At 67.0% G+C, this 55,625-nt stretch carries 52 protein-coding genes (1 of these 52 running past the window's edge); 19 read left to right on the top strand and 33 right to left on the bottom strand.

Annotated elements, in window-relative coordinates; genetic code table 11:
• Nucleotides 1-3,457 precede the first annotated feature (3,457 nt).
• From GLA29479_RS13840 to GLA29479_RS13825, 4 genes are all read right to left on the bottom strand, one after another.
• A complete protein-coding gene (locus GLA29479_RS13840) occupies nucleotides 3,458-8,725 on the bottom strand; it encodes a DUF7507 domain-containing protein (protein WP_144436522.1) in 5,268 nt (1,755 codons plus the stop codon).
• Nucleotides 8,726-9,798: 1,073 nt separating this feature from the next.
• Entirely contained in the window at nucleotides 9,799-10,182 is a 384-nt protein-coding gene (locus tag GLA29479_RS13835; protein WP_031371971.1) for an EF-hand domain-containing protein, read from the bottom strand.
• Nucleotides 10,183-10,544: 362 nt separating this feature from the next.
• Entirely contained in the window at nucleotides 10,545-11,717 is a 1,173-nt protein-coding gene (locus tag GLA29479_RS13830; RefSeq protein ID WP_057971941.1) for a winged helix DNA-binding domain-containing protein, read from the bottom strand.
• Between the two features lie 61 nt (nucleotides 11,718-11,778).
• Nucleotides 11,779-11,967, bottom strand: a complete 189-nt coding sequence (locus GLA29479_RS13825; RefSeq protein ID WP_057919899.1) for a CPXCG motif-containing cysteine-rich protein — start codon at nucleotides 11,965-11,967, stop codon at nucleotides 11,779-11,781.
• A gap of 276 nt (nucleotides 11,968-12,243) precedes the next feature.
• On the opposite strand from GLA29479_RS13825, the gene GLA29479_RS13820 reads away from it, so the two are divergent.
• Together GLA29479_RS13820 and GLA29479_RS13815 are read left to right on the top strand one after the other, a co-directional pair.
• Entirely contained in the window at nucleotides 12,244-12,747 is a 504-nt protein-coding gene (locus tag GLA29479_RS13820; protein WP_057973202.1) for a hypothetical protein, read from the top strand.
• 202 nt (nucleotides 12,748-12,949) lie between these two features.
• Nucleotides 12,950-14,104 carry a PQQ-dependent sugar dehydrogenase gene (locus GLA29479_RS13815; RefSeq protein ID WP_057971940.1) on the top strand — a complete coding sequence of 385 codons (1,155 nt, stop codon included), beginning with the start codon at nucleotides 12,950-12,952 and terminating at the stop codon, nucleotides 14,102-14,104.
• A 55-nt stretch (nucleotides 14,105-14,159) separates the two neighbouring features.
• Here GLA29479_RS13815 and GLA29479_RS13810 read toward each other — a convergent pair whose 3' ends face one another.
• Nucleotides 14,160-14,951: a lytic transglycosylase domain-containing protein gene (locus GLA29479_RS13810; RefSeq protein ID WP_057916777.1), complete on the bottom strand. Its 792-nt coding sequence runs from the start codon at nucleotides 14,949-14,951 to the stop codon at nucleotides 14,160-14,162.
• Between the two features lie 220 nt (nucleotides 14,952-15,171).
• A complete protein-coding gene (locus GLA29479_RS13805; RefSeq protein WP_057916776.1) occupies nucleotides 15,172-15,354 on the bottom strand; it encodes a hypothetical protein in 183 nt (60 codons plus the stop codon).
• A gap of 614 nt (nucleotides 15,355-15,968) precedes the next feature.
• On the opposite strand from GLA29479_RS13805, the gene GLA29479_RS13800 reads away from it, so the two are divergent.
• Nucleotides 15,969-17,204, top strand: coding sequence for an APC family permease (locus GLA29479_RS13800; protein ID WP_237051788.1), 1,236 nt, complete (start codon nucleotides 15,969-15,971; stop codon nucleotides 17,202-17,204).
• A 188-nt stretch (nucleotides 17,205-17,392) separates the two neighbouring features.
• Nucleotides 17,393-17,968 carry an NADPH-dependent FMN reductase gene (locus GLA29479_RS13795; protein WP_057916774.1) on the top strand — a complete coding sequence of 192 codons (576 nt, stop codon included), beginning with the start codon at nucleotides 17,393-17,395 and terminating at the stop codon, nucleotides 17,966-17,968.
• Nucleotides 17,969-18,001: 33 nt separating this feature from the next.
• Here GLA29479_RS13795 and GLA29479_RS13790 read toward each other — a convergent pair whose 3' ends face one another.
• Nucleotides 18,002-18,796 carry an N-acetylmuramoyl-L-alanine amidase gene (locus GLA29479_RS13790; protein ID WP_057916773.1) on the bottom strand — a complete coding sequence of 265 codons (795 nt, stop codon included), beginning with the start codon at nucleotides 18,794-18,796 and terminating at the stop codon, nucleotides 18,002-18,004.
• A gap of 284 nt (nucleotides 18,797-19,080) precedes the next feature.
• Here GLA29479_RS13790 and GLA29479_RS13785 point away from each other — a divergent pair, with 284 nt between their 5' ends.
• Nucleotides 19,081-19,275, top strand: coding sequence for a hypothetical protein (locus tag GLA29479_RS13785; RefSeq protein ID WP_031371981.1), 195 nt, complete (start codon nucleotides 19,081-19,083; stop codon nucleotides 19,273-19,275).
• A 75-nt stretch (nucleotides 19,276-19,350) separates the two neighbouring features.
• Here the strand turns inward: GLA29479_RS13785 and GLA29479_RS13780 are convergent, their stop codons facing one another.
• The 4 genes from GLA29479_RS13780 to gnd form a co-directional block, all read right to left on the bottom strand.
• Entirely contained in the window at nucleotides 19,351-19,803 is a 453-nt protein-coding gene (locus GLA29479_RS13780; RefSeq protein ID WP_057916772.1) for a hypothetical protein, read from the bottom strand.
• 200 nt (nucleotides 19,804-20,003) lie between these two features.
• Nucleotides 20,004-21,254: a family 8 glycosyl hydrolase gene (locus GLA29479_RS13775; protein WP_057971939.1), complete on the bottom strand. Its 1,251-nt coding sequence runs from the start codon at nucleotides 21,252-21,254 to the stop codon at nucleotides 20,004-20,006.
• 269 nt (nucleotides 21,255-21,523) lie between these two features.
• Complete coding sequence (locus GLA29479_RS13770) at nucleotides 21,524-22,660, bottom strand: acetyltransferase domain-containing protein (RefSeq protein WP_057973201.1); 1,137 nt, start codon at nucleotides 22,658-22,660, stop codon at nucleotides 21,524-21,526.
• Between the two features lie 235 nt (nucleotides 22,661-22,895).
• Nucleotides 22,896-23,801, bottom strand: coding sequence for a phosphogluconate dehydrogenase (NAD(+)-dependent, decarboxylating) (gene gnd / locus GLA29479_RS13765; RefSeq protein WP_057971938.1), 906 nt, complete (start codon nucleotides 23,799-23,801; stop codon nucleotides 22,896-22,898).
• A gap of 10 nt (nucleotides 23,802-23,811) precedes the next feature.
• Here gnd and GLA29479_RS24610 point away from each other — a divergent pair, with 10 nt between their 5' ends.
• Nucleotides 23,812-24,084, top strand: coding sequence for a hypothetical protein (locus GLA29479_RS24610; RefSeq protein WP_144436521.1), 273 nt, complete (start codon nucleotides 23,812-23,814; stop codon nucleotides 24,082-24,084).
• Here GLA29479_RS24610 and GLA29479_RS13760 read toward each other — a convergent pair.
• The gene (locus GLA29479_RS13760; protein ID WP_057971937.1) at nucleotides 24,081-25,139 is read right to left on the bottom strand and encodes an alpha/beta fold hydrolase; all 1,059 of its coding nucleotides are present in this window, start codon (nucleotides 25,137-25,139) and stop codon (nucleotides 24,081-24,083) included. The genes GLA29479_RS24610 and GLA29479_RS13760 overlap by 4 nt on opposite strands.
• Before the next feature lie 264 nt (nucleotides 25,140-25,403).
• Here GLA29479_RS13760 and GLA29479_RS13755 point away from each other — a divergent pair, with 264 nt between their 5' ends.
• On the top strand, nucleotides 25,404-25,838 hold the full coding sequence (locus tag GLA29479_RS13755; RefSeq protein ID WP_057916767.1) for a YciI family protein: 435 nt from the start codon (nucleotides 25,404-25,406) through the stop codon (nucleotides 25,836-25,838).
• Nucleotides 25,839-25,856: 18 nt separating this feature from the next.
• Complete coding sequence (locus GLA29479_RS13750) at nucleotides 25,857-26,396, top strand: SRPBCC family protein (protein WP_057971936.1); 540 nt, start codon at nucleotides 25,857-25,859, stop codon at nucleotides 26,394-26,396.
• A gap of 108 nt (nucleotides 26,397-26,504) precedes the next feature.
• On the opposite strand, the gene GLA29479_RS13745 is transcribed toward GLA29479_RS13750, so the two are convergent.
• From GLA29479_RS13745 to GLA29479_RS13730, 4 genes are all read right to left on the bottom strand, one after another.
• Nucleotides 26,505-27,386 (bottom strand): aldo/keto reductase, encoded by an 882-nt coding sequence (locus GLA29479_RS13745; protein ID WP_057971935.1) that lies wholly within the window; start codon nucleotides 27,384-27,386, stop codon nucleotides 26,505-26,507.
• Between the two features lie 74 nt (nucleotides 27,387-27,460).
• Entirely contained in the window at nucleotides 27,461-28,015 is a 555-nt protein-coding gene (locus GLA29479_RS13740; protein ID WP_057973200.1) for an HD domain-containing protein, read from the bottom strand.
• A gap of 200 nt (nucleotides 28,016-28,215) precedes the next feature.
• Nucleotides 28,216-28,644 carry a RidA family protein gene (locus GLA29479_RS13735; protein ID WP_057971934.1) on the bottom strand — a complete coding sequence of 143 codons (429 nt, stop codon included), beginning with the start codon at nucleotides 28,642-28,644 and terminating at the stop codon, nucleotides 28,216-28,218.
• A gap of 246 nt (nucleotides 28,645-28,890) precedes the next feature.
• The gene (locus tag GLA29479_RS13730; protein WP_057971933.1) at nucleotides 28,891-29,295 is read right to left on the bottom strand and encodes a rhodanese-like domain-containing protein; all 405 of its coding nucleotides are present in this window, start codon (nucleotides 29,293-29,295) and stop codon (nucleotides 28,891-28,893) included.
• A gap of 95 nt (nucleotides 29,296-29,390) precedes the next feature.
• Here GLA29479_RS13730 and ftrA point away from each other — a divergent pair, with 95 nt between their 5' ends.
• On the top strand, nucleotides 29,391-30,392 hold the full coding sequence (gene ftrA, locus GLA29479_RS13725; protein ID WP_057916762.1) for a transcriptional regulator FtrA: 1,002 nt from the start codon (nucleotides 29,391-29,393) through the stop codon (nucleotides 30,390-30,392).
• Between the two features lie 25 nt (nucleotides 30,393-30,417).
• Here ftrA and GLA29479_RS13720 read toward each other — a convergent pair whose 3' ends face one another.
• From GLA29479_RS13720 to GLA29479_RS13710, 3 genes are all read right to left on the bottom strand, one after another.
• On the bottom strand, nucleotides 30,418-31,062 hold the full coding sequence (locus GLA29479_RS13720) for an HAD-IA family hydrolase (RefSeq protein ID WP_057971932.1): 645 nt from the start codon (nucleotides 31,060-31,062) through the stop codon (nucleotides 30,418-30,420).
• 85 nt (nucleotides 31,063-31,147) lie between these two features.
• Nucleotides 31,148-31,438: a hypothetical protein gene (locus GLA29479_RS13715; protein ID WP_057916760.1), complete on the bottom strand. Its 291-nt coding sequence runs from the start codon at nucleotides 31,436-31,438 to the stop codon at nucleotides 31,148-31,150.
• Between the two features lie 45 nt (nucleotides 31,439-31,483).
• Nucleotides 31,484-32,995 carry an amidohydrolase family protein gene (locus tag GLA29479_RS13710; RefSeq protein ID WP_057971931.1) on the bottom strand — a complete coding sequence of 504 codons (1,512 nt, stop codon included), beginning with the start codon at nucleotides 32,993-32,995 and terminating at the stop codon, nucleotides 31,484-31,486.
• A gap of 354 nt (nucleotides 32,996-33,349) precedes the next feature.
• Between GLA29479_RS13710 and GLA29479_RS13705 the strand changes: the two genes are divergently transcribed.
• The 3 genes from GLA29479_RS13705 to GLA29479_RS13695 all read left to right on the top strand — a co-directional run bounded on the left by GLA29479_RS13705 (nucleotide 33,350) and on the right by GLA29479_RS13695 (nucleotide 35,505).
• On the top strand, nucleotides 33,350-34,030 hold the full coding sequence (locus GLA29479_RS13705) for an SIR2 family NAD-dependent protein deacylase (protein ID WP_057971930.1): 681 nt from the start codon (nucleotides 33,350-33,352) through the stop codon (nucleotides 34,028-34,030).
• Nucleotides 34,031-34,150: 120 nt separating this feature from the next.
• A complete protein-coding gene (locus tag GLA29479_RS13700; protein WP_057971929.1) occupies nucleotides 34,151-34,660 on the top strand; it encodes an SRPBCC family protein in 510 nt (169 codons plus the stop codon).
• Nucleotides 34,660-35,505, top strand: coding sequence for a sterol desaturase family protein (locus tag GLA29479_RS13695; protein ID WP_057971928.1), 846 nt, complete (start codon nucleotides 34,660-34,662; stop codon nucleotides 35,503-35,505). The genes GLA29479_RS13700 and GLA29479_RS13695 overlap by 1 nt, the downstream gene beginning before the upstream one ends.
• 30 nt (nucleotides 35,506-35,535) lie before the next feature.
• Here the strand turns inward: GLA29479_RS13695 and GLA29479_RS13690 are convergent, their stop codons facing one another.
• From GLA29479_RS13690 to GLA29479_RS13680, 3 genes are all read right to left on the bottom strand, one after another.
• A complete protein-coding gene (locus tag GLA29479_RS13690) occupies nucleotides 35,536-35,976 on the bottom strand; it encodes a hypothetical protein (protein ID WP_057971927.1) in 441 nt (146 codons plus the stop codon).
• Nucleotides 35,977-36,197: 221 nt separating this feature from the next.
• Entirely contained in the window at nucleotides 36,198-36,815 is a 618-nt protein-coding gene (locus GLA29479_RS13685) for a glutathione S-transferase family protein (RefSeq protein WP_057971926.1), read from the bottom strand.
• A gap of 64 nt (nucleotides 36,816-36,879) precedes the next feature.
• On the bottom strand, nucleotides 36,880-38,328 hold the full coding sequence (locus GLA29479_RS13680; protein WP_057971925.1) for a M20/M25/M40 family metallo-hydrolase: 1,449 nt from the start codon (nucleotides 38,326-38,328) through the stop codon (nucleotides 36,880-36,882).
• Nucleotides 38,329-38,443: 115 nt separating this feature from the next.
• Here GLA29479_RS13680 and GLA29479_RS13675 point away from each other — a divergent pair, with 115 nt between their 5' ends.
• Both GLA29479_RS13675 and GLA29479_RS13670 read left to right on the top strand, forming a co-directional pair.
• Entirely contained in the window at nucleotides 38,444-38,920 is a 477-nt protein-coding gene (locus tag GLA29479_RS13675) for an Lrp/AsnC family transcriptional regulator (protein WP_057973199.1), read from the top strand.
• A 54-nt stretch (nucleotides 38,921-38,974) separates the two neighbouring features.
• On the top strand, nucleotides 38,975-40,096 hold the full coding sequence (locus GLA29479_RS13670) for a pyridoxal-phosphate dependent enzyme (RefSeq protein ID WP_211264988.1): 1,122 nt from the start codon (nucleotides 38,975-38,977) through the stop codon (nucleotides 40,094-40,096).
• Between the two features lie 19 nt (nucleotides 40,097-40,115).
• Here the strand turns inward: GLA29479_RS13670 and GLA29479_RS13665 are convergent, their stop codons facing one another.
• The gene (locus GLA29479_RS13665) at nucleotides 40,116-41,006 is read right to left on the bottom strand and encodes a LysR substrate-binding domain-containing protein (protein ID WP_057971924.1); all 891 of its coding nucleotides are present in this window, start codon (nucleotides 41,004-41,006) and stop codon (nucleotides 40,116-40,118) included.
• 120 nt (nucleotides 41,007-41,126) lie between these two features.
• Between GLA29479_RS13665 and GLA29479_RS13660 the strand changes: the two genes are divergently transcribed.
• On the top strand, nucleotides 41,127-41,831 hold the full coding sequence (locus GLA29479_RS13660) for a glutathione S-transferase family protein (protein WP_057971923.1): 705 nt from the start codon (nucleotides 41,127-41,129) through the stop codon (nucleotides 41,829-41,831).
• A gap of 328 nt (nucleotides 41,832-42,159) precedes the next feature.
• Here the strand turns inward: GLA29479_RS13660 and GLA29479_RS13655 are convergent, their stop codons facing one another.
• On the bottom strand, nucleotides 42,160-43,308 hold the full coding sequence (locus tag GLA29479_RS13655; protein WP_057916750.1) for a fatty acid desaturase family protein: 1,149 nt from the start codon (nucleotides 43,306-43,308) through the stop codon (nucleotides 42,160-42,162).
• Between the two features lie 7 nt (nucleotides 43,309-43,315).
• Nucleotides 43,316-44,422, bottom strand: a complete 1,107-nt coding sequence (locus tag GLA29479_RS13650; protein ID WP_057971922.1) for a ferredoxin reductase — start codon at nucleotides 44,420-44,422, stop codon at nucleotides 43,316-43,318.
• 97 nt (nucleotides 44,423-44,519) lie between these two features.
• Here GLA29479_RS13650 and fabR point away from each other — a divergent pair, with 97 nt between their 5' ends.
• Entirely contained in the window at nucleotides 44,520-45,188 is a 669-nt protein-coding gene (gene fabR / locus GLA29479_RS13645; protein ID WP_057971921.1) for an HTH-type transcriptional repressor FabR, read from the top strand.
• Between the two features lie 103 nt (nucleotides 45,189-45,291).
• Here the strand turns inward: fabR and GLA29479_RS13640 are convergent, their stop codons facing one another.
• Complete coding sequence (locus GLA29479_RS13640) at nucleotides 45,292-45,768, bottom strand: hypothetical protein (RefSeq protein ID WP_144436520.1); 477 nt, start codon at nucleotides 45,766-45,768, stop codon at nucleotides 45,292-45,294.
• A 291-nt stretch (nucleotides 45,769-46,059) separates the two neighbouring features.
• On the opposite strand from GLA29479_RS13640, the gene GLA29479_RS13635 reads away from it, so the two are divergent.
• Genes GLA29479_RS13635 through GLA29479_RS13625 form a run of 3 tightly spaced genes read left to right on the top strand, consistent with a single transcriptional unit; the run spans nucleotide 46,060 to nucleotide 47,575 of the window.
• Complete coding sequence (locus GLA29479_RS13635; RefSeq protein WP_057971919.1) at nucleotides 46,060-46,749, top strand: glutathione S-transferase family protein; 690 nt, start codon at nucleotides 46,060-46,062, stop codon at nucleotides 46,747-46,749.
• A complete protein-coding gene (locus GLA29479_RS13630) occupies nucleotides 46,746-47,105 on the top strand; it encodes an ArsR/SmtB family transcription factor (protein ID WP_057971918.1) in 360 nt (119 codons plus the stop codon). The genes GLA29479_RS13635 and GLA29479_RS13630 overlap by 4 nt, the downstream gene beginning before the upstream one ends.
• Nucleotides 47,102-47,575 carry an SRPBCC family protein gene (locus GLA29479_RS13625; RefSeq protein ID WP_057916744.1) on the top strand — a complete coding sequence of 158 codons (474 nt, stop codon included), beginning with the start codon at nucleotides 47,102-47,104 and terminating at the stop codon, nucleotides 47,573-47,575. The genes GLA29479_RS13630 and GLA29479_RS13625 overlap by 4 nt, the downstream gene beginning before the upstream one ends.
• A gap of 4 nt (nucleotides 47,576-47,579) precedes the next feature.
• On the opposite strand, the gene GLA29479_RS13620 is transcribed toward GLA29479_RS13625, so the two are convergent.
• The 7 genes from GLA29479_RS13620 to GLA29479_RS13590 all read right to left on the bottom strand — a co-directional run.
• A complete protein-coding gene (locus tag GLA29479_RS13620; RefSeq protein ID WP_057971917.1) occupies nucleotides 47,580-48,566 on the bottom strand; it encodes a cyclase family protein in 987 nt (328 codons plus the stop codon).
• A gap of 175 nt (nucleotides 48,567-48,741) precedes the next feature.
• A complete protein-coding gene (locus GLA29479_RS13615) occupies nucleotides 48,742-49,647 on the bottom strand; it encodes a LysR family transcriptional regulator (protein WP_057916742.1) in 906 nt (301 codons plus the stop codon).
• A gap of 179 nt (nucleotides 49,648-49,826) precedes the next feature.
• Complete coding sequence (locus GLA29479_RS13610) at nucleotides 49,827-50,825, bottom strand: hypothetical protein (RefSeq protein WP_057916741.1); 999 nt, start codon at nucleotides 50,823-50,825, stop codon at nucleotides 49,827-49,829.
• 342 nt (nucleotides 50,826-51,167) lie between these two features.
• Nucleotides 51,168-52,640 carry an XVIPCD domain-containing protein gene (locus GLA29479_RS23740; RefSeq protein ID WP_082638655.1) on the bottom strand — a complete coding sequence of 491 codons (1,473 nt, stop codon included), beginning with the start codon at nucleotides 52,638-52,640 and terminating at the stop codon, nucleotides 51,168-51,170.
• Between the two features lie 40 nt (nucleotides 52,641-52,680).
• A complete protein-coding gene (locus tag GLA29479_RS24605) occupies nucleotides 52,681-53,457 on the bottom strand; it encodes a hypothetical protein (protein WP_144436519.1) in 777 nt (258 codons plus the stop codon).
• Between the two features lie 135 nt (nucleotides 53,458-53,592).
• Nucleotides 53,593-54,285 carry a hypothetical protein gene (locus tag GLA29479_RS13595; protein WP_144436518.1) on the bottom strand — a complete coding sequence of 231 codons (693 nt, stop codon included), beginning with the start codon at nucleotides 54,283-54,285 and terminating at the stop codon, nucleotides 53,593-53,595.
• Between the two features lie 388 nt (nucleotides 54,286-54,673).
• Nucleotides 54,674-55,625: the 3' portion of a M28 family metallopeptidase gene (locus GLA29479_RS13590; protein WP_057971913.1), read on the bottom strand. It continues 737 nt past the right edge of the window; the window shows 952 of its 1,689 coding nt (coding positions 738-1,689); its start codon lies beyond the right edge, outside the window; its stop codon occupies nucleotides 54,674-54,676.

The raw sequence follows: 55,625 nt of genomic DNA, 5'->3' as shown, positions 1-55,625 counted from the left end.
GAATCGGCCCACTGCCCCTCGAGACGGCCGTAACGCACTTCGCCTTCGCGACGCGCCAGCTTGCCGGCGAATTCCCAGTGGTGGTTCGGGTTGTAGATGCCTTCCAGCGACAGGATCTGGCTGCGCTGATCGTAGAACGCCACGTTGTCGCCGATCTGCGGCAGCGCCGACACGTCGTACAGATACGTGTACTTGCCCAGCAGCGCGTACTTGGTGCTGTTCCACGGCCGCCAGGCGAAACCGACGTTGCCTTCGATGAACTTGGCGCCGGCCTCGGCGTTGATCTGGTCGGTGGTCTTGGAGTAGTTGAAGCGTGCCGCGATACGGAAGCTTTCGTTGATCTTGTGGGTCAGGTTGTTGGTCGTGACCCACTGCTCGCGACGCTCCGCACCGGTGTCCTCGCGCCATTCCAGCTTGCTCTGCCACTGCGTCGCGGCCGAGGTGTGGCCGCCGCTGAGGCTGACCGCACGGCGATCGACTTCGCCGATCTCCTTGTCCAGGCGTGCGCTCTGCAAGGTGAAGCCCAGGTTCCAGCCCTGGCTCGGATAGAAATCCATGCCGTAGGTGTGGGCCAGACCGGATTCGTTCGGCGCCTTCAGGAATTGGCTCTCGTTGTACATGCTGACCTGGTTCGACAAGCGCCAGCGCTGGCCGAGGGTCCAACCCGAGTTGAGGCGGTTGTTGAACAGCGGGTCGAAATCGGTGCGATCGGTCGAGTAGGTGTAGCTGCCGTAGACCGTGTGGTCGGGCTGGATGCGGTACTCGGCGTTGATCTGCGCCGCGTCGCCGCGGTCGCCGGTGGTCAGCTCGGCGCCGACGCTCGACAGGTTGCCGAACACGTACTTGCCGCCCAGGGTGAAGGCGTCGTTGTCGGCGTAGCGGCCGTTGTCGTCGTCCAGGGTGACCTGGGCGGTGCCGTACAGATCGAAGCTGCTGCCGAAGCGGCGCTTGTACTGCAGGGCGCCCAACACGCCGGCGGCGTCGAGGGTGGCGCGGTTTTCTTCGACGCGACGGATTTCCGCGGCCCAGGTGGTCGAGTCGCTGATCCGCCATTCGCCGGTCAACTGCGCCTGGGTCAGCGATTCGCTGCCGCGTTCGGCGCGGCTGTAGCGGCCGTAGATGTTGAAGGCCGGATTGAACTGGCCCAGCACCTCGAACCCGTGCTCCTGAACCTCCTGGCCCAGGTCGTAGCGCGAGATCGAGAAGCCCGGATCGACGCGACGCCACCAGGCGCCGGCCGACCAGTCCAGATTCGTCCAGCCCAGCTCCTTGAAGTTGGCGCGCGCTTCCACCGAGCGCGCCGTGCCCTTGCGCTGGTCGAGCCCGGAGTTGATTTCGTTGAAGCTCAGGCCGCCGTTGTCGGAGAAGAAGATCGGCGAACTGGTCGACTCGGTCTGGCTCTGCTCCAGCTTCAGGTAGGTGCCGCGACCGGCCTGCAGGGTCAGGTCCGCCCCTTCAAGGTGTAGTCGTCGCCGGCGCGGTTTTCGTCGACATAGGTCGCGCCCAGCGCGACGTGGTCGCCGAACCAGTGCTTGCCGCGGAAACCGGCGGTGACCGAGTCGGCGTCGAAGCCGTTCGGAATGAACTCGTAGTCGACCAGCAGCACCTGGGTGAAGCCGGTCCGGGGGCGTGTCGCGGGTCAGGGTCGGGATGTTCTCGCGGGTCACCTGCGCCAGCGGACGGGTCAGCAGGATGCGGCCCTGCATCTCGTCGATCTCGTAGTCGGCGCCGCGCACCAGGTCGACCCGGTTCTCGACCCGGCCGGTCGTCGCATCGCGCACTTCCAGCACGATCTTGTCCGAGCCCGGCAGCACGTCGGTGTGCTTGAGGTAGTACAGGCTGCCGCCGGTGCCGATGAACTCGTTATGGCCGGGCGCGGTCTGCGCCTCGGAACCGAACACCCGCAGTTCGCTGCCCGGCTCGCCGAGCACGGTGCTGCGGCGGCTGCGCCAATTGAGCGCACCGCCGTACAGCGAACGGCTGTATTGGCCGTATTCGGTGCCGGTGATGCCGGTCTCGAAGTTGCCCCACAGCGCCTGGCTCTTGTCCCAGTCGACGCGGACGTACAAGCGGCCCATGGTGTCGACGTCGCGGTAGGTGGTCGAGTCGTCGCCGTAGACCGGGTAGTACAGGTCCGGATCGAGGCGGCGGAAGATGTCCTGCGGGTCGGCCTTCCAGAAGCCGTTGAACAACTGGCTGACCTCGCGTTCGCGCGTGTCGGCCTGGGCGGTGACCAGGTACTTGCCCTTGATCTTGCCCTTCAGATAGAAGCCCAGGCGGCCTTCGAGCAGAAAGCTCTTATCGAAATGCTCGTCGCCGGCCAACGGCTCGATCGAACCGGAGGTGCTGCCCTTGGAGGCGGTCACATCGGCGATCGCGACGGCGAACATGTAGCGCCCGCTGACGTCGATGTCGAGCTTGTGCTCGATCTCGCCGCCCTCGCCCTTCAGGCGCAGGTCGTACTCGTGGCGGCCGATCGGCTCGAGGTATTCGGCGACCAGCTTGCGTTCCAGGTCGACCGGGAAATTGCGCCCGTTGATGGTGACCGAGTAGTTCTCGGGAATGTTGCGGCCCTGGATACGGATGCGCGAGCCGTAGATGCCGATGTTCTGCTGGCGCAGGGTGCTGCTGCCGAACACGGCTTCGGTCAGGCTGTTGCGTTGCGCCTCTTCGATGCCGAGCGAGGTGCCCTGCTTGCGCTCCATGGCGTTGCGCATGGTCTGCAGGCCGCGTTCGGCCTCTTCCGGCCGCACCAGTTGCATGCGTTGCGGATAGGTCTCGTCGACGCTGCCGTCGGCGCCGTAGGCACGCACCAGGTACAGCAGTTCGTCGCCGGCACGCGCTTCGTAGCCGGCCGGCAGGGTGCCGTCCCATTCGGCCTCGCTGATCGCCCCGACCGGCAACTCGACCTTGGCCAAGGGATCGACCAGGTCGGTGTCGCTGGCGCGGTAGATCAACACTTCGGCGCGCTGGATGAACGAGGCATAGTTGTTGTACGCATAGAAGCGCACCGGCTTGAGCACCTTGGTGCCGTCGAACGAGACCAGGCTGGTGCCGCTGATGTTCATCTCCGGACGGCCGAGGGTGGGATCCTCGGTCGCCCAGATCACCCCGCCGTTGGGCAGGCTGACCGACCACTTGCCGATCGCCACCGCCTTGCCCGGCTGCTCCAGCGCCACCGACACGCGGCGGTCCGGCTGCAGGGCTTCCGACGAGGATTTCGCCGTCGTGCCCTCGGTGACCGGCTTGCTGTAGCTGCGCGTACGCAGCTTGAACAGCAAGCCGTCTTCGCCGCTGCACGCGTCTTCCGTGCACTTCACGGCTTCGGCAGGCCCTTCGGTCTGGGCGGCGGCCTCTTTGGTGGACTCCTGCGCAGTCGCCAACGGGGCTGCGCCCGCCAGCAAGCTGATCAGGGTGTAGTCCAGCAATTTCATCTTCATCTTCATGATCCGCCCCCTCAATTCCGCTTCACGTCGACAGGGGCGGTCGGATCGTTACTCGACTCGACTCGCACCTTGGCGCGCACTTCGGGGCTCAGTCGTTGGGCCAACGCGTCGTAGACGGCCTTGGCGCGTCGCATGCCGAGCGCAGTGTTGTATTGGTACGAAGCGCGCACGTCGGTGTGGCCGACGATCGCGATGACGCCGCCGTGCATGCGCTCCAGCGCAGCCGCGACCTTATCCAGCAGCGGCTCGAACTCCGGACGGATGGTCTCCTTGTTGGTGTCGAACAACACCGTGCCCAGCAGCGCACCGCCTTCGCCCAGGCCGACGATCAGCGAACCCGGGTCGTCGGCGTTGCCGCGCACGCTGACCTTCAGCGCCTGCAGCACGTCGGCCGGCAATTGCTTGACCAACTCGGCCTTGACCGCCGAAGCCCGATCGAACGCCAGCGACTCGCCATCGCCGTTGGCGCTGATCACCACTTCGCCGCCGCGGTGTTGCTTGATCTGCGCGGCCATCTTCTCGATCGCCGGCAGGTACTGCGCACGCACCTCGGCGCTGCCCGGGGCGAAGAACACTTCGCCCAGTTCCATCTCGATCTGCTCCTCACCGCCTTCGATCAGCCCGGCCGGCAGCTTGACGCCCCAGTCGAAGCGGACCGGCAGGCCCGGGGTGACGCGGCGCGTCAGCGGGTTGTCGGTGGTGAACACGCTGCCCGGCGGCAGGGTCGACGGATCGACCTTGAGGATGAAATTGCGGCCGCGTTCCAGGGTGCCCACGTCCACGCCCTCGAGGTGATAGCGGCCGTACTGGTCGGTCTCCATCAACAAACCCTCGATCGAGGCGATACGCACGCCCGGGATACCGCGTTCGTCGACACCGGTGTTGCGGACGATGTAGTCGACCACGTAGCCGCCTTCGGTCGGGCTGACCCGACGTTCCACCGTCGGGGCCGCGCCACTGAGGTTCTTGGCCGCGTCGCCGCTGCGCTCGATCCGGGTGGTACCGGCCGCATCCATCCGCACCGTCACGCCCTGCTTGGTGGTCAGCGCGAAGTCGTCGGTGAAGCTCAACTCCTTCAGGCGCTGGCTGATCACCACGCGGTGCGCGTCGACCGGATCGGCGTCGGACTGACGGGCCGAGATGCCGCCCAACACGATGCCGTGCAGCATCGGCGAGCTCGCGTCCGGTTCCGCCTTCGGACCGGTGCCGCGATCGACCGTAGTCGAGTTCGGCACGTAAGCGTCGGCAGCGAAGCCGCCCTGGACCCGCGCGTCGTCGATCGCCGCGCTGTCCTGCCAACCGTCGCCGTCGCGGTCGTCGAACACCGTGCCCAGGATCAGGGCGTGGTCGAGCAACGGATCGGCGATCAGCTGCACTTCGGCGGTGGCCACGTTGGAGACGATCTTGCCGTTGTCGCGCATCAGCGCGCTGTTGGAGTGGATGCCCGCGCGCACGCCGGCGCCGACCCGCAGCAGGTAGGTGAACGTCGCGCGCTCACCGGCGGCGATGTCGACCTGGTCGACCTGGATCGGATAGGTACCGACCAGGCGACCGACGCCGTCGCGATCGGCCACCGACAGCGAACCGTCGACGAAGGTGAAGCCCGCAGGCGGCGTATCGACCAGGGTCGCATCGATCGCATCGACGGTACCGGTGTTCTCGACCGTGACCGTGTAGCGGACCAGGTCACCGATCTTCACGTCGCGCGGCGAGGCCTGCTTGATCACCCGCAGGGTCGGCGGCGGCGCCACCGTGGTGCTGGTGGCGCAGATGCCCACGCATGCCGGGTTGTCCGTACCGGTGCCGACCACGGTGTTGTTCACCGTCTCCGACGCCTGCGCGTTGACCTTGGCCGTGTAAGTGACCGTATAGGTGCCCGGCACCGTACCGGCCGGCAGCGTGCACACCAGCGGGTTGGCCGCATTGCAGCTATAGCCGGCCGCACCGGTCACCGCGGTGAAGTCCAGACCCGTGCCCAGGGTATCGGTCAGGGTCAGGGCATTGCGCGTCGGCGCATTGGCCACCGTCGTCGTCAGCGTGTAGGTGATCGTGTCGCCTTGCGCCACCGGGCCGGCCGTACTGGCCGACTTCGCGTAGCTGACCACCGGCGGCGCGACTTCGGTCGTGACCGAGCAGCCCGCATTGCTGCAGCTCGGAGCGTCCGTACCGGTGCCGACCACCGCATTGTTGACGCTGCCACCGGCCTGGCCGTTGACCCGCGCGGTGTAGGTCACCGCGTAGCTGCCCGGCACCGTACCGGCCGGCAAGCTGCACACCAGCGGATTGGCCGCATTGCAGGTGAACGCACCCGCGCTGGTCACCGCGACGAAGTCCAGACCGGACCCCATCGTGTCGGTCAGCGTGGTCACGCCCGTGGTCTGCGCGTTGGTCACCGTCGCCGTCAAGGTGTAGGTGATCACGTCGCCGACCACGACCGGACCGGCCGTGCTCGCCGTCTTCTCGTAGCTGACCGCCGACGCCGTCACCGGCGTATCGGTGGTGCAGGTGCCGGTGCAGGTCGGGTTATCCGTGCCCGTGCCGACCACCGCATTGGTCACGTTACCGGTCGCCTGGGCGTTCACACGCGCCGTGTAGGTCACGGTGTAGACGCCCGGCACCGTACCGGCCGGCAGCGTGCACACCAGCGGATTGGCCGCGTTGCAGCTATAGGCGCTCGCCGGGCTCTGACCGGTCACCGCCACGAAGTCCAGGCCAGCGCCCAGCGTGTCGGTCAGGGTCAGCACACCGATGGTCTGCGCGTTAGCCACCGTCGTCGTCAGGGTGTAGGTAATCACGTCGCCGACCACCACCGGACCGGCCGTGCTGGCGGACTTGGTGTAGCTGACCGTCGACGGAACCACCGGGGTGTTAATGGTCGTGGTGCAGGCCGGATCGGTGCTGCCCGCAGGACAGACGGTGCTGGTCGAGGTTGCGGTGTTGCTGATCGAACTGGCAGACACGTCGGCCGCGGTCACCGTATAAGTGCCGACCAGGGCGCAGGTGGCGCCCGGCGCGACCGATGCACAGGTCGTACTGCTCGGGGTGATCTTGCTGTCGTTCACCACCACGTTGGTCAGGTTGCCGCTCGCGCTGGTGTTGGTCACCGTCACCGTGTAGGTCAGCGTGTCGCCCAGCGACACCGTGCCCGAACCGTCTTCGTCGGCATTGCCCGTCATCGCCTTCGCCAGGGTCTGGCTCAGCGGCGTCACCGGCGTGTTCACCGTCGTGGTGCACGCAGGATCGGTGCTGCCCGCCGGGCAGGCCGGGCTGGTCGACGTCGCGGTGTTGCTGATCGAACCGGCGGTCACATCGGCCGCGGTCACCACGTAGGTGCCCGTCAGCACGCAGGTCGCCGTCGGCGCCACCGTGGCGCAGGTGATCGTGCTCGGGGTGATCTTGCTGTCGCTCACCACCACGTTGGTCAGGTTGCCGCTCGCGCTGGTGTTGGTCACGGTGACCGTGTAGGTCAGCGTGTCGCCCAGCGACACCGTGCCCGAACCGTCTTCGTCGGCATTGCCCGTCATCGCCTTCGCCAGGGTCTGGCTCAGCGGCGTCACCGGCGTGTTCACCGTCGTGGTGCACGCAGGATCGGTGCTGCCCGCCGGGCAGATCGCACTGGTCGAAGTGGCGGTGTTGCTGATCGAACCGGCGGTCACGTCGGCCGCGGTCACCGTGTAGGTGCCGATCAAGGTGCAGGTACCGCCCGGAACAACGCTGGCACACGGCGTCGTGCCGCCCGTCGGCGTGATCTTGCTGTCGCTCACCACCACGTTATTGAGATTCGTGGTCGTACTGGTATTGGTCACCGTCACCGTGTAGGTCAGCACGTCGCCCAAGGACACCGTGCCGCTGCCGTCGTTATCGGCATTGGTCATGGTCTTGGCGATCGTCTGGGTCGGCGGAATGTCGTCGTTGACGATCGTGCAAGTCGCGGAAACACCGTTGGCCAGGGTCAGGCTGTTGCCCGACAAGGTGCCCGCGGTGCAGCTCCAGGCACCGGCGGTGTAGCCGGCCACCGACGCTTCCGTCAGCGTGTAGACGCCGGCGCTGACCGGTGCACTGGTCACTGCTGCATCACCGCTGATGCCCGTGATCGTGGTCGGGCCGGTCGCGGTCAGCGGGAAATCGCTGATCGTCGCGGTGCCGCCGCTATCGTTGGTCACCGTCTTGACCAGGGTCAGCGTCGCCGCCTGGTCGTCGTTGACGATCGTACAAGTCGCACTCACGCCGTTCGCCAAGGTCAGGCTGTTGCCCGACAAGGTGCCCGCGGTGCAGCTCCAGCTACCGGCGGTGTAACCGGCCACGGCTGCTTCCGTCAGGGTGTAGACGCCGGCGCTGACCGGTGCATTGGTCACCGTCGCCGTGCCGCTCACGCCGGTGATCGTGGTCGGGCCGGTCGCGGTCAGCGGGAAGTCGCTGATCGTCGCGGTACCGCCGTTGTCGTTGGTCACCGTCTTGACCAGGGTCAGGGTCGCCGCCTGGTCGTCGTTGACGATCGTACAAGTCGCACTCACGCCGTTCGCCAAGGTCAGGCTGTTGCCCGACAAGGTGCCCGCCGTGCAGCTCCAGGCGCCGGCGGTATAACCGGCCACGGCTGCTTCCGTCAGGGTGTAGACGCCGGCGCTGACCGGTGCATTGGTCACCGTCGCCGTGCCGCTCACGCCGGTGATCGTGGTCGGGCCGGTCGCGGTCAGCGGGAAGTCGCTGATCGTCGCGGTACCGCCGTTGTCGTTGGTCACCGTCTTGACCAGAGTCAGGGTCGCGGCCTGGTCGTCGTTGTTGATGGTGCAAGTGGCGGTATCGCCGAAGGCGAGCGTCAGGCTGTTGGAAACGACCGGGGCGCCGCCGTTGACGACGCAGCTATAGGTGCCGGCGGTGTATCCGCTCGGGCCGCCCGTTTCAGAGAGGGTGTAGCTGCCCGGGCTGACCGGAGCATTGGTGACCGCGGTGGCGCCAGTGACACCGCTGATGGGGGTCGGGCCCGCCGCCTGCAGCGTCCAGGCCGTCGCAACCGCGGTGCCGCCGTTGTCGTTGGTGACCGTCTTGACCAGGGTCAGGGAGGCCAGGATCGAGTCGCTGTCGGTCGCGCTGTTACACGGGGGATTGGCGACGTTACAGGTGGGGTCGGTGACCCCGGAAGGAGGCGTCACGCTCGCGGTGTTGACGGCCTGCTGAGCGTGCACCGGATCCGCGGTCAGCAAGAGGGAGGCCGCGAATGCGACCGGCATGATCATGCGACGGCTGAAGGCTGTCGCGAGGGCTTGGAATTTGGCGATCACGCTGTTTGCTCCCCGATTGCCGTCGTGCCGAGCTCGTTGGCACGCGACGTGTTGCTAGCTAAGTGTTCGAAAATGCTTCCCCGACCCCGACTGCCCCCGTCGCCCGCTCTGGCGCGACTGCCGCCTGCATCGCAGGCGGCCACTCGACTCATCCTTCACATAAGTGAATGGATGAGCCCAGATTGGAGGGAGGAACGGACACGGACATGCTCAGTGCGGCTGCAAAAACTGTGCCAGCCGTCTCACTTTTATGAAATCTGAAGATCTAGAAAAGCGGCCCGGTCTGGATGTGCCCCAGAGCGTCACTTTGGTTACTAGCGGCGCCAGTTCGCGCCAGTCGGGCAAAGTGGACGGGAGAGCTAGGCCTCCCCCGCGAATGCAGCAGAGCGGCCGGCCGCGCTTGAGCCGGCCTGCGCCGCAAATTGTTTCAAATGAAACTTTTGTCTCGGTCCCGCGTCGAGCCATATCCCTCTCCCCCTCTGAGAGTCCTATCGCTACAACTCGTTAAAGCCCCAAACCCCTGTCCGAAGACGGGCCGATTTCGACGAAATCAGCCCTTCGATAGTTAGTGCACTTCCCACCTTGCGCTTAACGATCTACTAACCTCATCACTCATTAATGTGACGATAAACACAGATTGCCCGGGAGTCACGGAATTTCGGTGACCGCTTGTCGGTTGTAGGCCTGTTTCGCTGAACCGTTATCAATAGCTGAATGAGACGTCTGAACCATTCAGCAAAAGCACCCGGTAACGCCGAAATGGCCTTGGAGATCGCGACCGCCGATCCAACCTCGCCAACGGCCCACGACCAAGCCGCCCCCGGCGGACTCGGGTAGCCAGCCAAACTGAGATGTCGGCTGTGGATAAGCGGGGACGGTCGCGCGGTCCCGGTCCCTGCCGGCCGCCCCTCAGGGCCGCTGCGATCGCGGCCCGGCAGCAGTCTGCGGACGCCGACGAGCGCGCCGGCCAGCCGGCTGAAGCCGCCCTGGCCGCGAATCGCGTCCATAAAAAAGGGCGGCCCGAGGGCCGCCCTTCACACAACACAGGAGATCCTGCACCCCGATAGGCGGTATCAGCCGCCGTTCTTGGCGCCGCCGTTGGATTGGACCTTGGCGACGTAAGCCTTGTATTCGTCCGGCGTCAGCGCCCCATTGGCGTCGGCGTCGGCCTGTTCGAAGACCTGGCCCAACGCCGGTACGGCCGCGGCTTCGGTCTTGCTCAGGTTGCCGTCCTTGTTGCCGTCGACGTCGGCCCAGCTCTTCTTCTGCGGGGCGGCGGCGGTCGGCTGGGCGGCGGAAGTCGCTGCTGCGTCCTGTGCACCGGTGGCCGCTGCGGCGGCGTCCTCGGTCGGCGGCGTCTGCGCGGCGGTCGTGGACTGTGCGAACGCGAGCGGCGCGGACAGCGAAGCGACCAGAGCCAAGGTACCGATCAGCGACTTGCGGGAAATCTGGTTCATGAATGTCTCCTGGAATGAGTTTGCTGTACTGCGCGGTCTCGACTGCCGGTGGCGCTTACCGCACGAGTCCACCTTGCCGCCGCGCTTCTGAACCGATCGGCGACCGCAAGCGTTAAAGCTACGTTGGCTTAACCACAAGCGCGGCCGATGCCGTTAGGCCATCGGCGAAGTGAGCTGGCGGAACACGGCAAAACGTGACCTGCAGCGCCAATAGCCGGCGCGACGACGGCGCACATTCGCTGAACACAACACAACCTTTACGAATGCGCAGGTCAACGCGATCGATGCGCCCTTCGCGCAGCCGCGCATTCATCGTTCAATAGCGGATTCATCGGCGGCGCAAAGCGCAGGCAGCGACGTTCTTATGCGGTCGCTGCGACGAAACGCAGCTCACGCTGTGCCTGAGCCGGTGCCGCTATGCTCAAACACAGGTCGGCCTCGCGCTCCAGGGCCCGGCGATCGGCCGGCTTGAGGCGCTTGAAGGGGGTGAGGGTCAAGGTTGCCGAGCGGGCGTCGCGCTGCAGCTTCCAGGTGCCGGCGACGAAGCCGTCGACGAGGATCGTGGCCGCGACCAGGCCGTTGCGAGTGAAGATCGAGCCGCGCGAGGACTCCTCGAAAATGCGCGAACGCTCGGCGTGCGACAGCAATACGTTGTCGAACTCGGGCAGCAATCGCGGCGGCGCCGGGGTATCCGGGTCGGGGCGCGGCGCATCGGGCAGATCGAACAACTCGGTGCCGGCCTCGTCGCGAAACACCCGCAACCCGGGACGCAGGCGTTCGAGGCGTTCACGCGTCGCGGTCAGCCCGGACCAGGTCGTCGCATCGCGTGCGCTGGCCGGGCCGAAGGCGCCGAGATAACGCAACAGCATCGCGTCGATCGCCGCCTCGTCGGCACCGTCGTCTATCGGCGTGCCCAGCCAATCGATCGCGGTGGCGAAACAGGCGGGCTTGTGCGAGTCCCACAGGCCTGCCGGCGGGACGTGCACCAAAGGCTCGGCGCCGCGCACCAACAAAGCGAGTGCGTTGGCATCGTGATCGGGCCAATGCGCACGCAGCGCCTCGCCCAGCGCCGTCGCGCTGAGCGGCTGCGCGCGCAAGGCCTCGAAGCCGGCACGGCGCAGCGCCGCCAGGTCCAAACCTTTCAGCGCCCGCGCATGACCGCTCTGCAACGACAGCCGCTGCAATACCGGCTGCAGCACCGGGCGCAGTCTTCGATAGTCCTGCGCGCTGACCAGGTGCAAGGTGCCGCGCATCATCGTCGCGCGCACCACTTCGCGGGCCTGCATGGCAGCGGTCAGGTCGTCGAGGGCGAAATCGCGCAGCCGCGTCCACAGCCCCAGGTAAGGCGGATTGGGCGCCTGCGCCTGCAGGCCGAGCAGGCGCTCGACCATCGCCGGCACGGATTCGCTGCTGCGTTCGAGCAAAGACTGCCGCGCCAACAGCGCGCGGTTCAGCGCACGTGCGCTCAATACATCGGCGGCAGCCTGCCTGGATTTGCCCGAACTCGCCGTCGCGACGCGCTTCGCGCTCGGCATCGTGGTCAAACCCCGCTCGAACGATGAACCCAGAGTATTGCCCCTCGCAGCGCCAGGGGCATCACGCTTCGTCTTCCGCGTAGACCGCCACGTGCGGCTGGCCGTCCTCGTCGAGACTGACCGCCACCACGATCGGCCGGCAACAGACCTGGCAGTCTTCGATATAGCGCTGGTCGCCGGCGGAATCGTCGACGACCAGGTCGATCGGCTCGCCGCAGTAAGGACATTGGACTTCGACGCTCGGCAACATGGCGATGCCCCGGTAACGGACTGCGCATAGCATGGTGCCGGGGCGATTCCTGCGTCCAGTGATTCCTCGTTCCTGTCTGCGGCAGCGCCTCGCGAGCGACCGTTCGTCGCCTGCGCCCGCGCGCTCACTCTGGACTAACCCGCCGCGGCGGAAGCTGATGACGATACGGCCCGGGCTGGCAGCAGCCGCTTGCCGGCCCGATGCGATCGGCGCCACCAGGCGCCCCATGACGGCATGCGCCCCATCAAGGCGAGTCGTCCGCATCCGGAGAGCGACATGAAGACCCGCCACGTGTTCAGCACGCCCGACCTCGCCACCGCGCAAGCGGCCATGGATGCCGCGCGCGAAGCCGGCGTGCACGACGACGACATCCTGCTGATCGCGCGTTCCGACATCGAACTCAAGTCGATTCCGAACGATCGCAAGGAAGCCGATACCGACCTGATGTCGGCGGCGCTGCGCGGCGCCGGCTACGGCGGCGCCACCGGGTTGCTGGCCGGTTTGCTCGCGGTCGTGATCAGTCCGATCGGCCTGACCATCGCCGGCGCGGCGGCGGCCACCGTGGCCGGCGCCATGGTCGGCTGCTGGGCCTCGGCACTGATGGGCTCGGCCCTGCCCGACCCGATCCGGCGCAAGTTCGACGCGCATATCCAGCAAGGTCGCATCCTGGTGGTGATCGACGGCGACCGCGATCTGCTGCTGCAGGCCGAGGCGCGCGTGCTGCGCAACGCCATCGGCGCCGAACTGCTGCCGTTCGATTCGCTCAAGGCGTTCGCCTGAGCCCCTGCGCGCCGCCGCGACGGCGGCGCGCTCACGACTTCCTAGCGTCCAGGCCTCATTGCCTGCGTGATCGCCTTGGCGAATCGCGGCGCCGCCCCTGCGTGCACCGCGAACTGCCGATCCGGTCGCAAGACCGCCCGATCTTCGATGGCACTCTCGGCCGGCCTCAAACCCACGCCTGCCCGGACATCGGAGACCCACCATGAACCGCTCGATGCTCTCCCTCGTTTGCTCCACCGCGCTGCTCGGCGCTTTCGTCGCGCCCGCGGCCTGCGCCCTCGACCACGCCAGCGCCAGCTCGACCAGCGCGGCCGAATCGACCAAGGCGCTGCCGTTCACCGCGACCGAAGTCGCGCGCTTCAACGAACCCTGGGCGATGACCTTCCTGCCCGACGGCCGTTTGCTGGTCACCGAAAAACGCGGCGTGCTCAAACTGCAAACCATCGGCGGCAGCGCGCGCACCGTCAGCGGCGTGCCCGCGGTCGCTTATGGCGGCCAGGGCGGCTTCGGCGACGTCATCCTGCATCCGCAGTACGCGACCAACAAATACATCTATATCAGCTACGCCGAACGCGGCAGCACCAGCGGCACCGCCGGTGCCACGGTTGCGCGCGCCAAGCTCAACATCACCTCGACCAGCGCCTCGCTGACCGAACTGCGGGTGATCTGGCGCCAGCCGAAAGTCAGCGGCAGCAATCACTACGGCCATCGCCTCGCGTTCGGCCCCGACCGCAAGCTGTGGATCACCTCGAGCGAGCGGCAGAAGTTCGATCCGGCCCAGGACCTCAACTCCCCGCTCGGCAAGGTCATCCGCCTCAACGACGACGGCAGCGTGCCGACCGACAATCCGTTCTACGGCCGCGGCGGCGTCGCCGCGACGGTGTGGTCCTACGGCCATCGCAACCTGCTCGGCATCGCCTTCGATGCGCAGAGCAAGCTGTGGATCCATGAGATGGGGCCGAGGGGCGGCGACGAACTCAACCTGATCGAACGCGGTTCCAACTACGGTTGGCCGCTGGTGTCGCAGGGCGATCACTACGACGGCACGCCGATCCCGCGCCACAGCACGCGCCCGGACCTCAACGCGCCGGAAACCTGGTGGACGCCGGTGATCGCGCCGGCCGGCTTCATCATCTATTCCGGCACCCGCTTCCCGGCCTGGGCCGGCAACGGCCTGATCGGCGGCTTGGCCTCGCAGGCCCTGATCCGGGTGCGCTTCAGCGGCAGCACCGCCGCCGAGGCCGAGCGTTATCCGATGGGCAGGCGCATCCGCGAAGTCGAACAAGGCCCGAACGGCGATGTCTGGCTGCTCGAAGACGGCAGTAATGCGCGCCTGCTGCGGCTGACGCCGCTGTAAGCGCCGGCATCGCCCCTGCCATGCCCTCTCCCGAGCCAGGGAGAGGGCTGCGGCTTCATTGCGCGGCTTTCAACACCGGCTTGCGCGTGCCCAGGGCGAGTTGATAACGCTGGTGCAGGGCCTGCACCTTGGCGATGTATTCCTGGGTTTCGCGATACGGCGGCACGCCGCCATAGCGCGCGACCGTGCCGATGCCGGCGTTGTAGGCGGCCGCGACCAACATCAGGTCGCCTTTGTAGCGCCGCATCAAGGCCTTGAGGTGGCGTGCGCCGGCGTTGATCGATTCGGTCGACGAGAACGGGTCGAGCACGCCGTATTCCTTGGCCGTCTCCGGCATCAGCTGCATGACCCCTTGCGCGCCCTTGGACGAGACTGCCTTGGCGTCGAAGCCACTCTCGGCATGGGCGATCGCGCGCAACCAGGCATCGTCGACGCCGCTGGCCTTGGCCGCGGAACGGAACTGGGCCGGGAATTTGTCGAGCTGGGCCTTGCCGACCTTGCCCAGGCCCGGGTGCGCAGGCTCGCCGGGCGGCGTTTCCACGGTGAAACCCATCACCCGCACCGAACCGGGCAGCTTGCGCGTGCTGTAGACGGTCTTGCCGTCCTGCTGGCGCTCGTAGAGGTTGCCGTTGATCACGCCCATCTCGCCCCACAGATTGGGCAGCTTCGCGACGTTGTCGTCGAATTCCTTGGCGACGCAGCGCGAGCCGGGTTCGGGCGCGGTGGCGAGGCTGACGGTGCCGTCGCGCACGCAGCGATACACGGTGCGCGCCTGCGCGCCCGCGGCCAGCGCCAACAGGACGACGGCAGCGACGACACGCGGGGCGGCGGACGGACGGGTGTTCATTCGCCGCGATTCTAGGCCCGCCGGGGGTCCGCGCCAGCGCCGAAGGTCAGGGCGGCGGCGCTGGGTTCACGATTGCCAAGATCGCGTTCAGCCACCAAGGCCGCTCGCCCCTCAATCCACCCCTGGCGACCCAGGCCGGCGCAACAGAAAGGGCGGCCTCGCGGCCGCCCTTCTGGGTTGGCTGAGACGGCCATCGCTGGCGATGGCCGTCGTCCTGGAATCAGGTGCCCGAACCGTCTCCGCTCGCCGGCGGAGCGGCCGCGTCGGCCGGGGCGGCTTCGGCCGCCGGCGCGCTCGATGCCGCCGGCGCGTCGGTGGTCTCGCCCTTGCTGGCGCAAGCGGCCAGGCCGAGCACGCTGATGGCGGCCAGGCCGTACAGTGCGGTGCGAATGGTGGTCTTCATGGATGCGGTTACCTCCGGTGTCGTGTGAATCGAATCGATCGGATCGGTTGAATCGTCGTTGCTGCAACGCGTGCCGTGGTTCGTAGGCACGGATTGCACACTGCCGTCATCGCCATGAACGAAAACGCGCCGCGAAGTCCCGCGGCTACGTTTCTTTAACCAGCCCGCCGGCGATACGGGTTAGGCGCGGCCCGATGAACCGGCGAAAACGTGCGTCATACCTCATTCGCGCCTTCGGCCACGGCGCGACGACGACTGAACGCAACAAAACGTTTACGAACCGCGCGCGCATTCGGCGCAGCTCGACGCTCCTCGATCGCAGGGCGACGCTTGCGCGCATCGGCCGGCCGCGGTTGCGACCCGGCCCCGCCTGCTTATGCGCTTGGCTCCGGCCGACATGCCGCAGTGCGGATTGAAAGCGGCAGGCCGCAGGCACTAAGGTGCGACGAGATCGGCGCCGCATGCGGTCCGCCGCACCGCCACCGAGCGAGGGGAACCACCGTTTGAGCCAGCCGACGCCGCACGCGCCCGTTTCGTCCTCGCCCGCCGCCGCTGCGGCCCCTGCTCCGGACGACGGACGCCCCGGCACCGTCCGCGCCGTCAGCCGTTGGCAGATCGTCGGCCTGTCCATCAACGACGTGATCGGCAGCGGCATCTATCTGTTGCCGGCCACCGCCGCCGCCCTGCTCGGCCCGGCCAGTCTGTGGGCGGTGTTGCTGGCCGGATTCGCGGTGGCCCTGCTGGTGCTGTGCTACGCCCAGGCGGCGAGCTATTTCGACCAACCCGGCGGTGGCTATCTCTACGCCCGCGAGGCCTTCGGCCCCTTCGCCGGTTTCGAGGTCGGCTGGATGCTGCTGGTGACGCGCATCTCTACCGCGGCCTCGTTGAGCAATGGCCTGGCCGAAGCGGTCGGGCTGTTCTGGCCGGCCGCCAAGGGCGGCGTGGCACGCGTGGCGGTGGTCGCCGGGTCGCTCGCCCTGCTGGTGCTGATCAACGTCATCGGCGTGCGCACCGCAGCGCGGGCCGGCGTGGCCCTGGCGATCGGCAAGCTGCTGCCGCTGCTGTTGTTCGTCGCCATCGGCGCGTTTTATTTCGATGCCTCGCTGTTGTCGTCGGACACGCCGATGCCGATGGACCACCTCGGCGAGGCGGCGCTGTTGCTGCTGTTCGCCTATGCCGGCTTCGAGAACCTGCCGGCGGCCGCCGGCGAATACCGCAATCCGCGCCGCGACGTACCGTTTGCGCTGCTGACCATGATCGTCCTGGTCACCATCATTTATTTCACCGTGCAGTTGGTCGCCCTGGGCACCTTGCCGGGCATCGCCCAGTCGTCGAGCCCGCTCGCCGAAGCCGCCGCGCATTTCAGCGGCACCGGCCTGGCCCTGGTGCTGACGGTCGGCGCGGCGATCTCGATCCTCGGCACCAACAGCAATACGGTGATGATGGGCCCGCGCTATCTGCTGGCTTTGTCGAAGGACGGCTACGGGCCGCGCGCCCTGTCGGCGATCCATCCGCGCTTTCACACGCCGGCGCGTGCGGTGGTGCTGCTCGGCGTGGTCGCGCTGGCGCTGGCGCTGACCGGTTCGTTCCAGCAACTCGCCCTGCTCTCGGTGGTGGCGCGCCTGTGCACCTATATCGGCACCGCGGTGTCGGTGCTGGTACTGCAGAAGCGTCATGGCAAGAGCGAAGGCGCCTTGCAACTGCCGGGCGGGCCGATCATCCCGATCGCGGCGATCGTGCTGTCGCTCGGCCTGCTCGCCAGCGCCAGCACCGCCAACCTGATCGCCGCGGCGATCGCGCTCGCGGTCGGCGCGGTGATCTACAAGTTCCGGCGCAAGCCGGAGGCCTGAGCCGCAGGCACAGGCACGCCGGCGGTTCGCCGCCGGCACGGCGCAGCGCAGCGCAGCGCAGCGCAACAGCCTCGGCGCCCAGCAAGAACCGCGCCACGGCATCGGGATGGGGCCTGAGAAGCACCGCTTGACCTCGACATTACTTGAGGTTTTAAGCTGCCCGGCATGTTCCCCAATCACCGACCTGCATGCACCCCAACATCAAACTCGCGCTGATCTACGGCAGCGCGCGCGAGGGCCGCTTCTGCGACGTCGTCGCCGAATGGACCCAACGCCATATCGACCGCCACGGAGGTTTCGAAACCGTGCGCATCGATCCCGCCGACTGGCCCTTGTCGGGTCGCGTCCTGCGCCAGGACGAAGCGCAACTGCAACAGCTGCGCCAGCGTCTGCACGCCGCCGATGCTTTCGTCATCGTCACCCCCGAATACAACCACGGCTATCCGGCGCCGCTGAAGGCGCTCATCGACGCCTGCTACGAACCCTGGCAGGCCAAGCCCGTCGCCTTCGTCAGCTACGGCGCCAGTTCCGGCGGCCTGCGCGCGATCGAGCAACTGCGCCAAGTCTTCGCCGAACTGCACGCGGTGACCTTGCGCGACAGCGTCAACCTGGTCAGCGCCTGGCGACAGTTCGGACCCGACGGCGAACTGCACGAACCGCACGCCGCGGGCAAGGCCATGACGACCATGCTGTCGCGGCTGAGCTGGTGGTCGCAGGCGCTGCGCGATGCGCGTTCGGCCGCGCCGTACGAGGCCGCGGCCTGAGCCCGCTCATTGCAACGGCGGGCGTGGACGCTCTCATCGCAGCGGTGGCGCTGCGGGCGGCACCGGCGCACCGTCCGGCAACTGCATGAGTTGGCGTTGCAGATCGAACAGGATCGCGGCATCGCCCGGCTGCCATTCGCGCGCTTCGTTACCGCGGAAGCGGCGATGGAACGCCGCCAGCGCCGCGCCCGGGTCGCGCAGGTCGTAGCCGACCAGGCGCAACGCCGCCCAGGCATCGAAACCCGCCGGCGGTTCTGTGCGCGTGGCGCGCGGCCACAGGCCGAAACCGGCCTCGGCCAGGCGTTGCCACGGAAACAGCACGCTCGGGTCGGTCTTGCGCGTCGGCGCGAGGTCGCCGTGAGCGACGATGGCATGGCGTGGAATACCCAGGCGCCGGGTCAGATCCTCGAGCAGGCGCAGCAGGCTGTCGATCTGGGCCTGCTCGAAAGGCTCGCTGCCGTCGTTGTCGAGTTCGATGCCGATCGAGGCCGAATTGAGATCGCTGATTTCCCCCCAACTGCCGGCGCCGGCATGCCAGGCGCGCATCGTGTCCGCGACCAACTGATAGATACGTCCGTCGGCGCCGATCAGGTAATGGGCGCTGACCCGCCCCTGCGAGTTGCGCGTCTGCAGGGTCAGCAAGGCGCGCTCGGCGCTTTCCATCTGAGTGTGGTGCAGCACGATCAGCTGCGCGCCGCGCTCGTTGTAGTTCGGCGAGCCGTGCCATTGCGCCAGCGGATTGTGCGGCGGCGCGGTGGCGCAGGCGCTCAAGGCGAGGATCAGCGCGACGGCGCAGGAATGCAGCGGACGGCGATAGGGCAAGGGCACGCGGTAGCGCTCGTAAGGCGATCGTTACGGCGATGATCGCGCGAGCCGGCGATCGCGGGCAAATGCACGCGAGTACGGCATGGTCGCGACTCAGGCCGACGCGATCGCCTGTTCATCCGCTGCCGCCCGCGCTTTGGTGACGCGCTCGCCAAAATGCCGGCGCACGGGCGCCTACAGTGGCCGCCGGCACGGGCACTCGCCCGCACCTCGGCGCCGCCGGCCCAGCGTATCGCGCGGCGCCGGACCATTCGCCACGACAGTTCGCCACGACAGGAGGATCACGCATGAAGCGCAAAGGTTTCGGGCTCGTCGCCGCATTCGCCTTGGCCGCGTTCGGCTTCGGTTTCGGCATCGCCCAGGCGGCCTCGTCGGCGCCGGCCGACCAGGCACTGTGCAGCTACAAGATTTGTCAGGACCGCTGCGGCGGCATGCCGGGGTGGTACCCGGGCAACGGCCAGCCTTGCCGCTGCTGCGATTGACCCGCGATGGCGACTAAAGCAGGCGATTGACGCAGGCGCTTGCCGCGCGGGTCGATCCGCGCGGCAAGCGGCCGACTACATCGTCGGCCGGCCCTGCTGGCGCAGCAACTCCGGATCCTGGCCGCGGGCCTCTTGCTCCTTGCGACGCTGCGATGCGGTCTTGCACACGCGCTCGACCCGGTTGCTGCCGATCGGCCGCACGCGCTCGCAAATCAACTTCTCCTCGTCGCTGCGCGCGGCCTGCGCGATCCAGGCCAGGTCGCCGTGCGCACTCTCGCGTTCGCTCTCGCTGAGGTCCTCGTAACGACGGCCTTCCAGCAGCTTGACCAAGCGCTCCTGGCGCGTCGTCAGTTCCCGACGGGCATTCGCATCGAGGCCGCCATAGGCGCCCTTGCCGGCCTCGACTTCGGCGCGAATCTGCTTTTGCTGCTCCAGCACGCCCTGCACTTCGAACGGTGCCCGGTCGGGCGACGCGGTGGCCGTCGCGCAAGCCGCGGCCAGAATCAAGGTCGATAGAATCTTTCGCATGGTCCCTTATGCCTCGTCGATAGCGGCGCGGACGCCGCGGGGCGGCGAACCGTCCGGTTCGCCTTCCCTGTCATGGATGGTAGATGCCGGCGCCGTCGTAGTTCCGACGACCGGCGTCCCGATCCTAATCGGGACGCCGGGCACACTCCATAGACTTTCGACCTAGGCGGTTGTCCTAATCGGGCGATTCAGTCGCCGGCTCAGGGCTTCAGCCAGTTGTTCGACACCGCCAGCATCGACAGCAGCTTGACGCTGTCGCCGTAGTAGTCGCTCGGGCCGCTGGCGACGGTATAGCTCCACAGCTTGTCGAGCCAGGCCTGGGCATCCGGGTCGACGGTCGCGGCGACCGCGAACGGCGCGGTGAAGAACATGCTGTTGTAGTTCTCGACCACCTGGCCATCGAGGCGATAGCCGCTGCGCACGCGGTTGGGATCGTTGCCGGCCTTGGCCCGGATCCACTGGCTCAGCTTGCGCGCGGCGGTGCGCGAGCGGCTGTCGCCGCTGACCGCGGCGTCGATGCCGATCCGCCACGGCACCCGCCCGGCGTTCCAGGAGTAATAGCCGTCGGTGTCGGCTTCGAGGAAATTCGCCGGCGCCGGCTTGGCGGTCGTGTTGGTGTTGACGATGAAATCCGGCACCAGGCCGGTGTTCGGCGCGTAGCTGCCTTGCATCGTCGACAACAGGTTCTGGTGTGCGCCGAGCACGCCGGTCCAGTAACTGTCGCCGAGCTTGCTGGCGAAGGAGCGGAAGTGGCCGAGCATCCAATCGGAACTGCGGGTGGCGTAGTAATGCTTCGGCGTGTCGGTGCTGACCCAGTCGCCGAGGTTGACCAGCTTGGTGGTGGGATTGACGTTGCTGCGGCGGATCGCGGCGATCACCCGGCGCGCTTCTGCGGCGTAATTGATCGCACCGCTCGACCCCCATTGCAGATCGGCCAGCAGCAAGGCGTAGGCGATGTCGAGATCGCCGTCGGTGGCCGAGTCCGGGTCGAGGATGTTGTTGCAGCTGGCATTCTGCGCCCAGGCCAGCAGGTCGCTGTCGTTGGCACTGCGATGGCCGCGGTTGTAGCGATGCAGGCCGTCGAACAAGGTCTGCGCTTGCGGGTCTTCACCGGCCATCATCACCGTGATCAGCATGCCGTAGCCCTGCCCCTCCGAGACCACGTAGGCGTCGTCGGTATCGGCCTTGACCCGGTACTCTCCGGCCTTGCAGGCCGGGATGAGGTAGCGCTGCTTCCAGGTGCGATAGAACGAAGCCGTGGACTGGTCGGCCGCGGCGCGGCCGACGCTCGGGCTCAAGGTGCCGCTGACATAAGCCTGGCGATGACTGCCGAACGGGAAGTTGGGTGCAGCCGCGGCCGAGAACGCGGCGGTGGTGGCGACGGCGAGAGCGAGCGATTGCAGACAGCGTCGCAGCGGGGGGCGGCGCGTCGTCTTCGTGTGCACTGACATGGGGTGTCTCCGAAGGTGGGGAACGAAGGCCTGGCGGGAACCGCGCGCGCACTTCGCCATTCGCCGCTCCGATGCGCCGGCGCGGCGTGGCTGGTGTTCGATGAGCGGATCGATTGCGGGCGCGGCGGCGTTATGCGTCCGGCAACGCGCGATGCACCGCGCCGGACGCAGACCGAGGCTAGCGCGCGGTGCGGCGCAGCATTCGTTCAGACGTGACCGCCCACCTGAACCCGGCGGGCCGGCTTCGCAGATCGACAATGGTCGTAGGCCTAGAGATAACTCAGCCAGCGATCGCGGCGCCTGGCCTTGACCCCGGCGAACCAACGCGAGAGCGGATACAGCGCCGCCAGCACGCCCAGCCACAGTCCGTATACCGCTGGCAGGCTCACGCCCCAACCCGATTCGGCGATGCGCCCGGCGTTGCCGAGGATGCCGACGAACACCGTCGCCGGAATGCCGCTGGCGACGCCGACCAACAAGGCCAGGCCGTGCACGAGATAGATATGCAGCAGGTAGGTGAACAAGGGCGTGCGGCCGAATGCGAGCAGCACGCGCCGCAACCAACCCGGGCAATGCTCCAGCGCCAACATCAGCAACAGCGACACACCGAGCGTGACCAAGGCATACAACAGCGAAGGCGGGTACTTGGAGACGTTGACGAAGGCCATCGCATCGAAAAGCGGCTCGGCATGCCGCTGCCACGCCGAGGGGTCGCCGAAGCCCGTGCTGGCACGCAAGATAACGAACGCCGCCAGCATCGCCAGCGCGAGCGTCGCGACGACGCGCCATCGCCGCTGCGCATCGAACAGGAACAGCGGGCCGAGGCCATAGCCGAGGCAGAGGATGCCGACCCAGGGCAGTGCCGGATAGGCGACGAAGCCTTCGATGCCGGGCACCGCGCCGGGCCGCATCGCCAAAGTCCACAGCGGCGCCAGCGCACCCCATCGGCTCGAGTCGAATCCCGCCAGCAAGCCGTGCCCGGCGATGATGACGATGCCGAGCGCGAGCACCGCCTGGCGCGGCAGCCAGATCAAGGCCGCCATCGCGACCATGCCGATGCCGATCGCCCAGATCACCTGCAGGAACAGGAACGGCCAGACGAAGTTGAAGCCGAACACGATCACGGTCAGTTCCAGCACGATCAGCCACAGGCCGCGACTGAGCAGGAACCGCGACTGCGCCGAACGCGGATAAGCGCCGCCGGCGCGTTGCAGGAAGATCGACACGCCGGCGAGCAGGACGAAACTCGGCGCACACAGGTGGGTGACCCAGCGCGTCGCGAACAACAACGGCGTGGTTCTGGCCAGGTCGGTCGGGCTGAACACGAACGCCTGCCAGTGGAAGTAGTCGCGCACGTGGTCGAGCACCATCAGCGCGATCACCAGACCGCGCAGGGCATCGACCATGTCCAGGCGCGCTGCGCCGAGGCGGGGCGGGACGAGCTGGGGCGGGCCGAGAGCGGACGAGGGCGGATCGGCATCGGGCCGATCCGGTGCGGCGACGGCAGACGGCGTGCTCGGCATGGCGGCGGCTTCCGATGGCCCGGTCGCGAGCATAGCGCCTGCGCGGGCCGGCAACCGGCACCGGCCGCACCGTTACCGCGGCCCTGGCCGGCGCCATCGCGGCGCCGGCCGGGCCGCTTTACTCCTTGCGGATGGCGTGGCCGCCGAATTCGTTGCGCATCGCCGCCAGCAGTTTGTCGGCGAAGGAATCCTTGTCGCGCGAGCGCAAGCGTTCGAGCAGCGAAGCGGTGATCACCGGCGCCGAGACGTTGAGGTCGATCGCTTCGGCGACGGTCCAGCGGCCTTCGCCGGAGTCCTCGACATAGGGCGCGATGCCGTCGAGCGAGGGGTTCTTGGCCAGCGCGTCCGAACTCAGGTCGAGCAACCACGAGCGCACCACGCTGCCGTGCCGCCAGATCTCGGCGATCTGGTGCAGATCCAGGCCGAAGTCGGCCTTGTGCCCCATGATCGCGAAGCCCTCGGCATAGGCCTGCATCAGGCCGTACTCGATGCCGTTGTGGACCATCTTGGTGAAGTGGCCGGCGCCGCTCGGCCCGACCCGGCCCCAGCCGCGATCCGCGGCCGGCGCCAAGGTCTCGAAGATCGGACGCAGGCGTTCGACCGCGGTTTCGTCGCCGCCGATCATCAGGCTATAGCCTTCCTTGAGGCCCCAGACGCCGCCGCTGGTGCCGGAATCGACATAGTGCAGGCCGTGTCCGGCGAGCTGGACGGCGCGCCGCTGGGTGTCCTTGTAGTTGGAATTGCCGCCGTCGACGACGCTGTCGCCGGGGGCGAGCAGCGGCAGCAGCTCGGCCAGAGTCGAGTCGACCACTGCGCCGGCCGGCACCATCAGCCAGACCGTGCGCGGCGCCGGCAAGGCCGCAACCAACTCGCGCAAGGATGCGGCCGCTTCGATGCCGCGCGCCACGGCCTGCTCGCGCGCCGCCGGACCAGGGTCGAAACCGACCACGCGATGTCCGCCGCGTACCAGTCGTTCGGCCATGTTGGCGCCCATGCGCCCCAGACCGACCATGCCCAGATCCATGATGTCTCCTTTGTTTTATTCGGACGGCGGATGCCGCGATCCATCGGGTCCGGTTCGCATTGGCGGCCGGGTCGAGGCGATTGTCCCGTCTTCGATGGAAATCGGGTGTGATCGTCAGGAAGATGGTCGCATAGCGAAACGCCGCAATCGCATCGTGCGCAACGGATCGATCCAGCATCGACACGATCCAGCCTCGACAGGATCCGGCGCCGATACGGTCTTCGGCATCGCACTGATCGCAGCGAACGCATCGGGCCTTCGCGCCGCCGATGCGGCGATCTAGTCCTTGCCGCTCTTCGCCCGCTGGCGCATCTGCATCGCCTCGAACACCGCGATCGCCGGTGCCGTCGGCTGGCCGCCGGGAATATCGTGGGTGCTGTTCTCGATGGTGACCCGCTTGGCCAGGCGCGAGGTGGCCATCAACGCGGTGTGGGTCTGCTCGCGCGCCGCGAGCAAGGCCTCCATATCCTTCGGCGGCGCGCCGGAATAGGGCCGGTCCGCGCTCAACACGATCACCGGCTTGCCGTCGTGGCGTTCGCTTTTCGGCACCGGCCCGGAATACAGCGGCGCGCGCCGCTCCGAAGCCGAGATCATCCCGGTCCAGAACGCCGGCTTGGAACGCCAGCCGAGGATCGCCGCGTTCAAGCGTTCGCTGTAGTTCGGGTTCGGCCCGCGCAGGCAGGACTTGAGTTCGGCCGGCGGCGTGGCGCTGAGCCGGCCGTCCTTGGCGCCCTGTTCGCAGACCCGGTACATCGCCAACATCTTCGGCGCCACTTCGGCCTCGCGCTCGGCATAGCTCGCGGAGAACGCGCCGACGTTCTGCACCGGCGGGTCGACCAGCACCAACGCCTCCACCAGCTTGGGATAGCGCTCGTCGAAGCGGCGCACGACCAGGCTGCCGTAGGAATGGCCGATCAGGATCAGCGGCGTGTCGAGGTCGGCGGCCTCGATCAAGGCGTGCAGGTCGGCGACGTCGGCATCGAGATCGCGCGGCAGCGGGCCGGGATCGCTGTAGCCGACGCCGGCGCGGTCGTAGGCGCAGACGCGGTTGCGCTCGGCGATCAACGGCTGCGACTTCGCCCAGGCCATCGAGTCGGCGGCGAAGCCGGCTTCCAGTAGGACCGTCGGCTGGCCCTGGCCGCTGCAACGCAGATTCAGATGGCGTCCCTTGCCGATATCGACCCGCTGCGCGGGCTCGGCATAGGCATCGAGGGCTGGATCGGGAACAGCTGTCGATGTCGCGGCGGGCGCGGGTGCATCGGCTGCGCCTGCGTTCCAGGCCAATGTCATCAGCAGCGTCGCCGCCACCCTGCCGCAAGTCTTGTTCGGACTGCTCATTACCGCCCTCGCCTTCGGTCAATGAAGCGGCGATGGTAAGCAGGAGTGCGCTGCAGCGAGACGGGGCCCGATGCCGCCGAGACAGACGCGATTCAGTTCCGCGGCCTCTCCCGGACCCGCCGACGGCAGCCGCAGAAAATATTTTCGCGGACGTGTCGATCCGGCCGGCGCCGGTTCGTCGTCATTGCAAGAGCGCGGCGTCGGAACACGCTACGACACCGGACGCCGCCGCTTCCCACAACGACATCCCCAGGAGATACCCCCATGCGCTTCATGATGCTGATGATTCCCAAAGGTTACGAATCCGCCGCAGCCGGCACCTTGCCGAGCGCCGAAGCGGTCGAGGCGATGATGGCCTACAACCGCGAACTGCAGGAGGCGGGCGTGCTGATCGCGCTGGATGGCCTGCACCCGCCGTCGATGGGCGCGCGGATCAGCTTCGCCGGCGGCAAGCCCAAGGTCACCGACGGCCCGTTCTCGGAAGCCAAGGAAGTGCTTGGCGGCTATTGGATGATCGATGTCGCCTCGCGCGAAGCGGCGATCGCCTGGGCCAAGCGCTGCCCCGGCTCGGACAACGAAACCATCGAAGTCCGCCAGGTCCAGGAAATGGAAGACTTTCCCGAAGACGTGCAGCAGGCCGCCACAGGCTTCGAGCAATTGCAGAACCGCGGCATCCTGAGCCCCATCCCTTCCCTCTAAACTCAAGCAGACACCCGCATGTTCAAGATCATCTTGCTCGTCATCGTCGCCGTCCTCGTCGTGTTCGCAATCGTGGTCGCCCTGCAGCCGTCGCACTTCCGCATCGCCCGCAGCATCGTGATCGATGCGCCGCCGGCGGCGGCGTTCGCCCAGGTCGAAGACTTCCGCCGTTGGACGGCATGGTCGCCGTTCGAGAAGCTCGACCCCAACCTGCAGCGTAGTTACCAAGGCCCGGCAGTAGGCGAAGGTGCGATCTACGATTGGGTCGGCGACAAGAACGCCGGTGAAGGCCGGGCGACGATCCTGGAAAGCCGGCCCGGCGAACGCGTGCGGATCGAGCTCGCCTTCCGCAAGCCGTTCCAGGCCACCAACTTCGCCGAGTTCGTCTTCAAGCCGGTCGGCGACAAGACCGAGGTCACCTGGTCGATGAGCGGCGAGCGCAATTTCCTGTTCAAGGCGTTCGGCTTGTTCATGAGCATGGACAAGATGCTCGGCGCTCAGTTCGAGGACGGCCTCAGGCAGCTCAAGAGCATCGCCGAAAGCCAGCCGCGCGGCTGAACCGCAACAACCGGGCTGGCCAGCCGGCAACTTCGACGAAAGCCGCGGCGATGCGGCCTTCGTTCGTTCTGCGAGCGGATCGGATCGAGCCCGGATATCGAGTCAGAATCAGGCGACGTCGCGCCCCGCGCCGGCTTGCCAGATCAGATACCAGTCTTCGGCATCGAGTTCGATCGACAGCGCCGCGACCGCATCGCGCAGGCCCTGCACGCGGCCGCTGCCAGTGATCGGCCACGGCCGCGACGGATGCCGCAGCAACCAGGCATAGGCCATCGTCGCCACCGAGGCGTCGTAGCGTTCGCCGAGCGCGGCCAATACCTCGTGCACGCGCAGCGCCTGGGCGTCGCCCTGGCCGAACAAGCGCCCGCCGCCGAGCGGCGACCAGATCATCGGCCGCATGCCCAGGGTCTGGCATTGGTCGAGCGTGCCGTCGTCCAGCGCCGCCAGATGCAGCGGCGAGAGTTCGACCTGGTGCGTCGCCAGCGAATGCCGCGAATGCAGCAGCGCCAGTTGCGACGGCGAATGATTGGACACGCCGACCTGCAAGACCTTACCGGCCGCCTTGAGCTCGTCGAAACAGCGGCCGAGCGCATCGGCGTCCATCAACAAATCGGGCCGGTGGATCAACAACAGGTCGAGGCGATCGGTACGCAGCGCGCGCAATGAATTCTCGACCGAAGCGATCACGTGCGCGGGCGAGGTGTCGTAGGACTTGACCCGGTGCGACGGGCGCTGCGCCGAAGTCAGCTTGATCCCGCACTTGCTGACGATCTGGATGCGGTCGCGCAATCCGGGACTCGCCGCCAGTGCTTCGCCGAACAAGGCCTCGACGCCGTAGTCGCCGTAGATGTCGGCGTGGTCGAAGCTGGTGATGCCGAGATCCAGGGCCGCGCCTATCCAGTGCAGGCGTTGCTGGACGTCGAAATTCCACTCGGCCATGCGCCAGGCGCCGGCGACGATCGGAGACAGGAACGGATCCGGATGGGTCATGGGCGGGGCCGAAGTCGAAAGATCCCAGTCTAGGGGCTCGCCCGCGGCGGCAGAAGTCCGCGCCGCGGCGGCGATCAGGCCGGCTGGCGCTCGACCAGTTCGTCCGCTCGCGCATGGACCTCATCGAACACCGCCTCCAGGCCCGGGTGGACGCCGCGCACGCCGGCGACGACCTGCGCCGACCAATCGAAATAATCCTGCTTGCGCTGCGCCGGCCAATCCGCCGGCGGTTGCGCGAGCAGATCGCGCAGGTTGCAGATCTTGTCGGCCAGCTTGATCAACTTGGCCTCGCGCGACAGCTGCGGCGCGTGCTCGATCTGCAGACGCTTGCGCTCGGCCTTGGGCAGGGATTTGTCGTCGCTGACTTCCAGCACGATCGCGGCGATGCGCGCGCCGAACGCCGCTTCGATCTCGGCCGCGCTGGTCTGGGTATCCTCGATGGTGTCGTGCAGCAAGGCCGCGCATAGCACCGTCGTGTCGTCGACGCCGCCCTCGTTGACCAGCACGTCGGCCAGGGCGATGGGGTGATTGATGTAGGGCGAGGCCTCGGCATCGCGGCGGCGCTGATGGCGGTGGCGCTCGGCCGCGAAGGCGGCGGCGCGGATCAACAATCCATGGGTCGTATTCATGAGCTGCTCCTTGCAGGTCTCCGCCCAGCGGTTCGCGCCACGCAGCATCGGCTGCGCGGCGGGAATCGGAGAGGGGATGGCGGCGGGTCGTTCGCGGGCTGCGAACGGCACGGCTGCTACGGCCATTATAGACCGCCGCGGCCGCGCCGGTCCCGGGGCGCTATCTGTCCGCGGAGAAGCGCCTGCTGGCCTCGCTGCGCTTACGCCGCCGCGACGGCGGCGAGCGCCTCGATCTCGAACAGCATGCCGTCCAGCGCCAGCCTCGGCACCGGAATCAGGGTGCAGGTCGGGCGGTGTTCGCTGCCGAAGGCCGCGGCCAGTTCGGCGCCGAATACGTGCAGGCGCGCCTCGCTGTGATCGACGATCAACACGGTCAGTTTGACCACGTCCGACGGCGATGCGCCGGCCGAACCCAGGGCGGTGACGAGGTTGTGCATGGCCTGGCGCACCTGCGCCTGGAAATCGTCGGCGAGCGCGCCGTCGGCGGTTTCGCCGCCCTGCCCCGCGACGAACACCCAGCGCACCGCGCCGGCGACTTCGGCCACGTGCGAATAGCCGTTGGGAGCGGGATCGTAGAGACCGGCCGGGTTGCTGAGGATCAGAGCCGGCTTCGGGTTTGCAGCGTTCATTGCGATTCCTTCGATGTGGGGTTATCGAGCTGCGGTCGGCCGCCGCGATATTCAATGCGACGATCGATGCGGCGTTCCGACTCGCTCTCTGGCTCACGACGATTCACCGCATCGGTCTGTGACATCGCCAGCTCGGCGAGTCTCGGCGGGTCTCGGCAGCGCAGTCATCGGCAACTGGACGCAGGCAGTGCGGACTGCTTCAGTCACCGTGGCGGCCCGCGCGACGCTGCATCGCGACGGCTGTCTTCAGGGCCTGTCGCCGACGCTCAGCGCAAAACCTTCGTCGAGCCAGCCGGTGATGCCGCCGGCCATCAGCTTGACCGCCAGGCCCAACTGGGCGAGGCGGACCGCCGCGCGCGCCGCACCGTTGCAATGCGGCCCGGCGCAATAGACCACGAACAGAGTCGAAGGCGGGTACGCGCCCATCTTCGAGGCGATGATTTTGCGGTGTGGCAGGCTGATCGCGCCCGGCAGATGGCCTTTCGCGTACAGCGCGGGGCTGCGCGCGTCGATCAGGACGAAACCGGGCGCGCCCGATTGCAAAGCTTCATGGGTGTCCCAGCAATCGGTCTCGAAGGCGAACTGCGATTGGAAGTGCTGCAAGGCCAGCTCGGACGCGGCGGCGGGGATCTCGGTGACGGCGTTGCGCATGGCGGCTTCCAGGAAACGATGGGAGGAGGTGCAGCCATTGTCGGCTCGGCCGGCGCCAGCCACTATTGGCAGAAATGCCAAGCATCGATCAGATCATGCCGAAGTCGACACCCCGCCCCGGTCCCACCAACCCGCGTGTCGCCGTGCTCGCCTACGACGGCCTGTGCGCGTTCGAGTTCTCCTGCGCCGCCGAGGTGTTCGGCTTGGCGCGGCCCGAGTTCGGCGCCGACTGGTACCGCTTCGAGACCTGCGCCGCGCAACGCCGCCCTTTGCGCGGCCAATACGGGCTGAAGATCTCCGCCGATGGCGGACTCGATCGCCTGGTCCGCGCCGGCACGGTGGTCATTCCCGGTTGGAGTTCGATCGATGCGCCGGTGCCGACGCGCATCGTCGAAGCGTTGCGCGAAGCCCATGCGCGCGGCGCGCGTCTGCTGTCGATCTGCTCGGGCGCGTTCGCGCTCGCCGCGACCGGGCTGCTCGACGAACGCCGCGCGACCACGCACTGGCGCTACGTCGACGCCCTGCGCGAACGCCATCCGCGCATCCGTGTCGATCCGAATGCCTTGTACATCGACGAAGGCAGCCTGCTGACCTCGGCCGGCAGCGCCGCCGGCCTGGACTTGTGCCTGCATCTGGTACGTCGCGACTGGGGGCCGAAGGTCGCCAACCACGTCGCCCGCCGCCTGGTGATCCCGCCGCACCGCGAAGGCGGCCAGGCCCAGTACATCGACCGCCCGATCGAACGCGAGGCCGGCAACGCGCTCTCGCCCTTACTCGAACGCATGCGCAAACGGCTCGCCGAGCCGCTGCCGGTGGCGGCGCTCGCCGACATGGCCGCGATGAGCGAGCGTAACTTCATGCGCCGCTTCAAGCAGAGCACCGGCATGACTCCGGCCGACTGGCTGATCCAGGCGCGCGTCGACCGCGCGCGCGAACTGCTCGAAACCACGGCCTGGGCGATCGACCGCATCGCCGGCAGCACCGGCTTCGGCAGTGCCATCACCATGCGCCATCACTTCCGCCGCAAGCTCGGGCTGAGCCCGCGCGACTACCGCGAGCGCTTCGCCCGCGATGCCTCATCGGCTGCGAATCGGTGAGCCGCTCTCGCCCGCATCGACACAACTAGTCGCGCAACACGCCGGCGGCCTCCAGCCAACCCCGCAGTCCCTCGCAATCGCAATAGCGCAGGCCGTGCGCGCCCAGCGCCGCTGCGGCGGCGACGTTGTCGGGGTCGTCGTCGACGAACAACGCCTGTCGCGCCTCGACCCCGGCGCGCGCGAACGCGGCGCGGAAGATCTCCGGCTCAGGCTTGAGCAGGCCGAGCTCGCTGGAATTGACCACGGCGTCGAAGCGTTCGCTCAGACCGAGCGTCTGCAGATCGCGCGCCAGCCGCGTGGTCGCATTACTGACCAGGACCAGGCGCAGATCGGGATGGCAGGCATCGAGCAAGGCCATGACCTCGGTGTCGAGCTGTCCGCAAGGCTGCGACCACTGCCCGACCGCCGCCTCGGCCTCGCTGCCGGGATAGGTCGCACGCAGGCGCTCGGCCACTTGCTCGCGCCATTGCTCGTCGGTGATGCGACCGGCCAGCGCCTGGTCCAGCAAGGCCGGCACGAAGGCGATACGCCGCAGACTGCCGATCGGCAGGCCGTGGGCGATTTCGATCGCATCGTCGCTGGCCGGCCATCGGCGCAGCACGCCGTCGAAATCGATCAACAACGCCGCATAGCGCGGCGCCTGCGCCGTAACGAGACCGTGGCCGTTCATGCCGCGATTATCCGCGCGTCCGCGGCGACTGCCCACGGGCAGTGCCGCGATGAATACGACGCGGCAGGCACTCGGCCGCGCGCGATCATGTCTTGCGCGGCGGCATGCGGAACCTGCGCCCGCCCTTGAGCAGGCCCATGACCCCGTCGTGGCATTGCCTGCAATAGAAGCCGCGCTCCTGGCCCGAACGCGGGTCCAGGTTCTCGTGCGGCTCGACGCAGTCCGGCAGATGCGGGCGAATCGACTTCATATCGAGCACCACCGAGTAATACACCCATTCGCGGCATTGCTCCGACCACGCCTGGCCGCGAAAGCCGACCGCCATGCCGGCCGCGGCCAGGGCGTGTTCGAGCGGGCGCAGATGTTCGCAGACCATGCCGCGATCTTGCCCGACCGCGGCGGCCAGCGTAAGCCGCTGCGCTCACTCGGCCGGATGCGCCTTGTGCGCCTGGATCTGCCTCGTCAATGCCTGCTCGAAGGCCCGCCCCTCGTCCAGACGGCGGTCGATCTCGGCCATTGGCAACCAGCGCCCCTGCGCGAACACGCCGGCGATCTTGCCGACGTTGTGGAGGTCGGCCAGCGGGTCGGCGTCGAGCAGCACCAGATTGGCGCGCTCGCCCTCGCGCACCGCGCCGCTGCCGCCCTTGGGGTCGAACAAGCGATGCGCATTGATCGAGGCCGCGCGCAACACCTCGATCGGGCGCAGGCCGATCTCGCGCAATTCGATCATTTCCTGTTGCACCGACACGCCGAAGACCAGGCCCGGCAGAGAGGCATCGGTGCCGACCGTGAGCGGCACACCGCGTTTCCACAACTGCCGGGTCAACACGCGGGCGAAGTCGTAGCCGGCCGAGAAAGTATCGGCGCCGTCCTGGTCGCGGAAGGCCTGGCTCAGGTAGCGGTTGGCCGGCGGCGCCCAATCGATGCGGGTGACCGGGTCGACGCGCGCCGCCCAATCGCCCGGCACCGGCGGCACCGCGCGCTGCACGTACATACCGACGATGGTCTTGAGCGTGACCAGAGTCGGCGTGACCGCGATCTTGCGCTCGGCGACCCTATCGGCCAGCGCATCGAGGTCGCGCGGCGACAGGTCGCTGCCGATGCGCGCGTAGCGGGTCAACTCTTCGCTGTGGGCGATGTTGTCCATCGGATGGGCGAAGGCGAAGGCGCGGTCGGCGCAGCTCGCGCAACCCAGCTCGGGCAGATGGCCGCTGGTGATCATGCCCTGCCGCCCGGCCTCGTCGACGACCGCGCGATAGGTCTCGCGGTTGAGGAACTGGTAGGGCTTGATGAAATCGTAGCCACGCTCGCGCGCCAGACGTACCGCCTCGGCGCCGTCGGCGGCGGTAGTCGGCGCCTCCGGCTTCGAGGCCGGCACCGTTGCGGCCGGTTGCAGCGCGACCGCGGCGCGCGGGCCGTTGATGCGCTTGCCGACATACAACTGCGGGCCGGCGATACGGCCGGCGGCGATTTCCTCGCGCAGCCACAGCAGGTCTTCGTCGCTGCGCGGCCCGCCGCCGAGGTTGGCCGCGCCGGTCACCCCGGCCTTGAGCAAACCCAGCATCACCTGGCGGTCGTAGCGATGCGTCTGCCCGAGGTCGAGCCCTGAGATCGCCGGATCCTTGCTGTCGCGAATCGCGCCCTCGTTGGCGAGGTGCACGTGCGCATCGACGAACCCGGGCACCAGGTATTTGCCGCGTCCGTCGATGATCGTCGCATCGCTCGCCTCCGCCTTCGCGCCCGGCGCCAGGATGCGCACGACGCGGCCGTCGCGGATCAGCACGCTGCGGTGCGGCAACACCTCGTCGGTATCGGCCGGGATCACGGTGACGTCGGACACCAGCCAGGTGCCGGCCGCTTGCGCCGGGGCCGTGTCGGTCGCGCCCGAAGGATTCGTGGCTCCCAAGGTCAAAGCCAACAAGTAAGCGATCATTCCCGACTCCTGGTTCGTTCTCGTGCCGATGATCCGTCGACGATAGTAGACGGCCGATCCGGCGGCATCGGCCGCAGGTCGCACGCGGACCGGCACGCCCGCGCCCAACGACAGATGCACGGACCGGCGCCAGGGTTGAAAGCGCTCGCCACCCACGATCCTGCCGCCCCACGGTTCGGCCGTATCGGCAAGCGCTCGCCCCCGCTGCCGCGAAAACAGCGGGCGGCGGTCTCGGATATCCTCCTGTCCGGAGCTACGCCTCCGCTTTCTCCGGCAACAGGTTCGAGCCATGCAACACGCCACTCATCGGGTTCATCGCAACGGATTCATCGTGCCGACCGAGCGGGCACCGTCGTGAAAGACAAGATCGTCGTCTTCACCGGCGCTGGCGTCAGCGCCGAGAGCGGGCTCAAGACCTTCCGCGACATGGGCGGGCTTTGGCACGAATACCGCCTCGAAGACGTTGCCTCGCCACAGGCGTGGCAGCGCGACCCGGCCACCGTGCTGCGCTTCTACAACGAGCGCCGCAAGGGCGTGCTGGCGGCGCGGCCGAACGCCGCCCACCTCGCCATCGCCCGGCTCGAGGAGAAGTACGAGGTCGTAGTGATCACCCAGAACATCGACGACCTGCACGAACGCGCGGGTTCGTCGACGGTGATCCACGTGCACGGCGAAATCCTCAAGGCGCGCAACACCGTCGCCCCGGAACGAATCTATCCGCTGAAGCGCCCGCTGATCGAACTCGGCGACCTGTGCGAACGCGGCAGCCAGCTGCGCCCCGACGTGGTCTGGTTCGGCGAAGCCGTACGTCACATGGACGAGGCTGAGGCGCATTTCTCGACCGCGGCCAAGGTGTTGGCGATCGGCACCTCGCTGAGCGTCTACCCGGCTGCCGGCCTGGTCGCGTATGCCCCGTTCTCGGCCGAGCGCTGCTTCGTCTCGCCCGAGCCGCAGGAAGTGCCGCGCGGCTATCGCTTCCTGCAAGGCACGGCGACCGCGGTCGTGCCGCCACTGGTCGAGGAGTGGCTGCGCTGAGCGCGAGTCGATAAACGGCAAAGCCAGATCCCCGCCCCGCCTGGCAGGGAATCGCGACCGTCCACGCAGAACCTGCGCCGGCGTATGGATTCGCCGCGTGCGACCTTCTAGACTCGCTGAATGCGCGTCTCCCTACTCGCCGAACGCAGCATCTCCGCCACGCCCGAGGCGGTGTTCGCGTTGGCCCTGGACCCTGAGCGCTTCCCGGCCCTGTTCGAAGGCTACGGCCCGATTCCCGGCCTGCACCGCATCACCCCCCTGGCGCCGCCCGCGGTCGGCAGCATGCGCAGCCTGGAGAATGAGGACGGCTCGCGCCTGATGGAGCGCATCACTGCGTTCGATCCGCCGCGCCGCCACGCCTATACCTTGAGCGGGTTCCGCGGGCCGCTGGCCTGGCTCGCGCGCGAAGGCCACGCCGACTGGACCTTCGCCGCCGAATCGATCGAGCGCTCGGCCAACACGCCGACCTCCACGCGCGTGCTCTGGCGCTACGACTTCGAACTGACCAACGTCCTGGCCTGGCCGTTCGCCTGGCCCTTGCTGCACGGCTTCATGCAAGTGGCGATGCGGCAATGCCTGGAGCGCATGGCCGAGGCCCTGGAAGCCGCCTGGCGACGGGAGCGCGATTGATGCAGGAGTGGATACTGCTGGCGATGGCGCCGGTCTTCCTGCTGCTGATCGGCGTCGAGGCCTGGTACTGGCGCAAACGCCGGCCGGAGCAATACAGCCTGCGCGACACCCTGTCGAACGCGGCGCTGGCGCTGATGCACCAGGCCAGCGACGCGATCGCCTGGTTGCTGGTGATCGGCCTGTACTACGCCGTCTACGCCCACCGCCTGTTCGAACTGCCGCCGGCGTCGTGGTGGACCATCGCGGCGTTGTTCGTGGCCCAGGATTTCTTCTATTACTGGTTCCACCGCAGCAGCCACCGGGTGCGCTGGCTGTGGGCCTCGCACGTCACCCACCATTCCTCCGAGCGGCTCAACCTGTCGACCGCGTTCCGGCAAAGCCTGACCTATCCGATTTCGGGCATGTGGCTGTTCTGGCTGCCCTTGGCCTGGATCGGTTTCGAGCCCCGCCATATCGTCGCGGTGGTCGCGATCAACCTGGGCTTCCAGTTCTTCGTCCACACCCAGGCGGTGGGCAAGCTCGGTTGGTTCGAGAAGGTCTTCAACACGCCCTCGCATCACCGCGTCCACCATGCGCGCAACCCGCAATACATCGACCGGAATTACGCCGGCGTGCTGATCGTCTGGGACAAGCTGTTCGGCACCTATACCGAGGAAGACGCGGACGTGCCCTGCGAGTACGGCATCGTCGGCCAGGTGCGCGGGCACAACCCGATCCGGCTGACCTTCCACGAATGGATCGCGATGTTCGGCGACGCCTGGCGCGCGCGCGGTCTGCGCGGTGTGGTCGGACAGTTGTTCGGGCCGCCGGAGCGGGCGCTGTCGCATACGCAACCGCGCGACTGACGACGCGGTGCGGTCGCACTCCGATGGCGGTCAACGACCGCCGGGCGAGAGTCCGAAATAGGCATAGGCGGCCGACACCGCCAGGCCGAGCCAGGCTTGGCCGTGGGTGGTCAGCACCGGCAACGCCTTGGGGTGGTACAGCCCGACCATGAAGGCGGTCAGCCCCGCGCCGATCCATACCAACACGAACAACACCGAGACGATGGTCACCGTGCGCACCGCGCCGACCGAAGCGCCGGAGTCCAGCACGCGCGCGCCGGGCGCTTCGCCCGGCTTGGCGATCGCGAGCTCGGCGATGACCAGCGCCGACACCAGGCCGCCGATCACCGAAAACGCCTGGGCCATGCCGTCGTTGAACACCGAGCAGTTGGCGGCGCCGCCGCAGTTCACCACCTCCACCGCGACCGTGATGAGGTGGACATAGACGCCGAGCAGGATCACCGAGATCAGGCCGCCGAAGATCTTGTTCACGATTCCACTCCTGGTCGGGCGCCGCGATGACGCAGCCGGGTCGGCAGGAGAGAACCTGCGCAGGGCGGGCGCCCGGCGCAGCATTGCGCGATGTCTCGGCGGACCTGTCCGGCCGCCTGCATCCGCATTCCCCTGTCCGGCGCGACGACCGCCGCGCCTACCTCATCGAACGCGGTCGCGACGCGGCGCAGGCCATCATGCTTCGCGATGGCGGCGGGTACTCAGTCGTGGGTGTCGCCGGACAAGGGCGTGGCGCGCATCGACGCGCGTCGCTCGAACGCGTCGAACCAGGCGACCAAGCGCGGGCGCCCCTCGCGGAAATCCGGCAACTCGCGGAACTCGAGCCAGCTCAGCGCGGTGGCGACGGCGATATGGCCGACGTGCAGCGGCGCATCGGTGTCCAGTTCTTGTTCCAGCCAGTCGTAGCTCTCGATCAGTTTCTCGGTGTAGCCGTCGCGCAACGCCGGGAAGCGAAAAGCTTCCGGGCGGCGCACGGTTTCCCAGCGCACCTTGATGCCGGCATCGGCCAGGCCCTGGGCGACCGCCTGCAAGCGCAGCGCATGCCAGCGCGCCTCGCCCTGTGCGGGGATCAGCGGGCGGCCGTCGTGCAAGGTGTCGAGATAAGCGCAGATGATGTCGGAATCGAAGATCGCCGGCTCGCCGGCGCGGATCAGCACCGGCACCTTGCCGAGCGGGTTCTGCGCATACACCGCTTCGTTGCGCAGGGTCGGGCTGGTCTCGTGGTGCACGACCTCGATGCGCCCGGCCAGGCCGGCTTCGTGGGCGAACACCAGGGCCTTGCGCGCGTACGGCGAGTGGGTCTGATAAAGCAGTTGCATGGCGGGGCCTTTACGGGATGACGGGGTGAGTGAAAGACAGCGTGCGCGGATCGGCTGGGTGTCGTTACGCTGCAAACGCTGCGGAAGCGAGTGCCTGGCGCGGCTCGCCGGCATCGTGCAGCAGTTGCGCGACCACCGCGGTGATGCGGTGCGCGGTCGGCAGGTGCAGGAACTCGTTGGGCCCGTGCGCGTTGGACTGCGGCCCGAGCACGCCGGTGACGACGAACTGCACCTGCGGAAAACGCTCGCCGAGCATGGCCAGGAAGGGAATGCCGCCGCCCCCGCCGATCAAGGCGCTGGACCGACCGAAGGCGCGTTGCGAGGCGCGCTCCAGGCTGGCTTCGAGCCAGGGCGAGACCGCGGGCGCATGCCAGCCCGGGCTGGTGAAATCGATCGCGAACGAGACCTCGCTGCGATACGGCGGGTCGGCTTCCAGCAACGTCTTCAAACGCTGCCCCGCCGCTACCGGATCGAGCGTCGGCGGCAGGCGCAGGCTGAGCTTGAGCGTGGTGAACGGCTGCATCACCGCGGCGGCCTGGGCCACGGCCGGCAGGCCATCGAGACCGGTGATCGCCAGTTGCGCGCGCCAGGCGCGGTTGAGGGCGAGCTCGGCTGGCAGCTCGCTGACCGCCCGGGTGTCGCGGTGGAACGGAAAGCTCTCGACCAGTCCCTCGCCCAAGGCCGCCGCCGCGGTCTCGGCCTGGGCGCGCCGCGCCGGCGGAATCTCGGCCTGGAAGTCGGCGATGACCTCGCCGCTGTCGGCGTCTTCGAGTCGCGACAACAAACGCCGCGCAATGCGGAAACTCGACGGCACGATGCCGGAGGCATCGCCGGAATGCACGCCGTCGTCGAGCACGCGCACGCTCAAACTCCCGGCGACCTGGCCGCGTAGGGAGGTCGTCGTCCACAACTGCTCGTAATTGCCGCAGCCTGCATCCAAGGCGACGATCAGGCCCGGTTCGCCCAGGCGCGGCGCCAGATGCTCGATGTAGGCCGGCAGATCGATGCTGCTGGATTCCTCGCTGGCTTCGATCAGGATCATGCAGCGCGGATGCGCCAGGCCTTGCTCGCGCAAGCCCAGGACCGCGGCGATCGCGGCGAACATCGCATAGCCGTCGTCGGCGCCGCCGCGGCCATACAGGCGATCGCCTTCGAGGCTCGGCGCCCAGGCGCTGCGGCCCATCGCCCATCCGGCCATCGGCGGCTGTTTGTCGAGATGGCCGTAGATCAACACCGGCGCACCCGCGCTGCGGACCGCCGGGAGGTCGATGAAGATCAGCGGCGTACGCCCGGGCAGGCACAGCGCTTCCACGCTCGCGCCCGCCACTTCGCGCAGGTGCTGGCGCGCCCAGCCCGTCATCAGCTCGACCGCGCGCTGCATATGGCCGTTCGCGTCCCAGTCGGGGTCGAATGCCGGCGACTCGCAGGGAATCGCGATGTACTCGCACAAGGCCGGCAGGATCTCGTCCGGCCAGATACGATCGACGAACTGCTGCAGCTTCGGGAAATCCATGACGTCGCCTCGGGATGAGGCGAAAATGCTAGCGGCGCGGCCGCGCGCTTTCGCCGCGATCGGCCACTGCCGCTTGCGGTTTTTCGGCGGACTCGCCCACCAGGATGCCCGGACCATGAAACTCGACCGCTTCGACCGCCAATTGCTCAACCTGGTCCAGGAAGACGCCGGCCAGACCGCCGACCAGCTCGCCGAGCAGGTCGCGCTGTCGCCGTCGGCGATCCAGCGCCGGCTGCGGCGCATGCGCGAGCAGGGCGTGATCGTGCGCCAGGCGGCGGTGGTCGACCCCAAGCAGGTCGGCAAACCGACTTTCTTCATCGTCGCCCTGCAGGTCGAACGCGAGCGGCCGGAATTATTGGCGCAGCTGCGTCGGTGGCTGGCCGGCGAGGAACAGGTGCAGCAAGTCTTCTACGTCACCGGCGAGGCCGATTTCGTGCTGGTGGTGACCGCACCGGACACCGAAAGCTACGACGCGCTGATGATCCGCATGGTCGGCGAGAACCCCAACATCAAGCGTTTCACCACCAATGTCGCCTTGAGCCTGGTCAAGCGCGGCCTGACGATTCCGGTCGCGCTCGACGACGAGGAATGAAGACGCGGCCCGGCTGAGCGCCGGTGCGCCCGTTTTCGCCGCGCACCGATGCGGATGCGCGGTTTAACCGCAAATATCGCGCCGATTCGCGGCGCACCCTCGCGCGGCCGCCGCCACACTGGCGCCATGACCGACCCCTGGCTGATCGACCCGGCGCAATTGTGGCCGGACTACCGCCCGACCCGCTTGCTGGAATTGCCGGCGCTCGCGCGCCGCTGCGGCGTCGCCCATGTTTTCGCCAAAGCCGAGAACGAACGCCCGCTCGGCAACTTCAAGTCGATCGGCGGCATGACTGCCGGCCTGCGTGCGCTCGCCCGCGCCACCGGCGCCGAATCGCTGGATGCCTTGCAACGGCACTGCCGCCAGAGCCCCGCGCCGATGAAGCTGCTCTGCGCCAGCGACGGCAATCATGGCCTCGCCGTCGCCGCGGCCGCGCAACGCGTCGGTGCCCGCGCCACGATCTATCTGCCCATCGCGGTGGACGAACGCCGCGCCGCGCGTATCGACGCGCTCGGCGGCAAGGTCGTGCGCGTCGACGGCAGCTACGACGATGCCGTCCTCGCCGCGGCGGCCGCGGCCGGTCGTGGCGAGGGCGTGTTGATCGCCGATACCAGCGACGATGCCGACGACACCGTCGTCGCCGACGTCATGCACGGTTACGGCTTGCTGACGCGCGAACTCGCCGGGCAATGGCCCGACCACGCCGGCGGGCCACCGAGCCACGCGTTCGTCCAGGCCGGTGTCGGCGGCTTGGCCGCGGCAATGGCCGACGGCCTGCGCTCGCAGTTGCGCGCGTCGGCCCGCATCGTGGTCGTCGAGCCCGATTCGGCCGCGTGCGTGACGCGCGCATTGCAAGCCGGCTCACCGGTGACTATCGATGGCGACCTGCACACCGCCGCCGAAATGCTGTCGTGCGGACTCGCCTCGGCGCCGGCATTGGCGGTATTGCTGCGTCACGGTGCGCGCGGCATGAGCGTCGACGAGCCGATGTTGCGCAGCGCCGTCGCCGCCCTGCGCGAGGCCGGCGGCCCGGACAGCACCGCCTCCGGTGCCGCGGGACTCGCCGGCTTGCTGCAGGCCTCGGCCGACCCCGCACAGCGCGCGACCCATGCGCTCGATGGCGACAGCCGGGTGCTGTTGGTGATCAGCGAAAGCGACGCCGCGCTGCGCGACTGACGCGGCATGACCGGAGGGCTCAGGCCTTCAGGCAATCGATCAGGAATTCGACCGTAGCCCGCACGCCAGGCAGTTGCCCGCGCCGGTGCGGCATCACCAGGGTCGTGGCGACGCGCCCTGCGATCCACTCCGGCAGCACCCGCACCAGCCGACCGCTGTCGAGCTCGGCGCGGCACATCCGCTCCGGCAGACAGGTGATGCCGAGCCCGGCCACCGCCGCGGTCGACAGCACACGGCTCTCGTTCGCGGTCATGCGCGCGATCGGCGCAACTTGGACGCTGTCGCCGGTGGTGTCGGACAAAGTCCACGTCGTCGCCGACGACTGCCCGGTCAACAGCGCATCGTGTGCGGCCAGTTCCTGCGGCGTCGCAGGCCGGCCGCGCTCGGCCAGATACGACGGCGCCGCGACCAACACGATCGATTCGACCAGGGCCTGGCGCTGGATCAGGCCCGAGTCCGGCAAGGGCGCGAAGTGGCTGCGCACGGCGATGTCGTAGCCCTCCTGCACCAGATCGACGAAACGGTCGGTGACGTCGAGTTGCACGTGCAGGCGCGGATAGGCGCGCGCGAGCGCGGGCAAATGCGGCGCGAGGTAGTCCTGCGCGGTCGGCACGCCGGCAGTGATGCGCACCTTGCCGCTGGGCTCGGCGACGCGGCTGCGCACGACCTCTTCCGCCGCTTCGGTCTCGATCAAGGCCGCATGCGCATGCTCGTGAAACGCGCGGCCGGTTTCGGTGAGGGTGAAGCTGCGCGAGGTGCGATGGATCAGGCGTACGCCCAGTTCCTCTTCAAGCGCCGCAACGCGCTTGCTGAGCGTCGACTTGGGCACGCCGAGCCGGCGCGAGGCCGCGGCAAAGCCGCCGTGCTCGACCGCGGCGGCGAACAGGACCAGATCGTTGAGATTGAGCATGCCGGCAAAGTACACATACAGAGACTTTTAGTCCATTTTTTGCCGACTACACGCCCAAAGTCCACAGTAATACAGTGAGCTCACCCCGCGAGACGGGCCCACCCCTCACTGGAGAAACTCATGTCCCCGATCCTTTACTACGGCGTTCCGTCCGGTTGTTCCTTCGGTTCGATCGTCGCCCTCGAATGGTCCGGCCTGCCTTATCGCCTGGTGCGCGTCGAAATGCCCGAGATGATCCACACCGACGCCTACCGCGCGATCAACCCGGTCGGCGAGACGCCGTCGCTGATGACCGCGAACGGCGACGTTGTCGTCGAGAGCATGGCGATCCTCAACCACATCGGCGCCCGCGCCACCGCCAGCGGCATCGCCTTCGAACAGGGCAGCCGCGAGTTCGACGAACTCAACCGCATGCTGGCCTTCCTCAACACCACCTTCTTCAACGCCTTCAGCTCGCTGTGGCATGTGATCGAACACGAAGTGGACCCGACGACCAAGGCCGCGCTGACCGAGTACGGCCGGGCCAAGGTCGAACGCGCGCATGCGGAGCTGGAGCGGATGCTCGGCGACAAGCCCTGGCTGCTCGGCGAACAGCGCACCCTGGCCGACGCTTATTTCATCGGCATCGCACGCTGGACCAAGTACCACTCGGTCGTCGACCGCCGCGACTACCCGAACCTGCAGCGCCTGTACGACAAGCTCGAAGCCGACCCCGCGGTGATCTTCGCCCATGCCATCGAAGACCAACGCCCGGCGACCAGCAGCGGCGATTTCCAGGGCGAAATCGGCCTGGAAGCGGCGGGCGAGTCCAAGCGCGCGGCTTGAGGGGATGGATAGATTGGCGGCGCCGCCGGCAACGTCGGTGCCGCTGTTTCGGAGCGGAGCAAATCCCTCCCGCCCCCTTTTCCTAAGGGGAATCAACCTCGATGGGTCGCATGGCCGCCGGGAGTCGACCTCGGTGACTGCAGGCGTTGAAGGGCGCGGTGGCCAGGCCGGGCAGTAAGCGCATCGCACCCCTCACCGCGCCCATGCCGTTGCCCCCTTTGTTGAGGGGGCGGCGACCGCGCAGCGGGCGCGGGGGATTTGCTGTTGCTGTTGCCTTCGTTTCTATTACCGCAACCGAAGCACAGCGATCAAGCGGCGCACCATGCCCTCAAGCCTGCGCTTCGGCCCGCACCAGCGGCCGGCGGCCGCGCGGACGGCTCGGCCAGGCATGACGCACGATGCGCCAGACCACTTCGCCGAACTGGCGCGGCAAGGAGCCGGTGTCGTAATGCTGGCCGTAACGGCCGCAGATGTCGCGCACTTCCACCGCGATCGCGGCATAACGCCAGGCCGGGATGTCGGGATAGAAATGGTGTTCGATCTGATGGCTGAGGTTGCCGGTCATCAGGTCCATCCACTTGCCGCCGCTGAGGTTCGAGGAACCGCGCAGCTGGCGCAGATACCAATGTCCGCGCGATTCGTTGCGCACCGATTCCTTCGGAAACACTTCGGCATCGTGGGTGAAGTGGCCGCAGAAGATCACCGTATAGGTCCACAGGTTGCGCATCACGTTGGCGACCACGTTGCCGAGCAGCACCGGCAGGAAGAACGGGCCGGCCAACAGCGGAAACAGCACGTAGTCTTTGAGCATCTGCTTGCCGATCTTGCGGCCGACCGGGACGAACTTGCGCCACATCGCCTTGTGCTTGGTCTTGCCGGTCAGCCAACGGCCCAGGCGCAGATCCTGTATCGCCACGCCCCACTCAAACAGCAGCGCGAACACCACGGCGATGAACGGCTGGACGAGATAGAACGGCCTCCAGCGCTGCTCGGGGAACAGACGCAGCAGGCCGTAGCCGATGTCGTCGTCCATGCCGCGCACGTTGGTCCAGGTGTGGTGCTGGTAGTTGTGGGTTCTGCGCCAGTTGTCGCCGGTGGCGACGATGTCCCACTCGTAGGTCTTGCCGTCCAGGTGCGGGTCGCGCATCCAGTCGTACTGGCCGTGCATGACGTTGTGGCCGACTTCCATGTTCTCCAGGATCTTAGACAGGCCCAGCAGCAAGGTGCCGAGGATCCACGCCGGCACCATCATCCACGGCACGAACGCGCCGCCGAGCGCCAGGCCCAGGGCGCCGACATACAACAACAAGCGACCGAACAAACCGGTGTAGCGCACCGAGGCGACGACGCGGCGGATGTAGGCGGCGTCAACGCCGCCGATCTGGGCGACGGTGCGCGCGCGCAACGCGTCGAGCTCTTCGCCGAAGCGGTCGAGTTCCTGCGGGGTCAGCACGCGATTGCGGAAAGTACGGGTCATGGACGGATCACAGATCGAGGACGAGGTCGCTGCCGGCGCTGTTCACGCACAGGCGCAGCGCGGAAACCGGCTCGTCCTGGACGTCGCCGGTATGCAGATGACGGGTGCTGCCGGAACTCTTGCCGCAGGAGCAGGTATTGCACAGGCCCATGCGGCAGCCCGAAGCGAGCTTGAGGCCTTCGGCTTCGAGCGCGGTCAATAGCGATTGGCCGCGCGGCAGTTGCAAGGTGCGGCCGCTGCGCGCGAGCGTCACTTCGACCGTGCCGCTCTCGTCGAGCCTGCGCGGCGGCGGCGTGAAGGCTTCGGCCGCGAACGAGCGCGCCTGGGTCTGCGACAGCGCGCGTGCACTGTCGACGAAACCGCCGGGGCCGCAGGCATAAACCTGACGCGCGCCCAGGTCGGGAACGAGTTCGGACAACAAGGCTTCGTCGATGCGCCCTGCGGCTTCGTCCGCATGCAGCGGCTCCTGCCGGGTCAGCAGGAAGCGCACGCGGAAACCGGGATGCTCGGCGGCGATCGCGCGCAGCTCATCGACGAAACACAGCTCTTCGCGACGGCGCGCCCAGTACAGCAGGGTCAGTTCGGCCGGCATGCCCTTCGCCGCCAGCTCGCGCACCATCGACATCAACGGGGTGATGCCGCTGCCGGCGGCCAGGAACAGCCAGGCGCCGTCGGCGCGCTCGGGCAGAGTCATCTCGCCGAAGGCCGCACCGATCTCGAGCACGTCGCCAACTTGCGAGTGTTCGTGCAGATGCCGGCTGAGCTTGCCGCCTTCGATCGCCTTGACCGTGATCGCGATGCGGCCATCGGCGCGGTGCGCCTGCGCCGCGCTGTAGCTGCGCGACACCAGGGCGCCATCGATGCGCGCACCGATCATCAGATGCTGGCCGGGTCGGCAGCCGGCCCAGTGCCGGTTCGGCGCCAGCAGCAGGGTTACGGCGTCGGCCGAAGCCGGCTCGCGGGCGACGATGCGCGCCAGCGGGCGCTCCCAGGTCCAGGTCGGATGGAAGCGAGAAGCCCAGAAATCAAAGACTTGCGGTGCAACCAACGGCGCGATCAGGCGCTTGAGGCGGCTGTGCGGGCGGGTGCGGGAGGGACGAAGAGCAGCGTTCATGGCGGCACTATACACATATGAGCACATCTGTGTGCACAACCGTATATTAATTCCGTGCCAGGAGTATCATGTTCGCCATCGTCCTGGTGCCAGCCCCGTGAGCCAACGCCTCCATTCAGACATAGATGTCGATTCGCACCCGGGCCGCAAGGCGACGATTTCGCGCGAGGACCTGATCGCCGCCGCGCTCAAACTGATCGGGCCGCACCGCAGCGTGTCGAGCCTGAGCCTGCGCGAAGTCGCCCGCGAGGCCGGCATCGCCCCGAACAGCTTCTATCGCCAGTTTCGCGACACCGACGAACTGGCTGTCGCCCTGATCGACCTGGCCGGGCAATCGCTGCGCAAGATCGTCGGCGAGGCGCGCCACCGCGCCGCGACCCGGCGCAGCATCGTGCGCAGTTCCATCGAGGCTTTCATGGAACAGTTACGCGCCGACGACAAATTGCTGCACGTGTTGTTGCGCGAGGGCACGGTCGGCTCGGACGCCTTCAAGCGCGCGGTCGACCGCGAGCTGTCGTTCTTCGAGGAAGAACTGCGCGTCGACCTGATCCGCCTGGCCGCGATCGACAAGATCACCCTGCACGAACCGGCCCTTGTCGCGCGTTCGATCACCCGCCTGGTATTCGCCATGGGCGCCACCGCGATGGACATGCCGAGCGAGAAGGACCACGAACTCATCGAACAGATGAGCACGATGGTGCGCATCATCCTGGCGGGGTCGCGGGCGATGGCGGCGGTGGGGAAAGCGTCGAACCCTGGAAATTAGCGCTCCGCTCAACGGCTTCGATCCGACGCTTCGTTGAGTCGAACGTTGTCGGCAGCCAGGCCGGGCGCACTGCGAGTGCATGGTCGCCTATTTCGATACGCTGCTATCGCGAACCGGTTGCATCCTTCGGATCGCACGCACCCGCGATGCCTACCGGCTCGAACACGGGCAACTTCAGTCTGACCGCGAACGCCTCGTATTCGGCGGCTGACAACGGCCCGGTAACGCTCGGCGTCGGATAGACGCTGCTCGCTAACTCCTGTTTGCGTACGACGAAATAGCGCTCGCGCGCATGTTGCGCACTTGGCCGTTGTCTCGCCCCGATGAATTGCGGATTGTCGGCGATCGCCGAAACGCAGGCGTCGACGACCGGAACCCAGGTGTCGGGATGAACCCGATACGACAGCTTGCTGTTCGAAGGCTCGTCGATCCACAAGACCGCATACGAACCGGACTCCCACTCCAGACGTGAATCGAACAGGCCACAGCCGGCAACGGCGAATGCCGCTGCGCAGAGCGCCGCGATACGACTTACTGCGATCACGCACGCCATCGACGGCTTGGAACCGCCTTCTGCCATGAGATCCATCGGTGAGGTGGGCCCTTCCATTCGTTGATCGGCAATTGTCGGCCGGCCTTAAGGAGTCTTCGTGAGGTCAAAGCCGCCCAACACTAAGCCATCCTGGAAACAGTTCTTGCCAAGGCCGAGCTTCCGCGCTAATACTTAGCCGATAGAGAAACTTTACTTCTCCCGACCCCGCTTTCAGCCCCTCTCCCGCTTGCGCGAAGAGGCCTGGGGTCAGGGCAGCGCCAAGCCGCCCCCCCAAGCCCCAAACCACGATCAAGCCCAAGCAGCGCCCATGAAAACGCCATGTCCCTGACCCTCTACCAGCATCCCCTCGCCTCCTTCTGCCACAAGGTGCTGATCGCCTTGTACGAAAACGGCACCGCCTTCGAGCCCCATCTCGTCGACCTGGGCAACCCCGACGCTAGGGCCGAGTTCTGCGAGCTGTGGCCGGTCGGCAAGATGCCGGTGCTGCGCGACGAGGCGCGCGACCGCACGGTGCCGGAAACCACGGTCATCATCGAATACCTGGAGCAGCACTACCCCGGCGCGCGGCCGCTGTTGCCGTCCGACCAGGACGAACGCCTCGACGTGCGCCTGTGGGACCGCTTCTTCGATCTGTACGTGCAGGTGCCGGTGCAGAAGATCGTCGTCGACCGCATCCGCCCGCAAGCATCGCGCGATCCCTACGGCGTCGCCGAAGCCCGGGCCACGCTCGCGAACGCGTACGACATGCTCGAACAACGCATGCGCGAACGCAGTTGGGCCTGCGGCGAAGAGTTCGGCCTGGCCGATTGCGCGGCATCGCCGGCTTTGTTCTATGCCGGCATCGTGGCGCCGTTTCCGCCGGGCCACACGCATCTCGCCGCGTATTTCGAGCGACTGATGGCGCGTCCGTCGGTCCAGCGCACCATCGCCGAGGCGCGCCCCTACTTCCCTATGTTTCCGTTCGTGGATGCCATGCCTGCGCGCTTCCTGCACGGCGGTGCGCCATGAATGCCAGGCCCGCCGTCGACCCGGCGCGGCTCGACCGCGTGTTCCATGCGCTCGCCGACGCCAGCCGGCGCGGCATGGTCGACCGCCTCAGCGAAGGCCCGGCTTCGGTGTCGGAACTCGCGCGGCCCCTGGCAATGGCGTTGCCGTCGGTGGTCAAGCACTTGGCGGTGCTCGAATCGGGCGGCATCGTGGTGTCGGAGAAAGTCGGGCGCGTGCGTACGTATCGCATCGCACCCGACGCCCTGGCCGACGTCGAAGCCTGGGTCGCCGCACGCAAGGCCCAGTTGAACCGCCAGTTCGACGCCCTCGCACGTTATTTGCTCGAAGACGAATCCGGCTCCGGAGATTTGCGATGAACCCACGCTCGACCATCCACACCCAGTTCGTCATCGAACGCGAATTCCCGGCGTCGCCGGCACGCACCTTCCGCGCCTGGTCGAACCCCGAGGCCAAACGCCGCTGGTTCGTCTGCCACGACGACATGGCCAACACCGGCTACGAACTCGACTTCCGCCCGGGCGGTAACGAACTCAACCGCGTCGTCACGCCCGCCGGCACCGTACACCTGTTCCAGGCCCGTTTCTTCGATGTCGTGCCCGAGCAACGCATCGTCTATGCCTACGACATGCACGTCGACGAACGCCACCTGTCGATCTCACTGGCGACGGTCGAGTTCGAAGCCGGCGGCGCCGGCACGCGCATGCGCTTCACCGAGCAGGTCGTGTTCCTCGACGGCTACCAGGACCGCGAGGAACGCATCCGCGGCACCGAACTCGGGCTCGACCGGCTCGCGCTGTTGCTGCACGAGCCGGCCGCCGCTCACTGAACCTTCAACGCAACGGCAAGGCGATCGGCCGCAGCGGCGCGGCATCGCCGCCGCGGATCTTCAGCGGCCCGCCGATGAAGGCGAATTCGTAGACCTTATCGCGCGACAGCTCCTCCAGCGCGACCAGTTCCATGATCGGCACGCCGTGCTGGGCCAACAGATAGGTATGCACCGGGATGTAGTCGCCGGCGACCTCCGAGGGAAAGGTCTCCAGGCTCAGGTTGTCGGCGCCGACGATCATCGCTCCGCCGTCCTCGACCAGGAACTTGGCTGCATCCAGGCCCAGTCCGGGCGGGTTGGCCATGTAGCCGCTCGCATCGCCGAAGCGCTGCATACGCCCGGTGCGGATCAACACGATGTCGCCGCGCTGCAGGCGGACCTTCTGCTTGGCCAGTGCGTTCCGCAGGTCTTGGCGGGTGATGCGGTAATTCTCCGGCAGCATCGGCAGGCCTTGCGCCGCAGCCACGTCGATCAGCACGCCGCGCGCGATCAGCGGCGGGAATTTCTCGACGCCGGTCTTGGTCCAGCCGCGGTCGCCGAGATGCTCGTCGGCGCGGAAGCCGTTCCAGATCTTGCCGTCCAGGCCGAAGTGGTTGAGCGCGTCGATGTGGGTGCCGCTGTGGCTGTACATCGAGAACGCCGCGCCGGTGTAGCTGACTTTGTGGTTCATCTCGCGGCCCACGGCCATCGGGTCGTCGACCACGGTGCCGCGTGGGGTGTGGGTCATCCAGAACTGATAGTGCGGGTCGCCCGCGGCCTGCCAGCTCGGCATGCCGATGTAGTAGTCGGTAGCCAGGTCATAGGCCTTGCGACCGTCGACGCGCGACAGGATTGCCGCGCGCGACTCGGGCGTGATCAGATTGAGCCGGCCGATCTCGTCGGCCGGCCCCCACGGGCTGCTGCCGACGCCTTCGGCGGCGTGGGCGGACAAGGCGGCGAAGGCGCCGAGGGCCAACAGGCCCAGGCGCGGCAATAGGCTACGCAGTTTCATTTCAACTCCTGAGGCGCGCCGGCACCATGACCGACGCATGAAGGGAAGCACCGAAGACCCGGCGCTCGGCGAGCGCGGCAGGCTTCGATGCGATTCGGTTCAAAGCAGGCCCCAGGATGCGCATGCCGCCGCGGCGGAAACAGCGCCGCGGCGTTGCGACAGTTTTCGCTGTAGGTCAGGAATGCGCGGCGAGCGCGGCCGGCAGACGCTCGGCGAGGAAATCGACGAAGGCGCGCACCTTCGGTTGCAGATGGCGCGAAGTCGGGTACACCGCGAACACTTGGCGCGGCGCGAACCGATACTCGGGCAAGACCTCGACCAGCGCACCGCTGGCGATCGCCGACGCCGCCAGGAACGAGGGCAAGGCGCCGATACCGAGGCCTGCGACCAGCAGATCGCGCAGCACCAGGCTGTTGCCGACCGTCGCCCGCGCCGGCCACTGCACCGTCACCGGCCCCTGCGGCCCTTGCAAGGGCCACAACCCCGGCGGCTCGGCCAGGCTGTAATGCAGCAGCGAATGCCCTTGCAGCTCCTCGGGCGACGCCAATGGCGGATGCTGCGCGAGATAGGACGGCGCCGCGCACAGCATCTGGCAGACCGAACCGAGCTGGCGCGCAATCAGCGATGAGTCCTGCAACTGTGCGCGCAGCCGGATCGACACATCGAAGCCTTCGCCGACCGCGTCCAGCAAGCGGTCCTCCAGGGTCAGGTCCAGGCTCAACTCCGGATAACGCCGCAGGAACTCCGCCACCAGGGGCGACAGCGTGCTCAAGGCGAACGACACCGGCGCGTTGACCCGCAGGCGCCCGCCGACCTGTTGCGACTGCTGGCGCACCGACGCTTCCAACGCATCGAGCTCGTCGAGCAACCTCACGCACTCGCGGAAGTAAGCCTGACCGGTCTCGGTCAGGCTCATGCGCCGCGTGGTGCGCTGGATCAACACCGCGCCCAGATGCGCCTCGAGCGTACGCAACTGCTTGCTCAACCCGGCCGGCGAAACGCCAAGGTCCTCGGCCGCCTTGGCCAGGCCACCGAGTTCGACGATGCGGCGGAACGAACGCATCAGGGTGAAGGCATCCATGGGGAGCGGCACTGAGAGCGGGAGACCCGCCATTGTCCGTAGGGTTTGCGCATAAGCAACCCGCATCTCCGCAACGATCGAAGATGCAGATCGAGTTCTACGGTTCGACCGCCAAAACCGCGCCGCAACCGCCGCCGCTCTACAGGGGAGACCGGCGACGGCCGCGGTGCGGCCCGAACTCACTCGACCCTGACCAGGCCGCGCCAGGTGTTGCGGCCGCCGTGCATCACGTCGTCGCCGCCGCCGAACCACCAGCCGTTCCAGTTGAGGATGTCCTCGTCGTCCTGATGCACCCAGCCGCGAGCCAGCGCGTACTTGCTCGGCATCGACTGCGGGCCGAACACGCCATAGGCGAAGCCGAGTTTCGGGAAGCTCGGCATGTGGCCGAGCCAGGACGAGGCGCCGCCGTCGAAGTGGCAGTAGCTGGTGAACCAGGTGTTGTAGACGCGGAAGTTCGGGAAGATCACGCCCGAGGAGCTGTTGGCGTTGCGCCAGATCTCGTTCTCTTGCACGCGGGTGTAGCGGCGCGCGCCCGAAGGGCAGAACACACCCATGTTGAGCACGGCGTAGTCGTGCTGGTTGCCGGTGCTCGGCAAGGGCCGGAACGACAGCGCGCGCACAGTGTCGACCTTGCAGAAGCGCCAGGTGGTGTTGCCGCCCGAGGACGTCGCGCCGATCCAGCCGCCGCGACCATTCGCGTTGCGACGGTCTTCGTCGTCCATGTGGATCTGCGACCAGGAATAGCCGCTCGGGCAGTAGTTGCTCTGCGGAATCACGCCGACGCTGAACAAGCGCGGCTCCAGCCAGCCCCACCAGCGCAGCAAACCCTTGGCGGCGGTCCTGGCCGGGACGTAAGGCACGAAGAACTCTTCGCCCTCTTTCTCCTCGATCACGCAGGCGCCGTCGAAGCCGAGCACCGCGCAATAGCTCAGCGCCACGCCCTCGCCTTCGGCTTCCATGAATTTCTCGACATCGACTTGGCCACTATCGGGGTAGCGCCGATCCAGGTCTTCGAGGATCGAAGCGAATTTCTTCACCGGCGGCGGCGTAGGATCGGTGGCCGCAGCCAGTTCCCACTCTTCCTTGGGGCTTTCCTGCTCGGACTCTTCCGCCCCGGAGGACAGCGGCAGGCCCACGACCAGGGCGCACAGCGCAGCGACAAGCACTTTCTTGTTCATGACATTCCTTTGAGTTGATGGCGCATGGCGAGCAAAGCCGGCGGCGGCGCCCGATCGAAGCGCAAAGAACTACGCGACCGATCCGGCGGCCCGACGGCCGGCCTGCACCGGCACCGACACGCATCACGCGCGCCGTTCGAACCCGAGACCACCGAATCGGCGCGCGACCGCGCCGGCCCGACCACGCTAGGCAGTCGCCCACGGCGTTTCGAGGAAGAATGTGGGAACGAATCGGGCGCCGGCGGGAACGCTTCCGATGCAACGTGCGCTACGGCGAATCTGAAGCGCGATCAGGGTCGCGTTCGTTCATTCGCACAACCCCAGCCCGCGAGGCCCCCGCGATTACACCTTCATTGCCGCCGGGCGCTGTTGCTCGGCTTGCTGCGCCTGAAGCGACAGACTTGGATCCTCGCTGCGCTGAACTTGCAAGGAATCGAGCTTGTGCAGCGAGTCCTGCACCGGCGTCATCGCCGCCTGCTGGCCAGTCACCTGCGCCCGCAGATGCGCCGGGTCGTTCAACGCGCCTTCGACCGCGAACACGTGCCGGCCCGAGCCATCGGGCGCGGGATGCCCGACCACGACGTGATCCGGCTTGCCGATCCCGCTCTGCCGGCACTCGACCGCGAGGCAGGCCGCGATGCGGTCGAGGTCCTGCGCCGGCGGCACCGGGCCGTGTTGGGCGAAAGCCGCGGGGAGCCTGTCGCGGATCGTCCGGACCAAGGGCAGGTCCGCCTGACTCGGCGAGCCCGCTTCGGGTGCACTGGAAAAGAACGGCTCCAACGACCGTCGGCGTTGCCCGGCTTCGTCGATTTGCGTGCCTGTCGGCGGCGAACATGGCCCACTGGCCGGTCCGGGCAGTGAGGCCGGGGACGAGTCGCCATCGAAAAGCCCTCGGCTACGTAGACCATCGATAGCGGCGTCCATCGGGGGCGGCGACATGGCCGGCACCTGCTTGAGCAACGCCGGATCGATGTCTCCGGTTTGCGGCAGGCATTGATCGCGCTGGAAATCCAACACCGCGCGCTGCATCGTCAACCGGTACACGCCATCGGCCACCAGCGGCCGGTCATCGGCGCCGATATAGCCTTGATCGTTGAGGTGGTTCTGCAAGTCGCGAATGCGGACGCTGGATTCGCCCAGGCGGAGCGTCCCGTCGTCGGTGATCGGACGCGGCTGAACGCCTGCACGCAGCTCGGGCTCGATGAGAAGCCGGCCTTCGACCAAATCGGCGACGTAGTTCTCGAACTGTTTGTAGTACCGGGTATCCATTTCGATATGCAGATGGATTCCTCCGGTTTGCGCGTTGCCTTGAGTGCCGATTTGCTGACCGTATACGACCGTTTCTTTTTCTGAAACGGCTATAGGCTCCATATGCCGTATACGAGCGATAAGGTCCCCGCCTTCGCGATCGTAGATATCTACCAATCCCTGGCTATGACTGACGCGCCCGACATAGCCCGACACTGGCGCAGGCACTGGAACCTGGCGAGCCCCAAGGGTGTCTTCTGGAAAGCTGGGGTCTTCCAGCATTAGGTCCTTCTTGAGCAAGACCTGACCGGGCTTCAATCCGAAGTAATCGTTGCCATTACGCGCGAACTCGACCTCTTGAACCTCACCATCAATGATGGCGTGAGCTCGCCCGGACTGCCCTCCGACAACCAGTCCGTCTTTCAGCCTGGCATTGCGATTATCCTTGGGGTGATGGGTTACGAGCCCATCGAAATCCCCTACGGGTTCATTCGCTTGCACATTGTTAGCTCCCTTGGGAGCACTTAACTGTTTGACCCTATAAGTCGTTCCAAGTTGATCGTTCATCGCGCCTCCTTTCCGATGTAACAAGGCAACCTTGGCCGTCTCAGTCTTCGCCTGTCAGTTCGGGCTCGTACTCGCGCTGATTGCGGCAATCGTCAGGCCATCTGCAATCGACGATGTTCTCTCGTTCCCAATGCTGCTCGAAGTGCCAACACCCTGAGTTCAATACAAATGAGTCTGTGCCGCTTCGTATGTAGTCCACCTCATAACGCTCGCCCGACACCTTCCGGATTTTGAAGTAAGGCAGAGGGGCGACACGACGCGCCTTACCGTCTGGGCCGTGGCTCGACCAGGGCTCCCCGACCACGAGCTTCGCCTCATCCCAGACGTACGCCGCTTTCTCAGCATCGTATCGATACTTGATATTCGGCATTTCGACCTTGCTTGCTTCCGTCAACCACTTCGGATAACGGGGGTCGCCCGGCTCGGTGTTGTGCCGCCAGTAGTACGGCGTCTTCACCTTGATCGGACGCAAGGTAAAAGCACGCTGTATTTCGATCCGATTGGCGAACTCCCTCAAGAACTCATTAAAATTCTTCGACGGACATGACGCCGGCTTCGCTCCAGATTCGATGGGGACAACTGGAGAGACAGGTGGTGCCAACTTGCGCGGCTCGGAAATGGAGCGATTGCTCTCCTGGCTAGCGGGATTGTCGCCACCGCAAGCCACCAGTGGCATTAGCGACACGGATACAACGACATAGATTAGCGACCGCACCAGATCCACTTTACGTACGGCTAACGACGCCGATCCTTTCATCGCGGCCTGAGGCTCTAAGTCATTCACATGGACCTCGCTATTTCCACGCTTCCTTTCCATTCGTCACTCCTTCGTGGTTGCGGATCAACTGGCGGAAACCGCTGCCCTCAAACCCATCAAGACCTCATGACCTAAGAGCCCGCATTCCACTCCACCGGTAAAGATCCAGTGTCCGTGCCAATCGCCATCACGGCTTCAGTCTGGAGCGCCCACCGTCTCGCATAGAGCCCTGCTTTCACCCTCTCCTTCCCACTCGCGGCAGGACCTGCACTGATCCGGCCATCGGCAGAACACAATCTTTTCGAAGTCCAGATGTTGGCTGAAGCGCCAGCAGCCTGCCTCAAGCTCGTAGGTATCGACTTCGCCCTCACCATAATGAACATCGTACTGTGCGTTGGAGATCCTGCGAATCTCGAAGTCGGGCAGCTGCGCGAAAGAAACTGGCTTCTCATCGGCCCTGACACTTCTCCAATGCTGACCATTCTTCAGGCTCTTCCCGACCCAGATGAACCTCTTGCTCTCTGGGTCGTATCGATACTTGACTCTACCTACGCTGGGATCTTCGTCGGCTGCCCACTTCGGATGCATCGGATCGCCTGGCTCCGTGTTGTGCTTCCAGTAGTAGGGGTATTTACGCCTGGACGACGTAGACGAGTAGGCCGACTGAATCTCGGCGCTGTTGGCAAAGGCTCTGAGAAAAATCTCGAAATTGAGAGAGGGGCATGCGACCGCAATGGGGGATTCCGGCGCGGCGAGTGAAGGCTTGCCATCCTTCCCGGGTTCTACCATCGAAGCCGATCTGACTTCGGATGACCTTTCAACGCGCCGCGATCCCGCGCCATGACCGGCTTGGCTCGCCGCATTTCCATTACCGGCCAGCAGGAGCATGCACGCCGCCAGACCCATCGATCGAGTGGAGCCCCGCCAGTAGCCTGGCAAGTGCGATGCCGAATATCCGCTCTGGATTTTCATTCGCCTCTCCGCAGCATGTATTGCGATGGCCCGCCACTTGCCCTGCACTCATCGGCCGCCCGAAACAGCACACTAGTCGGCCTACGACTTCGTCTTCATGCTGGCTGGAAACCCTGCCCTGCACAAGAGCAAACGAAAGTTGCGCTTTGCTTCACGGCCTGACCTTCAACCGAGCACGACACGGCCTCCATGTCGCGTAACTTCATAAACGAAAATGGTCGCGGAGAGCGACAGCTCTACCGCGACCGTTTCGTTATCGGCACCGCGTCACGATGCCGATCATTGCTGCGCTTTACTTGACCGATTACTTAGCCGGGCGCTGATCCGCCGTCTCGTCGCGCTGAGCGCGGAACTCGGAATCCTCGCTCCAGTTCGGCCAGCGCCGGGAGTTGGCGAGGTCGTTGCCGAGGGTGTACAGCACCTGCAGGTCGCGGACCATGCCGCCGAAGGTCCAACTGGCTTCCCAGTGGTCGGCGGGCTGGTGATAACGGTCGCGGGTGTAGGCGTCGCTGTCGGCCTTGCCGGCGGCGGCGCCGCCGTCGATCTTGTCTTCGCCGGATCCGAACGAGATCGCCGGCACGCCGCGCTTGGCGAAGGGGAAATGATCGGAACGGAAAAAGTGGCCGGCTTCGGGCTTGGGATCGGTGACGTAGCTGAGGTTCCAGCGCTGGCCGGTGGCGATCAGCTCGTCGAGCAGTTCCTGCTTGGCGCTGCCGGAGGTGGTGAAGTCGCGCGCCGGGCCGCTCGGGTCGAGCGCGTCCATGTTGATCACCGCCACGGTCTTGGCCAACGGGTACAGCGGCTTGGACGAGTAAAACTCCGAGCCGAGCAGGCCCTTCTCTTCGGCAGTCACCGCGAGGAACACCACCGAACGCTGCGGGCGCTTGCCCTTGGCGAAGGCGCGGCCCATCTCGATCAACGCAGCGGTGCCGGTGGCGTTGTCGACGGCGCCGTTGTAAATGGTATCGCCCTTGGCGTCGGGCGCGCCGACGCCGAGGTGGTCCCAGTGCGCGCTGTAGATGACGGTCTCGTCGGGCTTCTTGCTGCCGTCGACGCGGCCGACGATGTTCTGCGAGGTGATGACTTCGCTCTTGACCGCGTAGTTGGCCGACAGGGTCACGCCCTTGAGCACGACCGGCTTGAACTCGCGCGTCTGCGCCTGCTTCTTGAGTTTGTCGAAGTCGAGGCCTGCGCTCTTGAACAGGCTCACGGCGAGGTCGCGCTGGATCCAGCCTTCCATGGTCGGGTGGGCGCTG

Source organism: Lysobacter antibioticus (assembly GCF_001442535.1).
Taxonomy (GTDB): domain Bacteria; phylum Pseudomonadota; class Gammaproteobacteria; order Xanthomonadales; family Xanthomonadaceae; genus Lysobacter; species Lysobacter antibioticus.
Note: the sequence above shows the minus strand (reverse complement) of the source record. Positions and strands in the feature narration are given on the sequence as shown.

What these genes read in the sequence shown, in the direction of transcription:
- GLA29479_RS13680 (WP_057971925.1), bottom strand. Translation starts at nt 38,328, where the DNA reads ATGGATTTCCCGAAGCTGCAGCAGTTCGTCGATCGTATCTGGCCGGAC.
- ftrA (WP_057916762.1), top strand. Translation starts at nt 29,391, where the DNA reads ATGCCGAAGTCGACACCCCGCCCCGGTCCCACCAACCCGCGTGTCGCC.
- GLA29479_RS13775 (WP_057971939.1), bottom strand. Translation starts at nt 21,254, where the DNA reads ATGTCAGTGCACACGAAGACGACGCGCCGCCCCCCGCTGCGACGCTGT.
- GLA29479_RS23740 (WP_082638655.1), bottom strand. Translation starts at nt 52,640, where the DNA reads ATGAACGATCAACTTGGAACGACTTATAGGGTCAAACAGTTAAGTGCT.
- GLA29479_RS13820 (WP_057973202.1), top strand. Translation starts at nt 12,244, where the DNA reads ATGAAGACCCGCCACGTGTTCAGCACGCCCGACCTCGCCACCGCGCAA.
- GLA29479_RS13750 (WP_057971936.1), top strand. Translation starts at nt 25,857, where the DNA reads ATGTTCAAGATCATCTTGCTCGTCATCGTCGCCGTCCTCGTCGTGTTC.
- GLA29479_RS13685 (WP_057971926.1), bottom strand. Translation starts at nt 36,815, where the DNA reads ATGCAACTGCTTTATCAGACCCACTCGCCGTACGCGCGCAAGGCCCTG.
- GLA29479_RS13735 (WP_057971934.1), bottom strand. Translation starts at nt 28,644, where the DNA reads ATGAACGCTGCAAACCCGAAGCCGGCTCTGATCCTCAGCAACCCGGCC.
- GLA29479_RS13615 (WP_057916742.1), bottom strand. Translation starts at nt 49,647, where the DNA reads ATGGATGCCTTCACCCTGATGCGTTCGTTCCGCCGCATCGTCGAACTC.
- GLA29479_RS13830 (WP_057971941.1), bottom strand. Translation starts at nt 11,717, where the DNA reads ATGCCGAGCGCGAAGCGCGTCGCGACGGCGAGTTCGGGCAAATCCAGG.
- GLA29479_RS13785 (WP_031371981.1), top strand. Translation starts at nt 19,081, where the DNA reads ATGAAGCGCAAAGGTTTCGGGCTCGTCGCCGCATTCGCCTTGGCCGCG.
- GLA29479_RS13620 (WP_057971917.1), bottom strand. Translation starts at nt 48,566, where the DNA reads ATGAAACTGCGTAGCCTATTGCCGCGCCTGGGCCTGTTGGCCCTCGGC.
- GLA29479_RS13635 (WP_057971919.1), top strand. Translation starts at nt 46,060, where the DNA reads ATGTCCCTGACCCTCTACCAGCATCCCCTCGCCTCCTTCTGCCACAAG.
- GLA29479_RS13650 (WP_057971922.1), bottom strand. Translation starts at nt 44,422, where the DNA reads ATGAACGCTGCTCTTCGTCCCTCCCGCACCCGCCCGCACAGCCGCCTC.
- GLA29479_RS13815 (WP_057971940.1), top strand. Translation starts at nt 12,950, where the DNA reads ATGAACCGCTCGATGCTCTCCCTCGTTTGCTCCACCGCGCTGCTCGGC.
- GLA29479_RS13670 (WP_211264988.1), top strand. Translation starts at nt 38,975, where the DNA reads ATGCGCGGTTTAACCGCAAATATCGCGCCGATTCGCGGCGCACCCTCG.
- GLA29479_RS13625 (WP_057916744.1), top strand. Translation starts at nt 47,102, where the DNA reads ATGAACCCACGCTCGACCATCCACACCCAGTTCGTCATCGAACGCGAA.
- GLA29479_RS13730 (WP_057971933.1), bottom strand. Translation starts at nt 29,295, where the DNA reads ATGCGCAACGCCGTCACCGAGATCCCCGCCGCCGCGTCCGAGCTGGCC.
- GLA29479_RS13715 (WP_057916760.1), bottom strand. Translation starts at nt 31,438, where the DNA reads ATGGTCTGCGAACATCTGCGCCCGCTCGAACACGCCCTGGCCGCGGCC.
- GLA29479_RS13610 (WP_057916741.1), bottom strand. Translation starts at nt 50,825, where the DNA reads ATGAACAAGAAAGTGCTTGTCGCTGCGCTGTGCGCCCTGGTCGTGGGC.
- GLA29479_RS13780 (WP_057916772.1), bottom strand. Translation starts at nt 19,803, where the DNA reads ATGCGAAAGATTCTATCGACCTTGATTCTGGCCGCGGCTTGCGCGACG.
- GLA29479_RS13710 (WP_057971931.1), bottom strand. Translation starts at nt 32,995, where the DNA reads ATGATCGCTTACTTGTTGGCTTTGACCTTGGGAGCCACGAATCCTTCG.
- GLA29479_RS13835 (WP_031371971.1), bottom strand. Translation starts at nt 10,182, where the DNA reads ATGAACCAGATTTCCCGCAAGTCGCTGATCGGTACCTTGGCTCTGGTC.
- GLA29479_RS13770 (WP_057973201.1), bottom strand. Translation starts at nt 22,660, where the DNA reads ATGGTCGATGCCCTGCGCGGTCTGGTGATCGCGCTGATGGTGCTCGAC.
- GLA29479_RS13700 (WP_057971929.1), top strand. Translation starts at nt 34,151, where the DNA reads ATGCGCGTCTCCCTACTCGCCGAACGCAGCATCTCCGCCACGCCCGAG.
- GLA29479_RS13745 (WP_057971935.1), bottom strand. Translation starts at nt 27,386, where the DNA reads ATGACCCATCCGGATCCGTTCCTGTCTCCGATCGTCGCCGGCGCCTGG.
- GLA29479_RS13660 (WP_057971923.1), top strand. Translation starts at nt 41,127, where the DNA reads ATGTCCCCGATCCTTTACTACGGCGTTCCGTCCGGTTGTTCCTTCGGT.
- GLA29479_RS13755 (WP_057916767.1), top strand. Translation starts at nt 25,404, where the DNA reads ATGCGCTTCATGATGCTGATGATTCCCAAAGGTTACGAATCCGCCGCA.
- GLA29479_RS13695 (WP_057971928.1), top strand. Translation starts at nt 34,660, where the DNA reads ATGCAGGAGTGGATACTGCTGGCGATGGCGCCGGTCTTCCTGCTGCTG.
- GLA29479_RS13675 (WP_057973199.1), top strand. Translation starts at nt 38,444, where the DNA reads ATGAAACTCGACCGCTTCGACCGCCAATTGCTCAACCTGGTCCAGGAA.
- GLA29479_RS13805 (WP_057916776.1), bottom strand. Translation starts at nt 15,354, where the DNA reads ATGAAGACCACCATTCGCACCGCACTGTACGGCCTGGCCGCCATCAGC.
- GLA29479_RS13760 (WP_057971937.1), bottom strand. Translation starts at nt 25,139, where the DNA reads ATGAGCAGTCCGAACAAGACTTGCGGCAGGGTGGCGGCGACGCTGCTG.
- GLA29479_RS13795 (WP_057916774.1), top strand. Translation starts at nt 17,393, where the DNA reads ATGCACCCCAACATCAAACTCGCGCTGATCTACGGCAGCGCGCGCGAG.
- GLA29479_RS13740 (WP_057973200.1), bottom strand. Translation starts at nt 28,015, where the DNA reads ATGAATACGACCCATGGATTGTTGATCCGCGCCGCCGCCTTCGCGGCC.
- GLA29479_RS24605 (WP_144436519.1), bottom strand. Translation starts at nt 53,457, where the DNA reads ATGGAAAGGAAGCGTGGAAATAGCGAGGTCCATGTGAATGACTTAGAG.
- GLA29479_RS13720 (WP_057971932.1), bottom strand. Translation starts at nt 31,062, where the DNA reads ATGAACGGCCACGGTCTCGTTACGGCGCAGGCGCCGCGCTATGCGGCG.
- GLA29479_RS13655 (WP_057916750.1), bottom strand. Translation starts at nt 43,308, where the DNA reads ATGACCCGTACTTTCCGCAATCGCGTGCTGACCCCGCAGGAACTCGAC.
- gnd (WP_057971938.1), bottom strand. Translation starts at nt 23,801, where the DNA reads ATGGATCTGGGCATGGTCGGTCTGGGGCGCATGGGCGCCAACATGGCC.
- GLA29479_RS13825 (WP_057919899.1), bottom strand. Translation starts at nt 11,967, where the DNA reads ATGTTGCCGAGCGTCGAAGTCCAATGTCCTTACTGCGGCGAGCCGATC.
- GLA29479_RS13810 (WP_057916777.1), bottom strand. Translation starts at nt 14,951, where the DNA reads ATGAACACCCGTCCGTCCGCCGCCCCGCGTGTCGTCGCTGCCGTCGTC.
- GLA29479_RS13595 (WP_144436518.1), bottom strand. Translation starts at nt 54,285, where the DNA reads ATGCTCCTGCTGGCCGGTAATGGAAATGCGGCGAGCCAAGCCGGTCAT.
- GLA29479_RS13630 (WP_057971918.1), top strand. Translation starts at nt 46,746, where the DNA reads ATGAATGCCAGGCCCGCCGTCGACCCGGCGCGGCTCGACCGCGTGTTC.
- GLA29479_RS13640 (WP_144436520.1), bottom strand. Translation starts at nt 45,768, where the DNA reads ATGGCAGAAGGCGGTTCCAAGCCGTCGATGGCGTGCGTGATCGCAGTA.
- GLA29479_RS13665 (WP_057971924.1), bottom strand. Translation starts at nt 41,006, where the DNA reads ATGCTCAATCTCAACGATCTGGTCCTGTTCGCCGCCGCGGTCGAGCAC.